Annotated in this window: 40 protein-coding genes, 1 tRNA gene and 1 pseudogene (1 of these 42 only partly in view); 22 read left to right on the plus strand and 20 right to left on the minus strand. The window is 71.7% G+C overall.

All coding sequences use genetic code 11. The features are described from left to right. Positions 1 to 534, plus strand: the 3' portion of a protein-coding gene (locus tag Q4C85_RS02310; protein ID WP_303139145.1) for a DUF3060 domain-containing protein. 114 nt of this gene lie to the left of the window's left edge; the window shows 534 of its 648 coding nt (coding positions 115-648); the start codon falls outside the window, past its left edge; the stop codon is at positions 532 to 534. A 37-nt stretch (positions 535 to 571) separates the two neighbouring features. Here the strand turns inward: Q4C85_RS02310 and aspA are convergent, their stop codons facing one another. Continuing rightward, entirely contained in the window at positions 572 to 2,017 is a 1,446-nt protein-coding gene (gene aspA, locus Q4C85_RS02315; RefSeq protein WP_303139146.1) for an aspartate ammonia-lyase, read from the minus strand. A gap of 215 nt (positions 2,018 to 2,232) precedes the next feature. On the opposite strand from aspA, the gene Q4C85_RS02320 reads away from it, so the two are divergent. The 3 genes from Q4C85_RS02320 to Q4C85_RS02330 are packed head-to-tail and all read left to right on the plus strand — an operon-like array spanning position 2,233 to position 4,970. Beyond that, on the plus strand, positions 2,233 to 3,420 hold the full coding sequence (locus Q4C85_RS02320; RefSeq protein WP_303139148.1) for a CdaR family transcriptional regulator: 1,188 nt from the start codon (positions 2,233 to 2,235) through the stop codon (positions 3,418 to 3,420). 53 nt (positions 3,421 to 3,473) lie between these two features. After that, positions 3,474 to 3,719 (plus strand): acyl carrier protein, encoded by a 246-nt coding sequence (locus Q4C85_RS02325; protein WP_303139150.1) that lies wholly within the window; start codon positions 3,474 to 3,476, stop codon positions 3,717 to 3,719. Positions 3,720 to 3,725: 6 nt separating this feature from the next. Then, complete coding sequence (locus Q4C85_RS02330; RefSeq protein ID WP_303139152.1) at positions 3,726 to 4,970, plus strand: beta-ketoacyl synthase; 1,245 nt, start codon at positions 3,726 to 3,728, stop codon at positions 4,968 to 4,970. 81 nt (positions 4,971 to 5,051) lie between these two features. Here Q4C85_RS02330 and Q4C85_RS02335 read toward each other — a convergent pair whose 3' ends face one another. The 3 genes from Q4C85_RS02335 to Q4C85_RS02345 form a co-directional block, all read right to left on the minus strand. After that, the gene (locus Q4C85_RS02335) at positions 5,052 to 5,552 is read right to left on the minus strand and encodes a DUF3145 domain-containing protein (RefSeq protein WP_303139153.1); all 501 of its coding nucleotides are present in this window, start codon (positions 5,550 to 5,552) and stop codon (positions 5,052 to 5,054) included. Positions 5,553 to 5,740: 188 nt separating this feature from the next. Further along, a tRNA-Asn gene (locus Q4C85_RS02340) sits at positions 5,741 to 5,812 on the minus strand. A 91-nt stretch (positions 5,813 to 5,903) separates the two neighbouring features. After that, positions 5,904 to 6,443 carry a hypothetical protein gene (locus tag Q4C85_RS02345; RefSeq protein ID WP_303139154.1) on the minus strand — a complete coding sequence of 180 codons (540 nt, stop codon included), beginning with the start codon at positions 6,441 to 6,443 and terminating at the stop codon, positions 5,904 to 5,906. Positions 6,444 to 6,508: 65 nt separating this feature from the next. On the opposite strand from Q4C85_RS02345, the gene def reads away from it, so the two are divergent. Then, positions 6,509 to 7,000 carry a peptide deformylase gene (def, locus tag Q4C85_RS02350; RefSeq protein ID WP_303139155.1) on the plus strand — a complete coding sequence of 164 codons (492 nt, stop codon included), beginning with the start codon at positions 6,509 to 6,511 and terminating at the stop codon, positions 6,998 to 7,000. Between the two features lie 13 nt (positions 7,001 to 7,013). Here the strand turns inward: def and hemW are convergent, their stop codons facing one another. From hemW to lepA, 3 genes are read right to left on the minus strand one after another with little or no spacing between them, the layout of a single operon-like run. Continuing rightward, entirely contained in the window at positions 7,014 to 8,198 is a 1,185-nt protein-coding gene (hemW, locus tag Q4C85_RS02355; RefSeq protein ID WP_303139359.1) for a radical SAM family heme chaperone HemW, read from the minus strand. A gap of 59 nt (positions 8,199 to 8,257) precedes the next feature. After that, positions 8,258 to 9,313 carry a tRNA (guanosine(46)-N7)-methyltransferase TrmB gene (gene trmB, locus Q4C85_RS02360; RefSeq protein WP_303139156.1) on the minus strand — a complete coding sequence of 352 codons (1,056 nt, stop codon included), beginning with the start codon at positions 9,311 to 9,313 and terminating at the stop codon, positions 8,258 to 8,260. 19 nt (positions 9,314 to 9,332) lie between these two features. Continuing rightward, a complete protein-coding gene (lepA, locus tag Q4C85_RS02365; protein ID WP_303139158.1) occupies positions 9,333 to 11,213 on the minus strand; it encodes a translation elongation factor 4 in 1,881 nt (626 codons plus the stop codon). Positions 11,214 to 11,429: 216 nt separating this feature from the next. On the opposite strand from lepA, the gene Q4C85_RS02370 reads away from it, so the two are divergent. The 13 genes and pseudogenes from Q4C85_RS02370 (at position 11,430) to Q4C85_RS02425 (ending at position 26,646) form a co-directional block, all read left to right on the plus strand. After that, positions 11,430 to 11,933: a DedA family protein gene (locus tag Q4C85_RS02370; RefSeq protein WP_303139160.1), complete on the plus strand. Its 504-nt coding sequence runs from the start codon at positions 11,430 to 11,432 to the stop codon at positions 11,931 to 11,933. A 245-nt stretch (positions 11,934 to 12,178) separates the two neighbouring features. Then, entirely contained in the window at positions 12,179 to 13,873 is a 1,695-nt protein-coding gene (locus tag Q4C85_RS02375) for an anthranilate synthase component 1 (protein WP_303139162.1), read from the plus strand. Position 13,874: 1 nt separating this feature from the next. Further along, a complete protein-coding gene (locus Q4C85_RS02380) occupies positions 13,875 to 14,558 on the plus strand; it encodes an aminodeoxychorismate/anthranilate synthase component II (protein ID WP_303139165.1) in 684 nt (227 codons plus the stop codon). Continuing rightward, complete coding sequence (gene trpD, locus Q4C85_RS02385; protein WP_303139167.1) at positions 14,555 to 15,676, plus strand: anthranilate phosphoribosyltransferase; 1,122 nt, start codon at positions 14,555 to 14,557, stop codon at positions 15,674 to 15,676. Before Q4C85_RS02380 ends, trpD begins: the two co-directional genes overlap by 4 nt. Beyond that, the gene (gene trpB / locus Q4C85_RS02390) at positions 15,673 to 17,904 is read left to right on the plus strand and encodes a tryptophan synthase subunit beta (RefSeq protein ID WP_303139169.1); all 2,232 of its coding nucleotides are present in this window, start codon (positions 15,673 to 15,675) and stop codon (positions 17,902 to 17,904) included. Before trpD ends, trpB begins: the two co-directional genes overlap by 4 nt. Further along, positions 17,901 to 18,758 (plus strand): tryptophan synthase subunit alpha, encoded by an 858-nt coding sequence (gene trpA / locus Q4C85_RS02395; protein ID WP_303139171.1) that lies wholly within the window; start codon positions 17,901 to 17,903, stop codon positions 18,756 to 18,758. Before trpB ends, trpA begins: the two co-directional genes overlap by 4 nt. A gap of 181 nt (positions 18,759 to 18,939) precedes the next feature. Next, positions 18,940 to 20,502: a hypothetical protein gene (locus tag Q4C85_RS02400; RefSeq protein WP_303139173.1), complete on the plus strand. Its 1,563-nt coding sequence runs from the start codon at positions 18,940 to 18,942 to the stop codon at positions 20,500 to 20,502. A gap of 125 nt (positions 20,503 to 20,627) precedes the next feature. Next, positions 20,628 to 21,134, plus strand: coding sequence for a type II toxin-antitoxin system PemK/MazF family toxin (locus tag Q4C85_RS02405; RefSeq protein ID WP_303139175.1), 507 nt, complete (start codon positions 20,628 to 20,630; stop codon positions 21,132 to 21,134). Between the two features lie 465 nt (positions 21,135 to 21,599). After that, positions 21,600 to 21,779, plus strand: a pseudogene (locus Q4C85_RS11730) (lactococcin 972 family bacteriocin); the annotation flags it as partial. A 67-nt stretch (positions 21,780 to 21,846) separates the two neighbouring features. Further along, a complete protein-coding gene (locus Q4C85_RS02410) occupies positions 21,847 to 23,835 on the plus strand; it encodes a hypothetical protein (RefSeq protein ID WP_303139177.1) in 1,989 nt (662 codons plus the stop codon). Beyond that, positions 23,832 to 24,515 carry an ATP-binding cassette domain-containing protein gene (locus tag Q4C85_RS02415; RefSeq protein WP_303139179.1) on the plus strand — a complete coding sequence of 228 codons (684 nt, stop codon included), beginning with the start codon at positions 23,832 to 23,834 and terminating at the stop codon, positions 24,513 to 24,515. Before Q4C85_RS02410 ends, Q4C85_RS02415 begins: the two co-directional genes overlap by 4 nt. A 194-nt stretch (positions 24,516 to 24,709) precedes the next feature. Continuing rightward, on the plus strand, positions 24,710 to 24,970 hold the full coding sequence (gene rpsT / locus Q4C85_RS02420; RefSeq protein WP_303139181.1) for a 30S ribosomal protein S20: 261 nt from the start codon (positions 24,710 to 24,712) through the stop codon (positions 24,968 to 24,970). Between the two features lie 188 nt (positions 24,971 to 25,158). Continuing rightward, positions 25,159 to 26,646, plus strand: a complete 1,488-nt coding sequence (locus tag Q4C85_RS02425; protein ID WP_303139183.1) for a DUF1846 domain-containing protein — start codon at positions 25,159 to 25,161, stop codon at positions 26,644 to 26,646. Positions 26,647 to 26,697: 51 nt separating this feature from the next. Here the strand turns inward: Q4C85_RS02425 and holA are convergent, their stop codons facing one another. The 5 genes from holA to Q4C85_RS02450 form a co-directional block, all read right to left on the minus strand. After that, positions 26,698 to 27,732 carry a DNA polymerase III subunit delta gene (gene holA / locus Q4C85_RS02430; protein ID WP_303139184.1) on the minus strand — a complete coding sequence of 345 codons (1,035 nt, stop codon included), beginning with the start codon at positions 27,730 to 27,732 and terminating at the stop codon, positions 26,698 to 26,700. Between the two features lie 3 nt (positions 27,733 to 27,735). After that, a complete protein-coding gene (locus Q4C85_RS02435) occupies positions 27,736 to 29,367 on the minus strand; it encodes a ComEC/Rec2 family competence protein (RefSeq protein WP_303139185.1) in 1,632 nt (543 codons plus the stop codon). Further along, positions 29,364 to 30,128, minus strand: coding sequence for a ComEA family DNA-binding protein (locus Q4C85_RS02440; RefSeq protein ID WP_303139187.1), 765 nt, complete (start codon positions 30,126 to 30,128; stop codon positions 29,364 to 29,366). The genes Q4C85_RS02435 and Q4C85_RS02440 overlap by 4 nt, the downstream gene beginning before the upstream one ends. 102 nt (positions 30,129 to 30,230) lie before the next feature. Next, complete coding sequence (locus tag Q4C85_RS02445; protein ID WP_303139189.1) at positions 30,231 to 31,058, minus strand: DegV family protein; 828 nt, start codon at positions 31,056 to 31,058, stop codon at positions 30,231 to 30,233. 41 nt (positions 31,059 to 31,099) lie between these two features. Beyond that, on the minus strand, positions 31,100 to 31,657 hold the full coding sequence (locus Q4C85_RS02450; RefSeq protein ID WP_303139191.1) for an ankyrin repeat domain-containing protein: 558 nt from the start codon (positions 31,655 to 31,657) through the stop codon (positions 31,100 to 31,102). Between the two features lie 116 nt (positions 31,658 to 31,773). Here Q4C85_RS02450 and Q4C85_RS02455 point away from each other — a divergent pair, with 116 nt between their 5' ends. Continuing rightward, on the plus strand, positions 31,774 to 33,546 hold the full coding sequence (locus tag Q4C85_RS02455; protein ID WP_303139193.1) for a helicase HerA-like domain-containing protein: 1,773 nt from the start codon (positions 31,774 to 31,776) through the stop codon (positions 33,544 to 33,546). 52 nt (positions 33,547 to 33,598) lie between these two features. Here Q4C85_RS02455 and Q4C85_RS02460 read toward each other — a convergent pair whose 3' ends face one another. The 8 genes from Q4C85_RS02460 to Q4C85_RS02495 all read right to left on the minus strand — a co-directional run bounded on the left by Q4C85_RS02460 (position 33,599) and on the right by Q4C85_RS02495 (position 43,359). Beyond that, a complete protein-coding gene (locus Q4C85_RS02460) occupies positions 33,599 to 36,553 on the minus strand; it encodes a leucine--tRNA ligase (protein WP_303139362.1) in 2,955 nt (984 codons plus the stop codon). Positions 36,554 to 36,803: 250 nt separating this feature from the next. Then, the gene (locus tag Q4C85_RS02465) at positions 36,804 to 37,244 is read right to left on the minus strand and encodes an HIT family protein (protein WP_303139194.1); all 441 of its coding nucleotides are present in this window, start codon (positions 37,242 to 37,244) and stop codon (positions 36,804 to 36,806) included. A 34-nt stretch (positions 37,245 to 37,278) separates the two neighbouring features. Then, on the minus strand, positions 37,279 to 37,959 hold the full coding sequence (locus tag Q4C85_RS02470; RefSeq protein ID WP_303139196.1) for a metal-dependent transcriptional regulator: 681 nt from the start codon (positions 37,957 to 37,959) through the stop codon (positions 37,279 to 37,281). Continuing rightward, positions 37,956 to 38,687: a vitamin K epoxide reductase family protein gene (locus Q4C85_RS02475; RefSeq protein ID WP_303139198.1), complete on the minus strand. Its 732-nt coding sequence runs from the start codon at positions 38,685 to 38,687 to the stop codon at positions 37,956 to 37,958. The genes Q4C85_RS02470 and Q4C85_RS02475 overlap by 4 nt, the downstream gene beginning before the upstream one ends. 94 nt (positions 38,688 to 38,781) lie before the next feature. After that, the gene (locus Q4C85_RS02480) at positions 38,782 to 40,719 is read right to left on the minus strand and encodes a serine/threonine protein phosphatase (RefSeq protein WP_303139200.1); all 1,938 of its coding nucleotides are present in this window, start codon (positions 40,717 to 40,719) and stop codon (positions 38,782 to 38,784) included. Continuing rightward, positions 40,716 to 41,537 (minus strand): HAD hydrolase family protein, encoded by an 822-nt coding sequence (locus Q4C85_RS02485; RefSeq protein WP_303139202.1) that lies wholly within the window; start codon positions 41,535 to 41,537, stop codon positions 40,716 to 40,718. The genes Q4C85_RS02480 and Q4C85_RS02485 overlap by 4 nt, the downstream gene beginning before the upstream one ends. A gap of 70 nt (positions 41,538 to 41,607) precedes the next feature. Further along, positions 41,608 to 41,781 (minus strand): methionine/alanine import family NSS transporter small subunit, encoded by a 174-nt coding sequence (locus Q4C85_RS02490; RefSeq protein ID WP_303139203.1) that lies wholly within the window; start codon positions 41,779 to 41,781, stop codon positions 41,608 to 41,610. 6 nt (positions 41,782 to 41,787) lie between these two features. Further along, positions 41,788 to 43,359 carry a sodium-dependent transporter gene (locus Q4C85_RS02495; RefSeq protein ID WP_303139205.1) on the minus strand — a complete coding sequence of 524 codons (1,572 nt, stop codon included), beginning with the start codon at positions 43,357 to 43,359 and terminating at the stop codon, positions 41,788 to 41,790. 199 nt (positions 43,360 to 43,558) lie between these two features. On the opposite strand from Q4C85_RS02495, the gene deoD reads away from it, so the two are divergent. The 3 genes from deoD to Q4C85_RS02510 all read left to right on the plus strand — a co-directional run bounded on the left by deoD (position 43,559) and on the right by Q4C85_RS02510 (position 47,861). Continuing rightward, the gene (deoD, locus tag Q4C85_RS02500) at positions 43,559 to 44,281 is read left to right on the plus strand and encodes a purine-nucleoside phosphorylase (protein WP_303139207.1); all 723 of its coding nucleotides are present in this window, start codon (positions 43,559 to 43,561) and stop codon (positions 44,279 to 44,281) included. 189 nt (positions 44,282 to 44,470) lie between these two features. Continuing rightward, positions 44,471 to 46,327, plus strand: a complete 1,857-nt coding sequence (locus Q4C85_RS02505) for a beta-glucoside-specific PTS transporter subunit IIABC (protein ID WP_303139208.1) — start codon at positions 44,471 to 44,473, stop codon at positions 46,325 to 46,327. Between the two features lie 91 nt (positions 46,328 to 46,418). Further along, positions 46,419 to 47,861 carry a glycoside hydrolase family 1 protein gene (locus Q4C85_RS02510; protein ID WP_303139210.1) on the plus strand — a complete coding sequence of 481 codons (1,443 nt, stop codon included), beginning with the start codon at positions 46,419 to 46,421 and terminating at the stop codon, positions 47,859 to 47,861. Positions 47,862 to 47,966: the final 105 nt, after the last annotated feature.

Genomic DNA, 47,966 nt, shown 5'->3' on the forward strand with positions numbered 1-47,966 from the left:
GCACAGGGAGCCTCGGCATCCGCCCAGGACACGACGGCGGATGGTGCCCAGGAGCAGAGCGCGCAGACTGAGGGGCCCTCCAGTGTGGAGACGGGTCAGTGCTCTCAGGAGGACCTTGCCCAGGAGACGACTCCGGACGACATCGACCAGTACACGAGTCGTGACGTGGCGCTGGGCCTCGTTGAGCAGGTCGTGCCCGCCACCGACGAGGTGGTCCTGGACGATCCCGAGGGAGATGATGAGGGCTCCTCCGCGGCCGTCGTCCGCGTCGAGGCCGGATCACGTGCCGTACGGGTCGATGGTTCGGCGCTGACTGTCATCATCGACGGTGACATCGAGAGCCTCACGGTCAACGGCATCGACAATACGGTGTGGGTCTCGACAGTCGGCACGGTGGACTTCGGTGAGGAGGCGGCCGAGAACGAGGTGTTCTGGAATGGGCAGGCGCCGACCCTGGGGGCGGCGGGCTCCGGCTGGGACAACCACATCGCCAGTGATGAGTTCGCCGTGTACGTCCAGTACTACTGCCCCTGACAGTCGCAGGCACCTGCTCACAGGTCGGGGTCCAGCCTCACATGGCGTCGCTGGCCGGTCGCTCCGGTGAGCGCAAGTCGCGATAGCGCGGCCGCAAGAGGTTGTCGACACTGAGGAGCTCGTCGAGAGTCTGCTCGTCGACCAGCCCCATCTCCAGGACGACCTCACGCACATTGCGCCCCGAGCGGGCACACTCCCTGCCCACGAGGTCGCCGTTGTCGTGACCGATGACGTCGTTGAGGTAGGTGACGATGCCGATGGAGGTGAGCACATGGTTGCGGCACACCTCCTCATTCGCCTCAATACCGATGACGCACAGCTCGCGCAGGGTGCGCATGGCATTGATGAGCAGCCGGATCGACTCGAAGCTCGCCTGGGCGATGACCGGCTCCATGACGTTGAGCTGGAGCTGCCCCGCCTCGGCGGCGAAGGTGAGAGTGACGTCGTTGCCGATCACCTTGAAGCACACCTGGTTGACGACCTCGGGGATGACGGGGTTGACCTTGGCCGGCATGATCGAGGATCCCGCCGCCCGCTCGGGCAGGCGGATCTCGCCCAGCCCCGCCCGCGGCCCCGAGGCCAGCAGCCGCAGGTCGTTGCAGGTCTTGGACAGCTTGACGGCCAGACGCTTGACCGCGGCGTGCATCGAGACATACGCCCCGGTGTCGCTCGTGGCCTCCATGAGGTTGGCGGCACCCTGGATCTCCAGCGCGGTGATTGCACGCAGGTGGCGCACGACGGTCTCCTGGTAGCCGTCGGGGGTGTTGAGCCCGGTACCGATGGCGGTCGCACCAAGATTGACCTCGAGGAGGAGCTCAGCGTTGTGGATGAGCCGCTGAACCTCCTCGTCGAGCAGGACCGCGAAGGCCTTGAACTCCTGCCCCAGGCTCATGGGGACCGCGTCCTGGAGCTGGGTGCGGCCCATCTTGAGCACGTCGGCGAACTCGCGCGACTTGGCGAGGAAGGCGTCGATGAGGTCGCACAGCTCGGCAACCAGCTCGTAGACCGCCGCGTACAGCCCCAGCCGCAGACCCGTGGGGTAGGCGTCGTTGGTCGACTGGGAGCGGTTGACATGGTCGTTGGGGTGGACGACGTCGTAGCGACCCTTGGCGTAACCCAGGTGCTCCAGGGCGAGGTTGGCCACCACCTCGTTGGTGTTCATATTGACGCTCGTGCCCGCACCGCCCTGGAACACGTCGATGGGGAACTGGTCGAGGCACCGGCCCTTGGCCAGGATCTGGTCGCAGGCCCACACGATGGCCCGAGCGACCTCGGCATCCAGGGCCCCGAGCTCGGCATTGGCCAGCGCCGAGGCCTTCTTGACCTGGACCATCCCGCGCACAACGCTCGGCTCGTCGCCGATGGTCGCCCCCGAGATCCGGTAGTTTTCCTGGGCACGCAGGGTGTGGATGCCCCAGTAGGACTCCAAAGGCACCTCCCGCGGCCCCAGAAGGTCCTCCTCACGACGCGTCGCCTGCGCCATCTCCGCTCCCTTCATCCGCCTCGGGCGCCGCTCGAGGCCGCTCGTCGATCTGCGTTGTGCCGACCGTCCTACCACGATACCGGGTGACCGCAACCACATGCTGGTCCAGGCCACCCAGCATCCACAAGGTCACGTGTTGGTCACGCTCTGCAAGGAATGTGGTCCGCGTCCCGATTCTTGTCCTCGTCCTACAACGGCGTCGGTAGAATCCATGCATGGATGAGTTGAGCGCACCGGCCGTCGCCGCCCTGCGGCAGGCGCAGAAGACCATCATCGAGCACTCCCTGGACCGCATCAGCGCCGCCCACCCCTGGTACCGCACCCTGCCCGAGGCCTCGCGCCGCCAGATCGAGAAGGTCGCGGGGCTGGGCGTGTCCATGTTCGTCGACTCGGTGGAGGACCCCGTCTCCGCGGCATCGCCCTCACAGATCTTCAACGTCGCCCCGGCGGCACTGACCGGCACGGTCACCCTGGGCCAGACCCTCAGCCTCGTGCGCACCGTCGTCGACGTCGTCGAGGAGGAGGCGCCCGACGCCGTCCCGGCCGAGGACCACGACGCCGTGCGGGTACGGGTACTCACCTTCGGCCGGGACGTCGGCTTCACCGCGGCGGAGGTGTACGCCCGGGCGGCCGAGGCCCGCGGCGCCTGGGACGCCCGCCTGGAGTCGGTGGCAGTGGACTCCATGCTCCACGACTCCCCCGACGAGGCGGCCACACGCGCGGGGACCGCCGGCTGGCGCGGCCAGGGGCCCGTGCTGGCCGTGGCCGCGCGCACCGCCCTGGACGCCCTGGCCACCTCCCGCCTGCGCCACGAGTGTCGCCAGCAGGTCAAGGACGCCCTGGTCTCGGTGCGCGGGGACTCGGTCATCGTCATCCTGGGCGGTGCCCGCCTCTCCGAGGGCGACACCGAGCGCGGCATCACCCCCGAACGCGCCCTGGACACCGCCGCCATGGAGCTGGCCGCCGGGCTCGACGGCGTCGCCGTCGTCGGACCTGTCGTCTCCACAGTGTCCCAGGCCGGCAGGTCACTGCGCTCGGCCCTGGCCGGGCTGCGTGCCCTGCCCGGCTGGACCCAGGCGCCCAACCCCGTCCACGCCGACGACCTCCTGCCCGAGCGTCTCCTGTCGGGCGACCCCCTGGCCTCCGAGCAGCTCCGGGTGCTCGTCTCCGAGCCCCTGCACGCCATGGGGGACCCCTTCGAGGAGACGGTGGCCACCTACCTGGCGCTGGGGGGCAGCCTGGAGAGCACGGCCCGCACCCTGTTCGTGCATGCCAACACGGTACGCTACCGGCTGGGCAGGGTCAGCGAGCAGGTGGGCTGGGACCCCACGGACGCCCGCGACGGCCTCATGCTCCACATGGCCGTCATCGTCGGACGCCTGGCGGCCGAGCGCCTCGAGTAACCGGCACGCGATCCGCCCAGCGCATCCATTCCGCACCCCAGGAGGTTTGACACATGGCACCGGCACCCGATGTCCTGGCCACCATCATCGAGATCACCGCCGAGGAGGCGGGCGTGGCCCCCGAGACCGTCACCCGCGCCACCCGCTTCGCCCTCGACCTCGACATCGACTCCCTGGGCTTGCTCACCATCGCCACCCAGGTCGAGGAGCGCTTCGGGGTCGTCCTCGACGACTCCCTCATCCCCAACCTGCCGACGGTGGGCGCGCTGGCCGACCTCGTCGCCGAGCAGACGAGCTGAGGCCACGTGGCAGCGCCCGAGCCGCGGGCGGTCGTCGTCACGGGCCTGGGGACCATCAACCCGCTCGGACCGAACACCGCGGGGACCTGGCAGGCCCTGCGTGAGGGCCGCTGCGCGGTGACCGGCCTGGATGGCACGGTACTGGGCGGTTTCGACCTGCCCGTGCGCATCGGGGCTTCCCTGGCTCTCGACCCCGGCGAGCAGCTCGAGCCCCGCCTGCGGCGCAGACTGGACCGTGCGAGCCAGTGCGCCCTGGTGGCCGCCCGCCAGGCCTGGGAACATGCGGGTGCGCCGCCGGTGGACGCCGGCCGCTTGGCGGTGTCGGTCTCCCCGGGCATGGGTCCCGTGCTGTCGGTCATGGGCGCTTGGGATGCGCTGCGCTCCCACGGCCCGCGCCGGGTGCCGCCGACGGCGGTGCCCGCCCTCATGCCCAACGCCCCGGCCGCCGCCGTCGGCATCGAGCTGGGGGCACGGGCAGGTGTCCACGCACCAGTGTCCGCCTGCGCCTCGGGGGCCGAGGCGATCGCCTACGGCGCCGACCTCATCACCCTGGGGCGCGCCGACGTCGTCGTGGCCGGTGGGACCGATGCCGCCCTGCACCCCATGACCATCGCGTCCTTCGCCGCGATGAGGGCGCTGTCGAGACGCAACGAGGAGCCCGCCACCGCCTCGCGGCCCTTCGCCCCCGACCGGGACGGCTTCGTCCTGGGCGAGGGGGCCGGCGTGCTCGTCCTGGAGGCCGCCGAGCACGCCCAAGCGCGGGGTGCCCGGACCCTGGCCGTGCTGGCGGGCGCGGCGGTCACGGCCGACGCCTACGACGTCGCCCGTCCCGAGCCCGAGGGCACCGAGCAGGCCCGGGCACTGCACCTGGCCCTCGAGCGCGCCGGGCTGTCTGCCGAGCGAGTCGGGCACGTCAACGCCCACGCGACCTCCACCCCCGCCGGGGACATCGTCGAGGCGAGCGTCCTGGCGCGGACGCTTCCCTGCGCAGCGGTCTCGGCGACCAAGTCGGCCACCGGCCACCTCCTGGGCGGCGCCGGGGGTCTCGAGGCGGTGCTGACCGTCATGGCGCTCGGATCGCGGTTCCTGCCCGGGACCCTCCTGCCCGGCGGCCTCGACCCGGACGTCGCCGCCCTCGGCCTCGACGTGGTCGGCCCCGGGGGGCGGCCGGCCCCTGACCTGGAGGCCGCCGTCTCCACCTCCTTCGGCTTCGGCGGCCACAACGTGGCCCTCGCCTTCACCCGCCCCTGACGCCTCCCCCACCACCGGCGAGATCGGGCCCTATGGCGCGCAGCCGGTCGCAGCCCTCCGATCAGCCGGCATCAGCCGACATCAGCCGACACGGTGCAGCCAGCGCACGGGCGCGCCGGCGCCGGCGTAGCGGAAGGGCTCGAGCTCGTCGTCCCAGGCCTGGCCGAGGGCCAGGTCGAGCTGACGCTGCATGACCTCGGGATCGAGCGCGTGCCGCAGGGCCGCCCGGACGCGGTCCTCGGGAACGACGACGTTGCCGTGCACGTCGGTCTGGGCGTGGAAGATCCCCAGGTCCGGCGTGTGGGACCAGCGCCCGCCATCGGTGCCTGGCGAGGCCTCCTCGGTCACCTCGTAACGCAGGTTGGCCCACCCCCGCAGTGCGGAGGTCAGCTGGGCGCCGGTACCCACGCGCCCCACCCAGCTCGTCTCGGCGCGCAGCATGCCGGGCGCCGCAGGCTGGTCGGTCCAGTCCAGGCGCACGCGACTGCCCAGCACCTCGGCCGCCGCCCACTCGATGTGCGGGCATAGGGCGCGGGGCGCTGAGTGCACGAAAAGTACACCGCGGGTGTAAGCACCGTTCACGACGGATCGCCTCCTGGTTGTGTCGAGATTCGTCTTCCCCAACGGTCTCGACGCATGGAGCGGGCGGTCCTGGTGGATGCACGCGGCGTGCAGCGCCATCGTGCCAGATCCGGGGCGAGGAATCCAGGCCGGGCGGCGGCCGAGGCAACGACAGAGGCCCTGCCACGGTGGGCAGGGCCTCTACAGGGCTCCCGCGAGTGGACTCGAACCACTAACCGTCCGATTAACAGTCGGATGCTCTGCCATTGAGCTACGCGGGATCAGCGCTCGGCGCGGGTTGAACTCTAGCAACCCCCGGGTCCGACGTCGAATCGGCTCAAGGCAGCCCAGGCACGTCCTGGCGGCGCAAAGTCACGATGTGGGCAGACCCACACCGTCACGGACACGGCGCTCCAGCACGACAAGTGCGGCGCGGTCGGCCTCGTCCAGCCCGTCGGGGGGCGCCGGAGTGCACACGGTGTAGAGCCCCCCGTCCTCGTCGCGGCGGGCACTGACGGTCACCCGCAGCCCCGAGGGCAGGGTGTCGCTGGCGGAGTGGACGAGGGCCGACTCGACCCGCTCGCGCAGGGCACGGGCGAAGGGGGCGACATCGACCTCGCCGCCCTCAACCACGGTGGTCACCCGAAGGAGCAGCTCGGGCGCGGCGTCGATCCAGGTGATGGTGAAGGTCAGAGCGCCCGCGTCCCAGGCGCCCCGTGCCACCTCGTGCCAGGGCCGGGACAGCTCGGATCCGTCCTCCCCCAGCACCTCCAGGCCGCGGGCAGTGGCGGCCGCCCAGCGCCGGCCATCGGGTGCCAGCGGGACGGCGCCCAGGAGGGCCGCGCCGGGGCGGAGGTGTGCAGTGAGACCGGCGGGTAGGCGGGCGGGGCGACGACGGGAGAACAAGGGCATGGCCCCACCGTACCGGGGCCCTCCGCCGGCTCGGTCCAGGTCCCAGGACGTGCGAGGATGTGCCCATGGCATTCCGTGACATCCGCATCATCGGCGACCCCGTGCTGCGCACCCCCTGCGACCCGATCACCGACCGTGACGCCACCGTCAAGGCGCTGGTCGAGGACCTGCTGGAGACGGTCGACGACGAGGGGCGGGCGGGCCTGGCCGCCAACCAGATCGGGGTGAGCCTGCGCGCCTTCTCCTGGAACATCGACGGGGAGATCGGCTACATCCTCAACCCGGTGCTCGTGGAGGTCTCGGACGAGGAGTTCCAGGACGGCGACGAGGGCTGCCTGTCGGTGCCCGGCCTGTGGTACCCCACCGAGCGCGCCTGGTACGCCCGGGCCGAGGGCATCGACCTCGACGGGCGCCCCGTGGTGGTCGAGGGCGAGGAGTTGATGGCCCGCTGCATCCAGCACGAGTGCGACCACCTCGACGGCCGCCTCTACCTCGACCGTCTCAGCCGCGCCCACCGGGTCCAGGCGATGAAGGCACTGCGCGCCCAGGGGCTGTGAGGCCTCGAGGCGCTCAGGCGGTCAGCGCTCGGGTGACGGTGTCCGCCATGAGTCGGCCGCGCAGGGTCAGCACCGCACGCCCCTTCATGGCGGCGGCGGGCTCCAGCAGCCCATCGGCGACCAGTCCGGCCACGACCGGCACGAGGTGGGCGGGGGTGCCGGACTCCGGCCCCAGAGACGCCAGGTCGAGCCCGTGGCGCAGCCGGATGCCGAGCATGACCTGCTCGAGCCGACGCGACTCGGGGTCGATCACCTCGTGCCCGTCGACCGCCAGCCTCCCGGCCGAGACCCGACCGGCCCAGGCCAGCGGGTGCTTGACGTTCCACAGGCGCACGTCCCCCAGGTGGGAGTGCGCCCCGGGGCCGGCCCCCCACCAGTCCCAGTCGAGCCAGTAGGCCTGGTTGTGCCGGCACTCGAAGCCGGGCCTGGACCAGTTCGAGATCTCGTACCACCGGTAGCCCGCCCCGGCCAGCGCCGCATCGGCCATCTCGTACTTGGCGGCCTCGTCGTCATCCTCGGGCATGGGCAGCTCGCCACGACGCACCTGCGTCCACATCCTCGTGCCCTCCTCGATGACCAGGGCGTAGGCGCTCAGGTGATCCGGCCCGGTCTCCACGGCCGCGTCCAGGGAGCGCCGCCAGTCCTCCATTGACTCCCCGGGGGTTCCGTAGATGAGGTCGAGTGAGGTGGCCAACCCCGCCCGGCGCGCCCAGCCGACCACCTGCGGCACCCGCTCGGGGGTGTGGGTCCGGTCGAGCACCCTGAGGACCTCAGGCACCGCGGACTGCATCCCCACCGACACCCGCGTGAAGCCCGCCTCGGCCAGTGCCGCCAGACCGCGCTCGTCCACCGTGTCCGGGTTGGCCTCCGTGGTCACCTCGGCCTCGTCATCGAGCCCGAAGGTATGGCGGACCAGGTCGAGCACGCGCGCGAGGTCGGCCACGGGCAGCATCGTCGGCGTGCCACCGCCCAGGAAGACGGTGCGGGCCGGCCGCGCGGGCAGGCCCGCGGCGTCCATAGCGGCCCGTGCTCGACGCATCTCACCGGCCAGGGTGCCCACATAGTCGCCCACCGACGCGCCGGAGCCCATCGCCAGGTTCGTGTAGGTGTTGAAGTCGCAGTACCCGCAGCGCACCCGGCAGTAGGGCACGTGGACATACACCGAGAAGGGGCGCGGCCCGCCGCCACCGGGGGGCATCGAACCGACCCCCTCGGGCAGGAGGTCCTGCCCGGCTGTCGCCAGCTCCAGGGGCACGCTCACGGGCGCCCGGCCCCGTCGCCCGCCGGACGGTGCGTCCCGTGCCCCCTGTCTCCCGGGCCCGCCAGACCGCCGAAGGCGTCGGCCTCGCGCAGCCGCCAGGGCTCGTCCTCCAACCGGTCCCAGGCGGCCCCCTCGGCCTCCAGGCGCGCCAGCACGTCCTGGCCCCGCAGCGGCTCCCAGGGCGCCTCGGTTCGCACCGCTCGCAGGTCGCGGATCGTGCGACCCTCCTCGATGCCTCGCTGCTCGAAACGCGTCATCACCCGCCCGGGGTACCGCTCGGCCCACCCGCCGCGCCGGCCCGACGGCGAGCCGGGGTCCAGGCCGTTGCCCAGCGATCCCTCCTGGGCAGTGGGTGCACCGAGATCGGGCAACGCCCCGGCGTCGTCGTACCGGAAGTACGCCTCGGTCATATCCGCCTCGATCCCCGTGGGCAGCCCGGCGGCCTGCTCGACAACGTCGCGCATCTGCCAGGCGTAGTCCGACCAGTCGGTGGCCAGGCGCCACACGCCACCGGGCCGCAGCACCCGGGCCACGGAGTCGGCGAAGGTCGGCGTGACCAGACGCCGCTTGCGGTGACGGGGCTTTCGCCACGGGTCGGGGAAGAACACCCACACCTCCGAGGCGCAACCCACCGGCAGGGCGGTCGACAGCAGCTGTGCGGCATCGGCGGGCGCCACCCTGAGGTTGGCCAGCCCCTGGCGCCCCGCCGCCGTCACGATCCGGGCGATCGCCGTGCGCCAGACCTCGACCGCCAGGTAGTCGATGCCCGGGTTGGCCCGGGCCGCCGCCAGGATCGCCTCGCCCGAGCCCGATCCCACCTCGACGACCAGCGGCCGGGTCTGACCGCCGCGCCCGAAGGCGACCGTCGGGTCGAGGCGGAAGCCCGGAGCCACCGTACGCACCGCGTCGGCACGCGGCACGTCGAGAACATAAAAACCGCCGAAACGCTCCATGGCCCGCTCCTGCCCCGGGTGCAGGCGCCCGCCCGCACGGGAGAAGGAACGCACGCGCGCATGGATCGCATGCGATCGGGCGGGGTGCTGCTGCGCCATCTCCTCGTACCCCCTGGCTCTACCGGCTGTCCTTGCCCGAGGGCTGGTCCGCACCCAGGGCGGCGATGAAGGCCTCCTGGGGAACATCGACCCGCCCGATGGCCTTCATGCGCTTCTTGCCCTCCTTCTGCTTCTCCAGCAGCTTGCGCTTGCGGGAGATGTCCCCGCCGTAGCACTTGGCGAGCATGTCCTTGCGCAGCGCCCGGATCGTCTCGCGGGCGATGACCCGGCTACCAATGGCCGCCTGGACCGGGACCTCGAACTGCTGGCGCGGGATGAGCTCCTTGAGGCGCTTGGTCATCATGACGCCGTAGGAGTAGGAGGAATCCCGGTGGACGATCGCCGAGAAGGCGTCGACCTTCTCGCCGTTGAGCAGGATGTCGACCTTGACCAGGTCGGCGCTCTGCTCGCCGTCGGGCTCATAGTCCAAGGAGGCGTATCCCCGGGTACGTGACTTCAGGGCGTCGAAGAAGTCGAAGACGATCTCGGCCAGGGGCAGGGTGTAATGCATCTCGACCCGCGACTCCGACAGGTAGTCCATGCCCTGCATCGTGCCCCGCCGCGACTGGCACAGCTCCATCACCGTGCCGACGTACTCACTGGGGGTCAGGATCGTGGCGCGTACGACCGGCTCGCGCACGTCGAGCACCTTGCCCGAGGGGAGCTCACTGGGATTGGTCACCGTGTGGACGCTCTTGTCCTCCAGGGTGACCTCGTAAACCACCGAGGGCGCCGTGGAGATGATGTCGAGGTTGAACTCCCGCTCCAGGCGCTCACGGATGATCTCCAGGTGGAGCAGCCCCAGGTACCCGCAACGGAAGCCGAAGCCCAGGGCCACCGAGGTCTCGGGCTCGTAGGTCAGAGCGGCGTCGTTGAGCTTGAGCTTGTCCAGGGCGTCGCGCAGCGCGGGGAAATCGGAGCCGTCCACGGGGAACAGCCCGGAGAAGACCATCGGCTTGGGGTCCTGGTAGCCCGACAGCGGCTCGGCCGCCGGGGCCAAGGCCCGCGTCACCGTGTCACCGACCCGGGACTGGCGCACGTCCTTGACCCCGGTGATGAGGTAGCCGACCTCCCCGGCGCCCAGGCCGGTCGTGGGCACCGGCTCGGGGCTGATGACGCCGATCTCCAGCAGGTCGTGGACCGCGCCGGTCGACAGCATCTCGATGCGCTCGCGGGCGGTCAGCGCCCCGTCGACGACACGCACGTAGGTGACCACGCCCCGGTAGGTGTCGTAGACCGAGTCGAAGATCATCGCGCGGGCGGCGCCCTCGGGCTGCCCCGAGGGGGGCGGGACCGCCTCGACGATGCGGTCGAGGAGCTCGGGCACCCCCTGGCCCGTCTTGCCCGAGACCCGCAGGACCTCCTCGGGGTCGCAGCCGATGATCGAGGCGATCTCGGCGGCATGCCGCTCCGGGTCGGCGGCGGGCAGATCGATCTTGTTGAGCACCGGGATGATCGTCAGGTCGCCCTCGATGGCCATGTAGAGGTTGGCCAGGGTCTGGGCCTGGACCCCCTGGGCAGCGTCGACCAGGAGCACGGCGCCCTCGCAGGCGGCCAGCGACCGGCTGACCTCGTAGGAGAAGTCGACGTGGCCGGGGGTATCGATCATATTGAGGGCGTAGGCGGTGGTCGTGCCATCCGCCGCGGTGACGGCCCAGGGCATGCGCACCGCCTGGGACTTGATCGTGATCCCGCGCTCGCGCTCAATGTCCATGCGGTCCAGGTACTGGGCGCGCATGTCCCGGGGGGCAACGACGCCGGTGGCCTGGAGCATCCGGTCCGCCAGCGTCGACTTGCCGTGGTCGATATGGGCGATGATCGAGAAGTTCCGGAGCTGGGCCTGGGCCGTGGCCGCCGGGGCGACGCCTTGGGCCTGCGCGGGCGTGGGGATGGGTGACACGTCGGCCTTCCGTCTGAGGTCTGCTCATGCTGGCGCCCGCCGGCGGCCTCGGCCTGGCGGGCGCGCAGCGGGCAGGATCTGCGCACAGTGTCCCATGAGCCGCACCCGGGGGACGACGGCGCACCCCGGCCACGGCACAAGGTCACACGGGCGCCGCTCCGGGGACCGTAGGCGGCGTCGCCCCGGCACCTACCGACTTAGGCTAGCCTGACCCGCATGATGCACCGGATCGGAGACCTGCCCTACACCTGGGTGTTCCTGCTGTTCTGGTCGGGAGGGATGATGCGCTCCAACACGATCTACTGGATCGGCCGGAGCATCACGGCCGGAACCGCCCGCAGCAGGTGGTCCACGATGCTCGACTCCCCCATGTACCTGACCGCCCAGTCCTGGACCGCACGCTGGGGCGTCCTGGCCGTGCCCCTGTCCTTCCTGACCATCGGCCTCCAGAGCTTCATCCAGCTGTCGGCCGGTGTGGCGCGCATGCCCCTGCGCCGCTACGTCCCCGCCACCGCCGTGGGCGCCGTCGCCTGGGCCACCATTTACACGACCATCGGCATGGCGGTCCTGGCCGCCTGGTACTCCAGCCCGGCGGGCCGCGTGGTCTCCGTGGTCCTCGTGGGCGTCGTCATCGGGTCGGTCATCCTCCAGCGCCGTCGCGCCGAGGAGGCCGCCCGCGCCCGAGGGCATGCGAGCCCCGTGGGCTCGGGCGCCCGGTAGCCCGCAGCCCTGCCGAGGGTCCCGGCATACGGACATACGGGGGCCGATTGGGAGCTGGTGTCGGGCCCGGGCTACAGTGGGCCTATGACAGCGCGGCACCTCACCTGGTGGTGGCTCCCCTCAGGGCGAGCCACCTCATCGTCGCGCTAGAACGCACCGGCTCGCTCACCGCGGGCCACCTCGGCACCATGCGTGAACGGCCCGCCTGACCACCGATCTGTGGAAGATCTCAGGAAAGAGGCCCCATGGCAACCACGCCACCCGCAGTGCTGACCCGCATTGTGGCCTACCACGCCGACGGCGGCGCCCTCCTGCAATCCCTGGCCCGTCAGGGCGTCCTGCGCACCGTCGCCGCTCAGGGCCCCGCCGACCGCCCCGTCGACTGCCTCCTGCTGGAGAGCGCGGACATCACGACCAAGGCGTCGCGTACAACAATCGCCGTGCTTGAGGCCTCCACCCGCCTGACCTGCCAGGGTCAGGAGGTCCTCCTCGAGGCTCTGCCCGGGGCCCCGGCCGACGGCCTGGCGGCCCTGGCACGCGTCCGGGAGGCGCTGCCCGAGCACATCGTCGAGGACTCCCCCGGGTGCCTGCGCCTGGAGATCCCCGCGCCCCCGGAGGACAGCGGCCTGGAGGAGCGCGAACGGCTGAGGTCCGTGTCGACCATCGAGCCGCTGCGGGTGCTGGCGGCCGCCGACGTCGACCACCCCCACCTGCCCCTGGAGGCGGGCGTCGTCGCCTTCGACTACCTGGCGACCTTCGAGTCCCTGCCCGAGGTCGCCCGGGGCGCCAACACCTGCCCCGACTACCTCTTCTACGACGCCCGCATCATCCTCGTGGTCGACCACCCCACCGCCGAGGCGACCCTCGTGGGCGCCTCGGCGGACCCCCAGGCGCTGGCGGCGCGCATGGAGGAACTGGCGAGCGCCATCGACTCGGCCGAGTCGGCCGACTCGACCCGATCCGTCCCGCCGGTCAGCGGCGATCCGGGCGATCGGACCGTACGGGCCCTCCCCACGGTCTCGGACGCCGGCTTCGAGGCGGTCGTGGAGCGGATGAAGGAGCACATCGCCGCCGGCGACGTCTACCAGGTCGTGCCCTCCCGGGGGTTCACCCTGCCCTGCCCCGACGCCCTGGCCGCCTACCACCGGCTGCGCGAGTCCAACCCCAGCCCCTACATGTTCTACCTCGCCGCCCCCGACTTCGAGCTGTTCGGTGCCTCCCCCGAGTCGGCGCTGCTGCACTCGGCAGTATCGGGCGAGGTCGCCATCCGTCCCATCGCCGGCACCCGACCCCGGGGCCTGAGCCCCGACGGCTCGGTCGACCACGAGCGCGACACCCGCCTGGAGCTGGAGCTGCGCACCGACGACAAAGAGGTCGCCGAGCACGTCATGCTCGTAGACCTGGCCCGCAACGACGTCGCCCGCGTCAGTGTGCCGGGCAGCCGCCGGGTGGGCGACCTGCTGCGCGTGGACCGCTACAGCCGGGTCATGCACCTGGTCTCAGAGGTCTCCGGGCGCCTGGCCCCCGACCTCGACGCGCTCGACGCCTTCCGCGCCTCGATGACGATGGGCACGCTGACCGGCGCCCCCAAGCTGCGTGCCGCCGAGCTCATCCGCGACGTCGAGGGCGTGCGCCGCGGCTCCTACGGCGGGTCGGTGGGCTACTTCCGGCGCGACGGCGAGCTGGACACCTGCATCGTCATCCGCGCGGCCTTCGTGCACGAGGGCACCGCCCTCGTCCAGGCCGGTGCGGGCGTCGTGTCGGACTCGGTACCCGCCGCCGAGGCGGCCGAGACCATCCACAAGGCCTCGGCGGTCCTCGAGGCCGTGGCGGCGGCCCAGGGCGCCAGGCTCGTCATCGGCCCCCGACCGGGCTGCGAGAACGCCGCCGGCAAGGACAGCACAGGCAGCACACACAGCACAGACAGCGAGGTGGCCTGACATGCGCGTCATCCTGCTCGACAACCGCGACTCCTTCGTCTACAACCTCGTCGACCAGTTCGCCTCCCTGGGCACGGGCATCGAGGTCTACCGCAACACGGTTGCTCCGGACACCGTGCTGACCGCGCTGGAGCCCACCGCCGAGGAGTCCGCCCAGGGGCTGCGCCCGGTGCTGTGCCTGTCGCCCGGGCCCGGACACCCCCAGGGCTCCGGATGCCTCATGGACCTGGTGGCCGCCGCCCTCGAGCGCTCGATCCCGACCCTGGGCATCTGCCTGGGCTTCCAGGCCATCGTCGAGGCCTGCGGCGCCAGGGTCGACCGTGTCGGCCCGGTCCACGGACGCTCGGTGCGCGTCGAGGTGACCGCCGCGGGCCGGACCGACCCCGCCTTCGAGGTGCTGGCCGGCGGGCCCCTGGACGTCGGCCGCTACCACTCCCTGGGCACCCGCGAGCTGCCCCGTGACCTGGTGCCCCTGGCACACACCCTCGACGGGGTCGTCATGGCCGCCCGTCACCGCAGCGCCCCGGTCGTGGGCCTGCAGTTCCATCCCGAGTCGGTGCTCACGCCCCAGGGCCCGGGGATCCTCAAGTCCCTGACCGCCGACCTCACCCGGGCCGCAGGCGCGCACTGCGCCCCGACCGGACCCAGCCCCATGCCGACCACCAGCCCCGGAGGATCACGATGACCGCCGACTCCACTGAGACCACCACGACCAACGGCACTGGGCAGTCCGGGCAGTCCGGGCGGCCGGGCCGATCCCCCGCCGTCGCCGACGCCCAGGACGCCCACCGACTCCTGCGCTCGGTCATCCAGGGTAGGCGCCTGACCCAGGAGGAGACCGGCGTCGTCTTCGCCGCCCTGGGTGCAGGGGACCTGTCCGAGGCGGAGACCGCCGCCCTCCTGGCCGCTCTGCACGCCCGCGGGGAGACTCCCGAGGAGCTGGCCGGCGCGGCCGGCGCCTTCCGCGCCGCCGCTAGGCCCTTCCCGGAGGTCACCTTCCCCCTGGTCGACGTCGTGGGCACGGGGGGCGACGGCGCCGGGACCATCAACATCTCGACCGCCGCCGGGATCGTGGCCGCCTCGATGGGGGTGTCGGTAGCCAAGCACGGCAACCGGGCTGTGTCCTCGCGCACGGGGGCGGCCGACGTCGTCGCCGCACTGGGCCTGCCCCTGGACCTCGAACCCCAGCGGGCCGTCGAGATCCTCGCCCGCGACCACTTCACCTTCCTGTTCGCCCAGGCCTACCACCCGGCCATGCGCCACGTCGCGCCGGTGCGCCAGGCGCTCGCCACCCCGACGATCTTCAACGTCCTGGGCCCGCTGCTCAACCCGGCCCACCTGACCTACCAGCTCATGGGCGTGGCCGACCCCGCCATCCTCGACATGATCGCCGAGACGATGGTGTGCCTGGGCCGCAAGCGCGCGCTCATCGTCCACGGCGCCGGCACCGACGAGATCGCCGTCCACGGCACGACCCTCGTGCGCGAAGCCACTCCCCGCGGGGTCAAGGCCTACACGGTCGACCCCGAGGACCTGGGCGTGTCCCGCTACGACCTGTCCGATCTCGAGGGCGGCGAGCCGCAGGACAACGCCCGCCTCCTGCGCGAGGTGTTCGCCGGAGGGGGCGCCCAGGCGCACCGCGACGCCATCGCCGTCAACGCCGGAGCCCTGCTCTACCTGGCCGGTCCCGCCGACGACCTCGCCGACGGCACCCGCATGGCCCTCGAGCAGCTGGCCAGCGGCAGGGTCGGCGCCCACCTGGAGTCCATGACCACCGCCGCCCAGATCGAGGAGGAGCGATGAGCCCCGTCACCAGGCCGCAGGACGGGGCACGCCCCGAGCGCCTGCCCGTCGAGGCCCGCCTCATCGCCACCGGCACGGTCCTGGACTCCATCGTCGAGGGGCGCCGCGCCCGCCTGCCCGAGCTGCGCGAGCGCTTCGGCCACCTGCGCGCCGCGGACCTGCCGCGCTCCGAGCGCTCACTGGCCCGGGCCCTGCGCACCCGCACGGGCCCGGGCGCCATCGAGCAGCCGGCGCTCATCATGGAGTGCAAGGCCGCCTCCCCCTCGCGCGGGACCCTGCGCACCGCCTACGACCCGGCCGAGCTGGCCCGCGCCTACGCGCCCCACGCCGCCGCCGTGTCCGTGCTCACCGAGCCTGACCGTTTCAACGGCTCCTTCGAGGACCTCGCGGCCGTGCGCGGCGAGGTCGACGTGCCCGTGCTGTGCAAGGACTTCATCGTCGATGAGGTCCAGGTGCTGGCCGCCCGCTCGCTGGGCGCCGACGCGATCCTGCTCATGCTCTCGGTCGTGCCCGACGACGTCTACCGCGAGCTGGCCGGGCTGGCCGAGTCCCTGGGCATGGACGTGCTCACCGAGGTGTCCACGCGCGAGGAGATGCGCCGCGCCGCCGCCCTGGGGGCACGGGTCATCGGCATCAACAACCGGGACCTGCGCACCCTGGCCACCGACATCGCTCGCACCGAGGAGCTCGCACCCCTCGCACCGGCCGGTGTCGTGCTCGTCGGCGAGTCCGGTGTCCACGAGCCCCAGGACGTGCGCCGCCTGGCCGGGCTCGTCGATGCCCTGCTCGTGGGCTCGGCCCTGTCGAGCGCCCCCGACCCGGGCGCCGTCGCGCAGGCCCTGGCCGCGGCCGTCGAGCCCCGCCGCGAGCGGGGGGAGGCCGGGCGGGCCCACGGCGACCACCACCACCCGCGTCTGAGCGCCTACTACGGCCAGTACGGGGGCCAGTACGTCCCCGAGCTGCTCATCCCCGCCCTCGACCAGCTCGAGGACGCCTTCATCGAGGCCCAGGCCGACCCGTCCTTCGCCGCCGAGCTCAACGAGCTGCTCCACCGGTACCTGGGGCGGCCCACGCCGGTCACCGAGCTGCGCAACCTCCCCCGGGAGGGCAATGCCCGCATCTTCCTCAAGCGCGAGGATCTCGTCCACGGCGGGGCCCACAAGGGCAACCAGGTCCTGGGACAGGCCCTCCTGGCCCGCCGCATGGGCAAGTCCCGGATCATCGCCGAGACCGGCGCCGGGCAGCACGGCACGGCCACCGCCATGGTCTGCGCCCTGCTGGGGCTGGAGTGCACGATCTACATGGGCGCCACCGACGTCGTGCGGCAGGCCTCCAACGTCGAGCGCATGGAGCTGATGGGGGCACGGGTCCTCCCCGTGGCCTCGGGGGCCGGCACCCTCAAGGACGCCGTCAACGAGGCCCTGCGGGACTGGTCGGCCTCCTTCCACGACACCCACTACCTCCTGGGCACGGCCGCCGGCGCCCACCCCTTCCCCACCATCGTCCACGAGTACCACCGCTGCATCTCCGTGGAGGCGCGCGCCCAGATCCTTGAGATGACCGGACGCCTGCCTGACGAGGTCATCGCCTGCGTGGGCGGGGGCTCCAACGCCATCGGCATGTTCTCCGAGTTCGTCGCCGACCAGGGCGTGGGCCTCATCGGGGTCGAGCCGGCCGGCGAGGGCCTGGGCACCGCGCGCCACGGCGCCCCGATCAACCAGGGCACGGTCGGCATTCTCCACGGGGCCCGCAGTTATCTCATGCGCACCCCCGACGGCCAGGTCGAGGAGTCCTTCTCCGTCTCGGCGGGACTGGACTATCCCGGTGTGGGGCCCGAGCACGCCTGGCTGGCCGACACCGGCCGGGCCCGCTATGTCGGCGTCACCGACGCCCAGGCCCTCGAGGCCTTCGAGCTGCTGTCGCGGTGGGAGGGCATCGTCCCCGCCCTGGAGTCGGCCCACGCCCTGGCCCAGGCCCTCGCCATCGCCCGGCGAACCCCCGACCACCTCCCGGCACCGCACCTGCTCGTGTGCCTGTCGGGCCGCGGCGACAAGGACCTCGACCAGGTCCGGGCGCTGCGCGGGGGGAGCTTCAGCTCCGACTCCGCCGTCGCCCGCGCGGCCGTCATGGTCGAACAGATGGGCAAACGCACGGAGTACCAGTCGATGACCCAGTCGATGACCCAGCCCGTGCAGCAGCCCGTGACCGGCGAGGAGCCCCGAGGATGACCCGTTACACCGCGATGTTCGACCGCCTGTCCCGCGACGGGCAGGGCGCCTTCGTCCCCTTCGTCATGGTCGGCGACCCGACCGCGGCCCTGTCGGAGGATGTCATCGAGGCGCTCATCGAGGCCGGTGCCGACGCCCTCGAGCTCGGCGTGCCCTTCTCCGACCCGGTCGCCGACGGGCCGACCATCCAGCGCGCCCACATCCGCGCCCTGGAGGCCGGCTCGGACTTCGAGGCCTGCCTGCAGGTCGTGGGCCGTGTCCGGGGGCGCCACCCCGACCTGCCCATCGGCATGCTCATCTACGGCAACGTGCCCTTCGCCCGCGGCCTGGAGGCCTTCTACGCCGACTGCGCCGCCGCGGGCGTCGACTCGGTGCTCGTCCCCGACGTCCCGGTGCGCGAGTCCGCGCCCTTCTCCGCGGCGGCCGCGGCGGCCGGCGTCGACGCGGTCTACATCGCACCGCCGTCGTCATCGGCCCAGACCCTCGACGCGGTGGCCGAGGCCTCCCGGGGCTATGTCTACGCCGTCTCGCGGGTCGGTGTCACGGGCGCCGAGCACGCCTCGTCGACGGCCGGCCTGGCCGAGTCAGTGGCGCGCCTGCGGGCCGACGCCGCCGCGCCGGTCATGCTGGGCTTCGGGATCTCCCGGCCCGAGCAGGTTGCCGAGGCCATCGCCGCCGGGGCCGACGGCGCCATCTCCGGCTCGGCGACCGTGGCCATCATCGAGCGCCACGCCCCGGCGCTCCTGTCGACGGCGCAGGGCGGGGACGACCGAGCCGCCGCCGTGGCGGCCATGGTCGATGAGCTCACGGAGTTCGTCGCAGCGATGAAGGCAGCGACCCTGCCGACCCCCTGAACCCGTCGTCAACAACACGGACCCACCGGCAGGGGCGCAGAGGGGGCGGAGGGGAGCAATACCCGGAGGCGGAACTTGCCCCGCGGTCCTCCGGCGTGTGATGCTGAATCCGGCGGAGTTCCGCATTTCTTGACATTGCTTGACCTGAGCGACAAACCTGACCTCCCTGGAAAGGCTCATCATGCACATTGACACGCCCCGGCCGACTGCGCTGTGGCGCCGTACCCTCGCTTTTCTCCTCGCTACTCCCTTGGCCGCAGCCGCCCTGGCCGTCCCCGCCCAGGCCGACACCCAGCCGCAACCCGTCCCTCTTGACCAGATCAGCGCCTCCGGCTCCTACGACTCGACCTCCGAGGCGTGTCGCGGCTCGGAGGATGCCTCCGACTGCCTGACCTGGGCGGTGGTCGTGCCCGACTCCCTGGCGGCCGAGGACGGCTCGGTGACCGTCACCGTCGAGGCCGACTCGGCGCCGGGCCAGTGGAGCTGGGCCTGCCCGGCCGCCACCCGGGCGGCCGGCACCGCCAGCTTCCTCACCCCCGACAGTCAGACCGGCGGGGTCAGCGTCCTGGCCAGCGCCGAACTGTCCGAGCACTCGACACTCAACTACGGCCTGTACGGGGACTCGGTGGCCTCGATCGACACCGTCGAGTGCACCCCCGAGCACCTGCGGCTGACCGTGAGCGCCGACTTCTCCTACCAGCCGGCGGGCTCTTATCTCACCCTGGACCTCGGCACGGCGGTCCACGCCCCGGGCACCGCCGAACGCAGCTACGACTTCGCCCCGGAGGTCATCGCCTCGACCCGCACCGACTCGGTGACCCCGACGGCCACCGTCCAGAAGAAGGACGCGGCCGCCGCGCAGGTGTCGGTGACCACGAGCCGGGTCGATGATCCCGCCGCCCAGGCCGGCGCCGGGGCCATGGCTATTGAGGCGCGCAACGACTCGGCCTCCGCCCTGACTGACTTCACCGTCTCGCCGGCGGTGACCACCGGGCCGGCCACGATCACCTCGCTGACCTGTGACCTGATCGCCTACGGTGGGCAGGTCGTCACCGACTCCGACCCGGCCGACGGTCTGAGCGTGGCCAGCGGCACCGCCTCAGTGCCCAGCGGGCAGGCCGTCAGCTGCCGGGCCGACCTGGCCGGCGTCGTGGGCCGCAACACGGTGACCACCTCGGTGACGGCGGGCGGCGAGACCTTCACCGGCGCCTACACCGACGACCGCCCGGTCACGAGCACGGCCCTGACCACCGAGTCCCCCACGGTCCAGGTCGAGTCCCTGAGCCCCGGGGCCGATGGCAGCCCGCGCAACTACGTCGCCTTGACCTACACGGTCACCTTCACCAACACGACGGATGCGGCGGGCCGCACCCCCCAGGTGGTCCTCCACCCCCACACGCCCACCGGACTGAGCTTCGCCGGCGTGTGGGCCGCCTGGCAGTGGCAGGAGGGGACCTTCAAGCCCTACAGCGACTTCCTCGTCCCGGAGGCGGACGGCACCCTGCACCTGCCCAACGAGACCGCCCTGGGGGCCTACTCGACGCACACGGTCAGCCTGACCGCCTACTACGACATCGACGTCGCCGCTGTCACGGCGGCGGGAGGCTGGGACCAGCTCGGCGCCTGCGTGGCGGGCGACCCGACAACCGGCCTGACCACCGACGTCGAGGTCACCGCCGGCCCCGGCATCGAGGCCACGACCCACACGACCTGCACGGCCGTGACCCGTCCCGAGGGCCAGTAGGTCCCCGCTCACGGAACCCCGCCACCGGCTCGCCGGCTGACCGCCCCAGGGGCGTCGGCCGGCGAGCCGCCGTTGGTGGCGGCCCCGCGCGGCAGGCTACGTGGCAGGCGCGGTAGGGTCGGGCCATGGCTTCACTGCTCACCCGGGTGCTGGGCGCCCTGACACGCGCCCCCGCCTCTCCCCCCGCGACGGCCCGGCCCGCCTCGAAGCAGGGGGTGGCCGTCTACGACGTGGCGGCGCGAGGGCTGCCCGCCTTCACCTACGCCCCCGACCCCGACGGCCAGGCCGACCCCGGGGAGGTCGTGTGGACCTGGGTGCCCTACGAGGACGACCCCTCCCGCGGCAAGGACAGGCCCGTCCTCGTCCTGTCCCGCCTGCCCGAGGGGTTCGTCGTGGCCCAGATGACGAGCAAGGACCACGACCGCGACGCCGCGCAGGAGGCCCGCTGGGGCAGGTACTGGGTCGATGTGGGCACCGGGGCCTGGGACAGCCGCGGCCGGCCCTCCGAGCTCCGCCTTGACCGCCTCCTCATCGTCGCCCCGACGGCGGTGCGTCGTGAGGGGGCGACGATGAGCCGAGCCACCTTCGAGCGGGTCGTGGCGGCCCTGCGCTCCCACTGTGGAACGCTGTAAACTAGGCAAGAGGCCCAGTCCCCGGTCGCATCATGACCCTGTCAACCGCCCCGCCAGGTCGCCACCCACACCTCTTCGATGGACCTGGGCAGTGGTCTGGTTCGGCCTTGTGGAGCGCCAGACCGTACGACGCGGGGTATTCAAGTCCGTCAAGGACCCCAACACCGAGCTCCGCGCCTACATCGATGGCTGGAACAAACGTTCCCGCCCCTTCACCTGGACCAAGACCGCAGAATAGGTCTGGCCAATGTCAACAATCCCAGAATCGCCAGCTCTCGCCGTTAGCAACGTCATGAAATGAACATCACTTAGAACCATGTTGCTAGCGACATCCGCACTAGTTTCCGTCTCCCACTGGACTGAGCGCCTCATAGCGCATAGAATGACGCCACGCGACACCGCCGTCGCACATGAACTCAAGGAAGGATAGCCTCATGCCCAAACCATGGCTGAGGTACCTGGAAGTACGGGAGAAATTTGACCGTTGTATGGTCCAAGTTCTACCACCCGACCCGGAGGCACGGCTCATCCGTGAAGAACGCGATAGTGACCGTTCGCTCTCCCCTGGTGGGCGCTGGCCAGTGGTCCGTCGCCCAGGTCCGCGCCACTCCAGGCAATAACCAAGCGTTCTACCGGTTCGGATAAGGTACGGGGGTGGTGAACTAGTGTACTGGCTCACCACCCCTATCCCTGATACTGACAGATTGTGAACATGCAACACCTCGTGCGTCTGGTGCACGCCTTCAACCTGCTGCTGCTCATCGCATGCACCGTCATCATCCCCCAGCAGATCACCCCCACCTACTTCCCCGCGGAAGCCTCCGCCTACATCGCCATCGGTGCCAACGGCGTCACCAGCGCCGAGCTCATGAAGACGGCAACCGCCGAGAACGTCGTGCTCGCCCGCGCCCGACACGTCGGTGACAGCCAGACGCGCACCCTGACCATCGAAGTCGTCGGTGACGACCCGAACGCACAAGCGCTGGCCGAGCAGCCCCCGATCGGGCCGATCTTCACCCCGACACCCATCGCCTACGAGCATGTGGCGCCGACCACCGAACCTTATGGGGCCTGGTACGTCATCGGCGACCCTCCCCAGGTGCGCACGTTCCTCACTCGTATCGTTAACACCTACGGCCCGGCAGTGATCGAAAGTGGACTGTTGTCACCAGCCTCCGTGTCCTCCCTCTGGGCCGCATTGCGTCAGTCGCCGCTGGGGATCAGCGCGCTGGCCTTGCAGCCCGCGATCGCGCTGACAGTCGTCCTCAGCGTGATGCGTCGGCCGCAGATCGCACGGATTGCCCTGACCTGCGGTGCCTCACCCACGGCGATCACCGTTGGGACACTGGGCGCCCACCTCGCACGGGCTTCGCGCTGGACCATTCTTCCCGCCGCGGCCGTGCTGCTCATCATCGGTTACGACGTGTACCAGTCGGACGTTCTGAGCGTGCACCGTCTGATGGTCGGCATTCTCCTGACCCTGGTCATCAGCACGGTTCTGGCCACCGCGCTCGCCGCACTACTGGCCTGTACAGTCGTGACCCGTCGCACCCAGGACATCGCGAGTACGGCGACGTCACATCTGACCTTCGCCCTTCTTTATCTCACCTCCCTGAGTCTGGTCTGGTCCTTCGCTCACGCAAGCCCAGCACTGGGCGCCACGATCACCGACGCAAGGGCCACTCACGATCAAGCGCTCGCCCAAACCGAGATGCCCGGCTCCTACTCACCGACCATCTGGTACACGCATGAGGATGTCGTCCAGCAGATCATGCCCCGATGGACCAAGTTCATCAGAGATGAGGAACAGGCGGGCCACGTGCTTCTCGCATGGTCTTTGCCAGACCCCTCGGTCCGGGACGGAGGCACTCCGGCACTGTTTCTCAACAACCAGGCAGCCGCCTTCTTCGGTATCCCGCCCACAGCGGATGACGCCGCCACCATCTACCTCCCGGAGCACCTGGGTGAGACGGATGATGCCGTGGCCGAGCGTGTCGAGTCGCTCTCGCAGTGGGAGCACGGCCTGGGCGCACAGAAAACAGTGGCGGCACATGTTGAGCGGAGTCCGGACGTCTTCACCCGTCTGCCAATGAACCTGCCGGCACTGAGCTATGCGGGGACCGTATCCGGACTGACCTCTCAAGACCATGTCCTGGTCGTCGTGCCCGACGGATTCTTCTCACCCGACAACCAGTTCTCCGCAACCACTCTGGGGGGGCTAGTGCTTCTCGCGGAATCCGATGAGTCTCTGACGGACACCTTAACCTCCTATGGGCTGGACGGGATGGTCGCTGAAATCCGCCAGATCGGCGACGGCGACTCCGCGGTTCTGCGCGCATCGCGCACAACACTGGGCCTGCTGGCCGGGGTCGCGCTCCTGGCGGCCGTGTCTGCCGCAGTGACATCCGCTGTGGCAGCACGTGCGTGGGTGGAGGCCACCCGACGCGCCAGGCGCATCCGTCGCCTCCACGGCCGTGGTCGGGTGCGAGACGTCGTCGTCGGGGTCACCCTCTGTCTTCCACCCGGGCTGCTGCTGCTGCTCGTCGGAGTGACCGCCGACGACGTCACAAGGATGCTCTGTCTCACCACAGCGCTCCTCCTGGCCGTCGTCACCGTGGCCTCGGCGGCCAGTGGTTCACCCGCCCGGTGGCACCACCGCCACACCCGCCAGTCGACTCTCACGCACCTGGATCCTTCATGACCGACATCGTCCTCGCTTCCGACCTGACCATCAGCAGAGGAGGTCGCACTCTTGTCAGCGGCCTGACCCTGGGCCTGTCGGCGGGCTCCGTCACCGCACTGACAGGCCCGAACGGATCGGGCAAAACCACGCTCGCCCGTTGTCTGGGCCTCTACGACCTCGACTTCAACGGGACGGTGAGGGTCGATGACCGTGCCACCCAGACCATATCCGCACGCGAGCTCAGAGCCCTTCACCAAGGGACGATCGTCATCCAGCCCCAGGAACTCATGCTCGAGCCGTCCTGGAGTGCGCTGCGGAACCTGACCTACGCCGCCTGGGCCCTCGGCCTGCCCCGGCGCTGTCGGAAGCGCACGGCGCACGAGGTCCTGGAACGGGTTGGCGCCTCCCACCTGGCCAACACCACCGTTGAGCGCCTCAGCGGGGGCGAACAGGCCCGGATCGCGATCGCTCGCCTCCTGCTGTCCCCGGACCCACGGCTCATGATCCTCGACGAGCCCACGGCCAGCGGCGATCGCGCGCTGCGGGATCTTGTCTCCGACGTCATCCGCTCCACCGTCGGACGCGGCGCAGCAGTCCTGCTCATCAGCCATGACCAGGCGCTAAGGTCCCTGACCGACGTGGAGATCCCTGTGGGGGCCGACGCCTCCGGAGCAGCCGACCGAACGCACCGGAGTTGACGCACCTCACGCCTCCGGCGGGAGGAGCCCCGGTCGGGCGTGATGCTACAGTCTCTCCTTGGACCTCTGGCCTGGCCGGCTGCGGGGTCTGGCGACCGGGCCCCGCCAGGTGCTTCCACCACCGTCCGTCGGCCCGCGACGCGAACCCTCTTTCCGGCCATCGACCATTCAGACACGAGAAAGCTTCACTCACCGTGGCGAACATCAAGTCCCAAATCAAGCGCATCAAGACCAACGAGAAGGCCCGCCTGCGCAACCAGTCCATCAAGTCCGAGCTCAAGACGCATGTGCGCCGCGTCCGCGAGGCCGTCGAGGCCGGCGACAAGGAGGCCGCCGCCGCGCTTCTCAAGACCGCGTGCCGCAAGCTCGACAAGGCCGTGTCCAAGGGCGTCATCCACAAGAACCAGGCCGCCAACCGCAAGTCCAAGCTGGCCAAGCGCGTCAACTCCCTGTGACCCCGCCCGGGGCCGCAAGCGGTCCACGAGCAGTCAAGGAGGGCGTCTCCCGCACGGGGAGGCGCCCTTCGTCACGCCATCGAGGGCCGGACTCGCCGCCGGCGGATGCGCCGAGGCCGGGGGCACGGGGCTACGATGCCCCGGGCCGGGGGACCTCCCGGCCGCAGGAGAGAGGAGCAGGAGTGCCGATGCGCATCGGATTCGACCGGGACAAGTACCTGACGATGCAGTCGGAGCACATCGCCGAGCGCCGCGCCCAGTTCGGGGGCACGCTCTACCTGGAGTTCGGCGGCAAGCTCGTCGACGACATGCACGCCTCGCGCGTCCTGCCCGGCTTCACCCCCGACAACAAGATCGTCATGCTCGCCGAGCTGGCCGACGACGTCGAGATCATCGTGGCGGTCAACGCCAAGGACTTCGCCCGCAACAAGGTCAGGGCCGACCTGGGGACCTCCTACGAGGACGAGGTGCTGCGCCACATCGACGCCTTCCGGTCCTATGGCCTGGAGGTGGGCGGCGTCGTCATCACCCAGTGGACCGATGACAGCCGCCAGGCCCTTGACGTCAAGCGCAAGCTCGACAAGCTCGGTCTGCGGACCTACCGCCACTACCCGATCGCCGGCTACCCCTCCGATGTCTCGCGGATCGTCTCCCCCGAGGGATTCGGGCGCAACGACTACATCGAGACCACCCGCGACCTCGTGGTCGTCACGGCACCGGGACCCGGCTCGGGCAAGATGGCCACCTGCCTGTCCCAGATCTACCACGACCACCTCCTGGGGCGGTCCTCGGGCTACGCCAAGTTCGAGACCTTCCCGATCTGGAACCTGCCGCTGGACCACCCGGTCAACGTCGCCTACGAGGCCGCCACCGCCGACCTCGACGACGTCAACATGATCGACCCCTTCCACCTGGCGGCCCACGGCGAGCAGACCGTCAACTACAACCGCGACGTCGAGGTCTTCCCGGTCCTGTCCCGCCTGCTCGAGCAGATCCTGGGCGCCTCCCCCTACGCCTCCCCCACCGACATGGGCGTCAACATGGCCGGCCACTGCATCAGCGACGACGAGGCCTGCCGCGCAGCCTCCCAGCAGGAGGTCATCCGCCGCTACTACAAGGCGCTGGTCACCGAGAAGCGCGAGATGCTCGAACCGGTCCAGTCCGAGCGCATCGCCCTGCTCATGGGACGCTTGGGCATCTCCACCGAGGACCGTCCGGTCGTGCGCCCGGCCCTCGACCTGGCCGCCGCCACCGATGCCCCCGCCTCGGCCATCGAGCTGCCCGACGGGCGGATCGTGACAGGCAAGACCTCCCCGCTCCTGGGCTGCTCCTCGGCGATGCTCCTCAACGCCCTCAAGGCGCTGGCGGGGATCGACGGCGAGGTCGACCTGCTGGCCAAGGCATCTATCGAGCCGATCCAGACCCTCAAGACCCAGCACCTGGGCTCACTCAACCCCCGCCTGCACACCGACGAGGTGCTCATCGCCCTGGCCGTGTCGGCCAACGGCGACGACAACGCAGCCCGGGCCCTGGCCGAGCTGGCCAATCTGCGCGGCTGCGACGTGCACACCTCGACGATCCTGGGCAGCGTCGACGAGGGCATCTTCCGCTCCCTGGGCATTCAGGTGACCAACGAGCCGGTCTTCGCCACCAAGAGCCTGTACCGCAAGCGCTGAGCCGGACCGCCAGGGCAGTGGCGGGGTGGGGTGGGGTGGGCTGGGGCCGCCTCAGGCCCGCCGGGACCCCCGCCGGCCGCGGCGAGCATCGCAGATCGTGATGACGGCCCGCTCGACGGCGTGGACCGGGTCGCGGCTCTCCCCCTTGACCTCGGCGTCGGCTCGGGCCACCGCGATGATCGCCGCCGCCAGGGCGTCGTCGGACCAGCCCGCGAGCTCGCGCCGGGCGCGGTCGACCTGCCAGGGGGCCATGCCCACGTCCTGGGGGGTCATCCCCCGTCTGCCGCCCATGGCGGCCACGCGTGCGAGTTGGCGGACCTTGAGCGCCAGCGCCGCGACGATCGGCACGGGGTCGGTCCCGGTGGCCACGGCGTGGCGCAGCGCGGTGATCGCCGCGGCGACGTCGCCGGCCGTGGCGGCGTCGGCCACGGTGAAGCCGGTGGCCTCGATGCGCCCGGCGTAATAGGTGTTGACCTGGTCGACGGTGATCGTCCCGGTGGTGTCGGCAACGAGCTGGTCGACCGCCGAGCACAGCTCGCGCAGGTCGGCCCCCATAGCGTCGACCAGTGCGCCCACGGCCTCGGCGTCGATGCGCCGCCCCGCGCGGCGCACATCGGAGTGCACGAGGGCGGCCTTGTCCTTGGGGGACTTGACGGCGGCGATCGAGACCACCGGGTGGGGTGAGGCGGCCAGGGCGTCGAGGAGCCGCTTGCCACGCTGCCCCCCGTTGTGGCGCAGCAGGACCACGACCTCCGGTGCCGGGGCCCCGACGTAGGCCAGCAGGTCGGTCAGGAGGGCGTCGGTCATCTGCTCCAGGTTGGGCACGACGACGACCTTCGGCTCGGCGAACAGCGAGGGTGACACGAGGGTGTCGAGCTGGTGGGACTGGTAGGCGGCCGCCTCGACCCGCACCACCTCGGTCCTGGCGTCCTGGGCCCGGGCCAGGCCGAGCAGCCGGGCCACCGCACGGTCACCCAGGACCTCCTCCCCCGAACGGATGAGCACCAGGGGCGCCAGATCGACCTCCTGCCAGGAGGGTCCTGTGGGTGCGCCGCGGCTCCTGCGCGCTGATCGGGGGCTCGCCATGGGCTAAGCCTGCCACGGGCCGCCGGTCCTCGGGCCGGCGCGTCCCGAGCCCGCCCGCCGCCGCAGACCGAGCAGGACGGCCAGCGTGCCGGCCTCGCAGGCGGCCAGCACCAAGGCGCCTCCCGGGCCGGCCGGCCAGGGGACCAGCGCACCGGGCAGGTCGGCCAGGACCCGGGCGACCGTGACGATCCAGGAGCAGGCCGCGCCCGCAGGCCAGGCCAGGAGGCCGGCGCCCCAGGGCCACCAGGGAGCCACAAGCGCCGCGGCCATCCCCGCCAGGGTGATGAGGGGGACCACCGGGGCGGCCAGCAGGTTGGCGGGCACCGACCACACTCCGACCGTGGGCTGGAGGCCGATGAGGACTGGACCGCAGGCGGCTTGCGCGGCCACGGGCAGGGCCACGGCGGCCGCCAGCGGCCGGGGCAGCCACCGGGGCAGGAGGCTCGTCAGCGGGCCCGTTCCCAGCAGGATGCCCGCCGTTGCCGCCACCGACAGCGTCAGGCCGAGGTCGCGGGCCTGTCGCGGGTCGACCAGGAGGAGGGCGATGACGGCGGCGCACAGGGCGGGCAGGCAGACCGAGCGTCTCCCGGCGGCCACGCCGACCAGGAGGACCGCCCCCATCGTCGCGGCGCGCAGCACCGAGCCGCTGGGCCGCACGAGCACGACGAGGGCGACCAGGAGCACCGCCCCGACGACGGCGCGCGGACGGTGGGGAACGGCGCCCAGCGCGGTCAGCGCCGTTCCCATGACGAGCGCGACGTGCTGGCCGGAGACCGCGGTCAGGTGGGTGAGGTTGACCGTCCGCATGTCCTGGCGCACGGAGGGATGCAGCGCGTGGTCGTCGCCCAGGGCGATCCCGGGCACGAGCTCCTCCGCCCCGGTGGACCAGGAGCCCGCCCCCGGGGCCGTGTCGACCGCCCGGGCGAGGGCCTCGCGCAGGCCAGTCACCCGGCCCAGCGTGCCGGTGGGTGGCTCGAGCACCCGCACACCCGCGTCCCGGCCGACGATCGCCGCGGTGCGCGCGCCCGCGGTGCTCGGCTCGAGGGTGGTGCGCACGCGCACGACCGCACCCATGGGAGCCTCCAGCCAGTCCTGGCCGCCGAGGACGGTCAGGCGCTCGGAGGAGTCGGCGCCGTCGACGGTGGAGACCTCGACCTCGGTGAGCACGGTCGTCGACCGGGCGGAGGTGGTCGTGCGCGGGGTGGCGGTCACGGTGCCCACCACGGTGACGGACCGGCCGTGGGCGACGGCGGCCGTGACGGGGTCGCGCTCCCGCGCCCAGCACGCGCCGGCCGAGACCACCAGGACGGCGCAGGCCGCCACGACGCACACGAGCAGGCCCGCGCATGCCGAGCCCGCGACGTCCCCCTGCGGCGGGCTCGCCCCGGGGCGCGGGTCGAGGCGGTGGCGAGGGATCCGGTGGCGGACCGCGGCCAGGCCCAGGGGCAGGGCCAGGGCGCCCAGCACGAGGGCCGCTGCCGCCGGGGCTCGCCACGATCCGGGGCCCGCCTGGCCGACCGCCCACCACGCCGCCGCCCAGGAGGCGGCCGCCGGCGCCGCCAGGCGCAGGTCGAGGGGCTCGGGTGCGGGCTCGCTCACGGCGTGGAGCGCGGCGGCGCGGCGTCGGTGGGTCACAGGGTCACCGCCTCGCGCAGCGCCTCCATCCTCGTGCTACCGATGCCGGGGACGTCGGTGAGGTCCTCCACCGAGGTGAACGGGCCGTTGGCCTGACGGTGCTCGACGATCCGTGCGGCCAGGGCCGGACCGATCCCCGGCAGTGTCTCGAGCTCGGAGGCCGTGGCCGTGTTGATGTTGACCAGTCCGCCCGGCGCGGAGGAGACGTCCTGGGGCGCGTCCTGGGCCGCCTGGCCGGCGGCACCGGTCGCCCAGGCGCTCACGTCCTCCCCGTGGCGTGGCACCCGCACCTGCTCGCCGTCGGTGAGCACCCGGGCCAGGTTGAGCTGGTCGGTGTCGGCGTCGGCGGTGACTCCCCCCGCCTGCGCCAGGGCGTCGGCCACACGCGATCCCGTCGGCAGGGTCACGACGCCGGGTGCCGCCACCGCGCCGGCGACGTGGACGACGACCGTCCCCGTGCTCGGCACCACCGAGGCACCCGGCGCGGGGTCGACGACGACGGGCCCGGTGGCCTGGGCGCTAGGTGCCGCAGAGGGTGGGTCCTGGGCCTGCGGGGAGGGGTCGGGGCTGATCAGGACGGTGCGCAGGGCCAGCACGATGGCCGCCATGATGAGCAGCAGGCCGGCTCCGATGGCCGCTCGGGGCGCGACCGCAGCCCTGCGGGGGCGCTCGACGGGCTCGGCGGGGTCGGTGGAGCAGGCCAGGCGCACGAGCTCGTCCAGGGAGCGCCTCCCCGTTCTGCCCGCCACGCGCCTGCCCATGACAGCGACGTTAAGGTGGTCCGGGCCCACCGTGCCGGGCGCCTGTGGACACGGCTGCGGCAGGGGTGCGTCAACGGCACCTGTGGAGCACCTGCCGGCCGATCAGCGTGATGGCGCCAGGGCAGGTGCGACGACGATGCCCAGCGCCCCGGGGCCGAGGTGGACCCGGATCGCCTCGTCCACCGGGGACCGCAGAATCGAGTCGACGACCGCGCCGGCCTCGGCCATCGCCTCGGCCAGGTCGTTCTCCAGCGCCCTGCCCTGGGCGGGGTCATCGCCGTAGTGGACCGCCAGGCGCACGGGGGCCGCCGGCGGGCGGGGACCCGTCAGGGCCGTGCCGCCGGCGGCGTGCACCGCCTGGGCGATGAGATGGCGTCGGGAGCGTGCCGCGCCGCGGACGGTCTCGACCACCCGGATGCCGTCCGGGCTCGAGCCCAGCACCGGCCGGATGCCCAGGGCCGACCCCACCAGCGCGGTCGCCCGGTCGATCCGACCCCCGCGGCGCAGGTGGGACAGGTCCTCGACGAGGAAGAACAGGTGGGAGCGGGAGGCCGACTCCCGGGCCAGTGCCGCGCCCGTGCGGGCGTCGCGGGCCTCGCAGGCCGCCAGGACCGCCAGCCCCAGGGCGCCTGCGGAGGCGCCCGAGTCCAGCACCGTGACCGCCTCGCCGACCCGTTCGGCGGCCAGCCGCGCGTTGTCCACGGTGCCCGACAGGACCGAGGCCAGATGCACGGCCAGGACCTCGTCGGCGCCGTCCAGGGCCCGGGCGTAGGCGCCGGCGAGCTCGTCGACCGACGGCCGCGCCGTCGTGGCCGGCTGGGCGCCGTCGGCACCGGGCAGCGCGTGGAGCTCGACGACGCCGATCCCGTGGGCGCGGAGGAGCGCGGGCGGCAGGCAGGCCGCGGAGTCGGTGACAACGGCGAGGCTCATGCCCGCAGCCTAGATCAACCGCTCCGGCAGGTCGGTGCGGCTCAGGCCGGTGAGGGCTGGGTGCGCGCCACACCGGCGCGCTCGGGGCTCGGGCACCGGCCGCGCGAGGCGGTCAGGGGCGAGGGACGATCGCGCAGGCGCAACGGGGCCACCCGTAGCAGGACTCCGTCGACCTGGCCCGTGCGGTTGGTCGTCATCCTGCTCGGATCCGCCCCGCTGGTCAGGAGCAGGTCGACCGCCTCGAGGCCGAGGCTGTCGACCGCCACGTGCAGTGGGGTGGCACCGTTCTTCCGGAGGGCGTCGACATCGGCGCCCAGGCGCAGCAGCAGGGGGATCTGTTGCCAGTAGCGCCAGATGGCCCGCGTGTGCAACGGCCTGCCGCCGCACCGGTCCGCCGCATTGACATCCTCACCGCGCCCGACGAGCCAGCGCACGATCGCATCGGAGCAGGGCGTGAGGTGGAGGACGGACTCCTTGAGCGCGGTCGGCATCCGGGCACCGGTCTCGCAGCGTGCCAGCGCCGCTGCGATCTCCTCGACATCTCCCCGCACCAGGAGCTCACCCATCGTGGCCGGACGGGTCTTGCGGAGTCGTGGCATGAGAGCTTCCAAGGAGCATGGTTGCGTGTTGCGGTGCGGACGCCTCCAGGGTAAGGACGCCCCGGACCGGTCGACGATGGGCAGCGCTGCCCCACCGCGGCACCTACGATGTGCCCATGACTGACGCAGCCGACATCGCCAGGCTCAAGGCCGAGGCGGCCCAGGCGGCGGCCGATGCCGCCGCGGCCAAGGCCGCCGCCGCGCAGGCCGCGCTCGACGCGGCCCTGGCGGCGCAGGCCCCACCACCGCCCCAGAATCCCGTGGTCGAGGGCTACGCCGCCGTCGTGCGCCAGGGGTACTCCTTCGACGGGCCGAGCCTCCCGGTGGGCACCTACCTGTCCTTCCCCTCCCAGGAGGAGGGCGGCGAGCCCCACGCGGTGGCCGGGCTACGGGTCGGGCTCCCCCTGGGCCTGCTCAACCGTCACGCCCTCGTGGCCGGGGCCACCGGAACCGGCAAGACCCGCACGCTCCAGCTCCTGGCCGAAGGACTGAGTGCGGCGGGCGTGCCCGTGTTCCTGTCCGACGTCAAGGGCGACCTGACCGGGCTGGCCGAGCCGGGGACCCCCTCCGACCGGCTCGCGGAGCGCACCAGTCAGACCGGCCAGCCGTGGTCCCCCGTGGGCTTCCCCGTCGAGCTGCTCAACCTGGGAGGAAGCGGCGTCGGCACACCGGTGCGCACCACCGTCAGCGAGTTCGGGCCGGTGCTGCTCGCCCGCGTCCTGGGCCTCAACGACACCCAGACCTCGGCCCTTCAGCTCATCGTCCACTGGGCCGACAGCCAGGGCCTGGCCCTGCTCGACCTGGCAGACCTGCGCGCCGTCGTCGACTACCTGACCGGCTCGGAGGCGGGCAAGGAGGAGCTGCGCTCCATCGGAGGAGTCTCCGCGGCAACCGCAGGGGTCATTCTGCGTGAGATCGCCGCCCTGTCGGCCGCTGGCGGCGACCGCTACTTCGGCGAGCCGGCCCTCGAGGTGGCCGACCTCATGCGCACCGTCGATGGCCGAGGGCTCATCAACGCCCTGGAGCTGGAGGACATCCAGAGCCAGGGCACCTTGTTCTCCACCTTCCTCATGTGGCTGCTCGGTGAGCTCTTCGAGAAGCTCCCGGAGGTCGGCGACCCCGACAAGCCCACCATGGTCTTCTTCTTCGACGAGGCGCACCTGCTCTTCGCCGACGCCTCCAAGGCCTTTCTCGAGGCCGTCACCCGCACGGTGCGACTCATCCGCTCCAAGGGGGTGGGGATCGTCTTCATCACCCAGTCGCCCACCGATGTGCCGGAGGCCGTGCTGGCACAGCTGGGCTCGCGCATCCAGCACGCGCTGCGCGCCCACACGCCGGCGGACGCCGCCGACCTGCGCAAGGCCGTGTCGACCTACCCCACCTCACCCCTCGATCTCACGCAGGTCCTGCCGGCTCTGGGCACCGGCCAGGCGGTCGTCAGCGTGCTCGACGACAAGGGGCGGCCGACACCGGTGGCGCCGGTCATCGTCGACGCCCCGGCATCCGTCATGGGCCCAGCCCGCCAGGAGACGATCGATAAGCTGCTCGCCGGCTCCCAGCTGGCGCCCCGCTACGCCACCACCGTCGACAACGAGTCGGCCGCCGAGCTGCTCGCCCAGCGGCTGGAGGGCCATGCCCGGGCCAAGGAGCGCGCCGAGGCCGAGGCCGCCGCCGCCCGGGCCGCCCAGAAGGAGGCGGCGGCCCGCCAGCGCGAGGCCGAGCGCCTGGCCCGGCAGGCCGAGCGGGACGCCGAGCGCGAGCGCCGCGCGCAGGACAAGGCGGCCGAGCGCCGTCAGCGGGAGATCGACAAGACGATCGGCGCCGTGGGACGCCAGGTGACTCGCGAGATCACCCGCTCGATCCTTGGCAACATCCTGCGCCGCCGCTGACCCGCGATCGGGACTGAGGGCGCCTCGAGATCACCCGGCGCCGCCACCGGCCTCACTCCGGGACGACGCTGACGAGCTTGGGCGCACGCACGATCACCTTGCGCACGCCCCGGCCGTCCAGGGTGCGCACAACGCCCGGCGCCGCCAGGGCCAGCCGCTCGAGCTCGGCGTCGTCGATGTCCGGGGAGACCTCGAGGCGGTCGCGGACCTTGCCCTGGACCTGAACGACGCAGGTGACCGTCTCGGCGGCCAGGAGCGAGGCGTCCTCCACCTGCGGGAAGGGCTCACGGGCCAGTGAGGCCTCGTGTCCCAGCAACCGCCAGATCTCCTCGCAGATGTGCGGGGCCACCGGCGAGGCCATGAGGATGAGCGTCTCGACGGCCTCCCGCGGGACCGCCGACAGCCCCGTCAGGTGGTTGTTGAGCACGATGAGCTTGGCGATCGCCGTGTTGAGGCGCATGCCCTCGTAGTCGGCGCGCACACCCACGATCGTGCGCGCCACAAGGCGGCGGGTGGCCTCGTCGGCGGGCTCATCGACCACCGTGACCTCGCCGGTGGTCTCATCGACGACGTTGCGCCACAGCCGCTGGAGGAAGCGCTGGGCACCGGCCACCGCGCGCGTGTCCCAGGGACGGTCCTGGTCGAGGGGCCCCATCGACATCTCGTAGACCCGGAAGGTGTCCGCCCCGTAGGCGGCGTACATGTCGTCGGGCGTGACGATGTTCTTGAGCGACTTGCCCATCTTGCCGTACTCGCGCGTGACCGCCTCCCCCCGCCAGGTGAAGACGGCCGAGCCGTCGGGGCCCTCGGACTCCTCGACCTCGTCGGCCGGCACGTACTGGCCGCGGGCGTCGGTGTAGGCGTAGGCCTGGACATAACCCTGGTTGAACAGCCGGTGGTACGGCTCGGAGGAGGACACGACTCCGAGGTCGAAAAGCACCTTGTGCCAGAACCGCGAGTACAGCAGGTGGAGAACCGCGTGCTCGACCCCGCCGACGTACAGGTCGGTGCCTCCGGAGGTGTTGCCGGACTGGGGGCGCGGCCCCATCCAGTAGGCCTCGTTGACCGGGTCGATGAGCTGGGCGTCGTCGGTGGGGTCGACGTAACGCATCTCGTACCAGCACGACCCGGCCCACTGGGGCATCGTGTTGGTCTCACGGCGGTAGCTCCGCGGGCCCTCGCCCAGGTCGAGCTCGACCTCCACCCAGTCCTCGGCCTTGCCCAGCGGCGGCTCGGGCTCGGAGGCGGCGTCGTCGGGGTCGTAGGTCCGCGGGGAGTAGTCGGTGACCTCGGGCAGCTCGACGGGCAGCATCGACTCCGGCAGGGCGTGGGGGCGCCCCTCCTCGTCCCACACGACCGGGAAGGGCTCCCCCCAGTAGCGCTGGCGGGAGAACAGCCAGTCGCGCAGGCGGTAGGTGACGGCCCCGCGGCCGGAGCCGCGGGCCTCCAGCCAGGCGGTCATGGCCGCCTTGGCCTCGTCCTTGCCCATGCCGTTGAGGTCGAGCTCGCCGTTGGAGGAGTTGATGACGACGCCGTCGCCGGTCCACGCCGCCTCCTCCAGGGAGAAGCCCTCCGGGGGTTGGACAGTGGCGACGACGTCGAGGTCGTAGGCCCGGGCGAAGTCCCAGTCCCGCTGGTCCCCCGACGGAACAGCCATGATGGCCCCGGTGCCGTAGCCCATGAGGACGTAGTCGGCCACGAAGATCGGGGTCGGCTCGCCGTTGACGGGGTTGACACCGAACATCCCGGTGAACACGCCCGTCTTCGTGCGCCCCTCATCCGTCCGCTCGGCCTCGGTGGCCGCCGCGGCTGCAGCGCGGTAGGCGGCCACGGCCCGGGCGGGCGTGGCGTGCCCGCCGGTCCACGCCTCGCGGGTGCCCTCGGGCCAGGCTGCGGGCAGATCCAGTGCCGCGGCGTCGGCCTCGGGACCGGCACCGAGCCGTCCCCCGAGCACCGGGTGCTCGGGGGCCACCACCATGAAGGTGGCGCCGAACAGGGTGTCGGGGCGCGTGGTGTACACGCGCAGCTGGGCGCCCTCGCCCCGCGCGGCCGCAGGCACCTCGAAGGTCACCTCGGCCCCCTCGGAACGCCCGATCCAGTTGCGCTGCATCAGCTTGACCTTCCCGGGCCAGTCCACGGTGTCGAGGTCCTCGGCCAGACGGTCGCCGTAGGCGGTGATGCGCATCATCCACTGGCGCAGGTTGCGCTTGAACACCGGGTAGTTGCCGCGCTCGGACCGGCCCTCGGCCGTGACCTCCTCATTGGCCAGGACCGTGCCCAGGCCGGGGCACCAGTTGACCGGGGCCGAGGAGACATAGGCCAGGCGGTGGGCGTCGACGACGTCGGCCTGCTCCCCCGCGCTCAGCTCGTCCCATGCCCGGCCGTCGGGGGTGGGGACCTCGCCGGAGACGAGCTTGGCGATCAGCTCGGTCACCGGGCGCGCGGCGCCCGTGCCCCGGCCGTCACGGCGGGGAGCCTCGGGGTCGAACCACGAGTTGAACACCTGGAGGAAGATCCACTGGGTCCAGCGCACGTAGTCGACATCGATCGTGGCCAGGGACCGGCGGGGGTCGTGGGACAGGCCCAGACGGCGCAGCTGCCGGCGCATGTTGGCGATGTTGGCCTCGGTGGACACGCGCGGATGCTGGCCGGTCTGGACCGCGTACTGCTCGGCGGGCAGGCCGAAGGCGTCGTAGCCCATCGTGTACAGGACGTTCTTGCCGGTCATGCGGGTGAAGCGCGCGACGACGTCGGTGGCGATGTACCCGAGCGGGTGACCCACGTGCAGGCCCTTGCCCGAGGGGTAGGGGAACATGTCGAGCAGGAAGAATTTCTCCTTGGCCGCCTCGGGGCCGGCCAGCGCGCCGACGGGGTTGTCGGAGTAGAAGGTGCCCTCGGCCTCCCACCGGTCCTGCCAGGCGGTCTCGATGCGATCGGCCAGTGCGGCGGTGTAGCGGTAGGGCGTGTCGTCCTGGTCGCCCCGGGTCGGCGCGCTGTTGTCGGTCATCGCGGCGGTGCTCTCTTCCGTACTCATCCGTGCTCATCCGTGCTCATTGGGCCTCGTGGCGAGGAGGGGACGTCCTGCGCCTCCTCGTCGTCGAGCAGTCCCCGTGCAGGGGCTCAGCCTATCCCCCGTCCACCGGCCCTCCCGCGGCAAGGGGCCCCGAGGCAACGCGAGGCACGTCACGTCGGCCCCCCTGCCGCGGTGCCGGCCGGGGACCCGGCTGGTCGCCGTGTCATATGTACCGATCTCGGCGTCAGGGGGCGGCGATGGAGCGGGGGACGAAGGCGCTCCAGCCGTCCTCGCGCAGGCCGGCGCGCAGAGTCTCCATGGCCGAGTCGATGAGCTCGGGGGGCAGGTCGCGGCGAGCCGAGGAGAAGGACAGGTCCTCCTCGTTACGGATGGGCAGGACGTGGACGTGGAGGTGGTTGACACCGTAGCCCGCGACGACGATGCCGGCGCGCGGGGCGTCGAAGACGCGCGTCTGGACTGCGCCGATGCGCCTGGCCACGATCGCCAGGTGGGCGACGAGCTCGTCGGGGGCGTCGACGTAGGAGTCGATCTCCTGACGCGGCACGACCATGACGTGGCCGTCGGTGTGCGGCTCGATGGTGGCGAAGGCGACGCAGGTCTCGTCGGCCCACACGAAACGGCCGGGGATCTCCCCGTTGATGATCTTGGTGAACAGCGTGCTCATGGCTCCATCCTCCCACCAGGGCCGCGCCGCCGGGTCAGCGGCGCAGCCACACCGCTCCGTCGGGGACGACCGCCTCCGCGCCGGTGGCCCCGCGCACACGCACAACCGTGGCTCCCCGGGGGGCGCCGGCCTCGGGCAGGGTCGTGCGGCCGGTGACGGTCAGCGCGGTGTCGAGACCGATCCCCGCGCGCCCCAGCGACCTGAGGGTCTCACCGTCGTCGCGGATGCGCCCCACCACTCCCCCGCCCCCGACCCGGCAGCTCTCGAGGCGGTCGAGGCCGGGGTCGGGCAGACGCCCGTCCGCCGAGGGGATCGGGTCCCCGTGGGGGTCGCGCTCGGGGTGGCCCAGGGCGGCGTCGAGGCGGTCCAGGAGCCGGTCGGACACGGCGTGCTCAAGGACCTCCGCCTCGGCATGGACCTCGTCCCAGGCGAAGCCGAGGACCTGGACGAGGTAGGTCTCGAGCAGCCGGTGCCGCCTGACCATGGCCATGGCACGCCTCCGGCCCTCCGCGGACAGGGTGACCGGGCGGTACGGGTCGTGCTCGAGCAGGCCCGCCTCGACCAGGCGTGCGACGTGCTCCGAGGCGGTCGAGGGCGCGACGCCCATGCGGCGGGCGAGCCCGGTCACCGAGGCACCGGCACCACCCATCTCGACGGCGACCCACACGGCCTTGAGGTAGTCCTGGGTGACGGCGGAGTCCTCGGCCGGGCTCACAGGATCACCGTCCAGGCGTCCCAGAAGCCGACGATGACGAGTACGACGACGGACAGGTACATCGCGCCGGCCAGCCACCAGCGGGCCGCGAACAGGCGCCGCGCCGCGGCGGGGGGCAGGCCCAGGTGCCCGCCGGCGGCGGCCTGCCCCCACGTGGTGGCGGCCACGGGGATGGTGACCGCCCAGATGACCATGCAGAAGGGGCACAGCTTGTCGAACACGAGCAGCGACTGCCCCAGGAACCAGGCGACGAAGACCACGCCCCCCAGGCACCCCGCCGACAGGCCCCACCACATCCAGCGGGGCAGCGACCACCCCGAGGCCAGGAGCAGGCCGACGGCCAGGAGCACCGCGAAGGCCATGGCGCCGACGAAGGAGTTGGGCACGCCCAGCAGGTTGCCCTGCCAGACGTTGAGGGAGTCCCCGCAGGACACGAGAGGGTTGACGTCACAGGTCAGCTCGGCCAGGGGCTCGCGCAGGAGGGTGATCTGGGCGCGGATGAGCTCCCAGCTGGCACCGATGCCCAGCAGCGAGCAGACCACGAGGAGCCAGGCGTAAGACCTCGGGACCCCACCGGGCCGCAGCCATGCGTGGGCGTCGGAGTCCCGGTCCTGCGACGGGCCGCCCAGCCCGGGCTGGAGGCGCTCGGGGTCGGCTCCGTCCAGGTAGGCCTCGAGCTCCTCATCGCTCATCGCGTCGATCTCGGCCTCGGTGGGCACGTGGGCCATCAGCATCTCCTCGGTGGGCTCGCCCCGCCCGGACGGTCCGGTGCACTGGGCAACGGCGCCATTGTGCCCTACACCCGACCCGGCCCCCGGTGACCTATCCCGTGGGCCGGGTCCCGCCGGTGGGCTCCACGACGGCGGGCAGGGGCTGCCAGGCCCCCACGGTCACCGAGGCGTCCGGGTGGAGCACAATGGCGCGCCAGGCGACCACCCGGCCCTCGGCGTCGAAGGACAGCACGTGCAGGTAGGCGTCCTGGCTGACCGGCCCCAGCGAGGTGCCGCCCTGTCCCGCGCCGGACACCAGCTGGGCGACCTGCCCGTTGGAGCCGGCCGACACGCTGACCCCGCGCTCCTCGTGGACGTGGCCCGCCACCAGCAGCGGGGCGCAGCCCTGCTCGACCAGCGGACCGAAGGTGTAGGGCTGGTGGATGAGGACGACGTCGACGGCCTCGCCCGCCCGCGCCGCGCGGCAGGTGGTGTCGGCCAGGTTCTGGCCGAGCTGGGTGGCGTTGACCGCCCCCCGCTGGAAGGTGCCGCCGGCGGGGCTGCGGTCCGGGTCGACATCACCGAGCACCGTCAGGTCCCCGACCCGCTGGACGCTGCCGTCCGTGACCGTCCAGCCCTGAGCCCGCAGGCGGGCGGCGGTCGATGCCGAGTCGTGGTTGCCGATGGTGGCCACCCGCTCGACGCCGGCGGGCACCGCCTGGGTCAGGGCGTCGACGCAGACCTGCTCGGGCTCGGATCCCGTCATCGTCAGGTCGCCGTCGTCCATGTGGATGTCGGCCCCGGCCAGCTCGTCGAGGGCTCCGGCCAGGGTGATCATCTCGAGGTTGCAGTGCAGGTCCGTGGTCAGCACGACGGTGGTCCTGCCCCGCTCCCGCACCGCCCACGGCCCCGTGGCCCCCGGGTCGGCGATCTGCTCGGGCCCCGGGGTCGGGGATGAGGACGGAGTTGGGGTGGAGGACGCCGTGGGGGTCGACGACGTGGTGGTCGGGGACGGGGCAGTCGCCGGGGCGGCGGAGCCAGTCGCCGGGCCGGCGGGGCCGGTCGCCGGAGCGCCCAGCTGGCGGCTCGCCGCCGCTGCGGCCGCGGCGGCAACACCCTGGGGGTCGGTGACCCGGCCGTTGGCCGCCGTGACGTCGGCGGCGCCGTCGACCGCCTGCGAGGCCGCCCAGGCGACCTCCAGGTTGGAGCGCGCCGTGCTGTAGAAGGCGTCGTTGTCGTCGAGAAACTCGGTGACCCGTGGACCGTAGGCCTGCGCGACGTCGGCGATCCTGCCCGACAGGCGGACGTCCTGCCAGGGGGTGCCCGCCAGCGCGGGGATCCGCGACCCGTGCGCGGTGTCGGAGCGCAGCGCGGGCACGACGAGGGCCACGGCCGTCGCGGCCGCGGTGACGGCCAGCAGGGTCGAGGCGGTGTCGCGGGAGAAGGCGGCGCGCAGGGCGTCGCGCAGGCGCCCTCCGGCCGCCAGGCGCGCGGCGGCGACGAGACACAGGATGACCGACTCGATGAGCCCGGCCCGCCGCAGGCCGTCATCGACCAGGGCCCGCACCCCACTGCTGATGGTCAGCTCGGGGTGGGAGGCCAGCGAGACGTAGGAGGCGCCGTCGGCCGACAGGGCCTCACCCAGCGCCCGGGCGGACACCGGCGCCGTGCCCTGACCGGACTGGGCCTCGGCCGGGATCTCGCCGAGGACCACATCGACGCCGAGGATCCCGGCCGGGGAGTCCACGCTCGCCTCGCCCAGGGGCCCCAGGTCGAGCCTGGCCGTGGAGTCCAGGGTCACCGACCATGTCGCCATATGGGGCCCGACCGGGGAGGTGGCCGTCGCGGTGGACAGGCCCAGGGCCAGGGAGAAGGCGCCCGTGACGACGAGCAGGCCCAGGGTCCGCACGGCCGTGCGGAAGGTCTCGGTGGGCGCGTACCACCACCGGCGCACGGCCCGCAGGCCCCTGCGGGCCGCGCGGCGCAGGAGCCGCGCGGCGCGTCGCGCGGCGGGACCGATGCTCCCGGCCCCGGGCCAGGCCCTGTTCACCGCCCCGCGCCGCCCCCTGCGGCGATCCGGGCGGCCAGCTCGGAGACAAAGGCGGCGGTGTCCTGCCAGCCCTCGACGGCGTGGCAGCGCAGCCCCAGGGCCTTGACCGGGTAGTCGTTGCCCGCGGGATCGAGTCGGTCGCCGACGAAGAGCATGTCGTCGAGGCCGATGCCGGTGACCTCGGCGAGCCTGCGCATGCCATAGGCCTTGTCGACTCCCTTGAGGGTGATGTCGATGCTCGTCGAGCCCCCGGAGCGGACCTCGAGCTCGGGCAGGAGCGGGGCGACGGCGTCACGCAGCCGGGACTTCTTGCTCCCGCTGGGGTCCCAGGCCTTCTTGGCCTCCAAGGGGGCCTCCTGGCCCAGGGCCGAGAAGGTGATCTGGCTGCCCCGGTCCTCCAGGATCGGGCCCCAGGTCCGCTCCTCCCACAGGCCGAGGTCGCGTGCCCGGGCCTCGACGACGGCGAAACACTCCTGAACCTGCTCGGGCGACAGGTCGTTGGCGTAGACGAGGTCCCACCCGGGGACCTCGTCGCTTCCTCGTCCCGCTCCGGCGTGCACGTAGTAGCGGGTCCCACAGGTGGGCATGAGGTGCAGGCGGGACAGCTCCTCGTCGGAGGCGCCCAGGTGGGCGAGCACCTGGTCGCGGAACTGGAGGATCTGTCCGCCCGAGATGATGCACACGGGCACGACGTCGAGCAGCGCGCGCAGCGCCCGGGCCATCGGCTCGGGGATCCGGGACTTCGACGGCGCGAGGGTGTCGTCCAGGTCGAAGGCGACAAGGGCGGGCAGCGGGCTCTCGGGGCTCGTGTCACTCATGGTCGCATTGTGCCTGTTCGCAGCCCGCTCCTGACACACCACCGGCGCGGGCGGTCACGCCCCGGCCGACTCAGCCCTGGGCCGAGGGGTCGGCCAGGTGCTGGTGGGCCAGGGCGCTCGCCTCGGCGCGGGCCTGGGCCTGCTCGCGCCTGCCACGCAGGTACAGCGCGGTGGCCGACACGGCCAGGCCGCCCCAGATGACGACGATGGCCGCCAGCAGCAGGAGGATCGCGGGACCGGTCATCTCAACTCACCCCCTCTCCCTGCGGCTGTCGACGCCGTCGAGATCGACGGGTTGGAAATCATCCACCCTGCTGGACCACGGGACCACCGCCATGACGACGGCGAAAACCGCCCCGAGGAACAGCATTCCCCAGCCGAAGACGGCCTCGAAGCTCTTGGCGTAGCCATATCCGTCCGTGGCGTAGGACCAGGCGGTCTGGACGAACATGTAGCCCAGGACCACGGGGACGACAACCGCCACGAGGAATCGCCACCAGCCACCCACGACCCGGGTCTCGGAAACGGCGTTGAGGTGGCGGGCGAGCAGGCCGGTGGCGCGCAGGACGTAGGCCACCCCCACACACATGACGATGGCCGAGCCGACCACGCCAATGTTGTTGATGTAGGCGTCGACCGCGTCGAGCCGGTAGAGGCCCGAGGAGGTCCCGAACAGCAGCAGGGAGAGCGCGGCGGCCGGCACGCTAGTGACCAGGACCGCCTTGACCGTCGAGATGTTGAGCTTCTCGGAGATCCCGGCCGCCACAACCTGCATGATCGAGATGAAGGAGGTCAGTCCCGCCATCGAGAAAGAGGCGAAGAACAGCACGCCGAACAGCGCGCCTCCGGGCATCTGGGAGATGACGGTCGGGAAGGTCATGAAGGACAGACCAACCCCGGTGATGCCCTCGACCTCGGAGACCGCCACCGACTGGTTGTGGGCCATGAAGCCCAGGGTGGCGAAGACGCCGATGCCCGCGAGGATCTCGAAGGAGGAGTTGGCGAAGGCCGCGACGAATCCCGTCCCCACGAGGTTGGAGCGCCGCTTGAGGTACGAGGCGTAGGTGAGCATGATGCCGAAGCCCACCGACAGGGAGAAGAAGATCTGCCCGAAGGCCGCCATCCACACCTTGTAGTCGCTCAGGGCCGACCACTGCGGCGTGAACAGCGCGTTGAGGCCCTCGACGGCGCCGGGCAGCATGAGCGCCCGCACCACCAGGGCCATGAACATGAGGACAAGCAGCGGCAGGAAGACCTTGTTGGCCTTCTCCACGCCCTTCGACACTCCCAGGCCGATCGTGACGATGCCCCAGGCCCACACGAGGAGCAGCGGGATGATGACCCCGGCCACGGGGGTGAAGGACTCCACCGGCACGCCTGCGTCCGAGATCTCGCCGAGCCCGATGTAGTTGTTGAAGAAGCCCGTGGCGTCATCACCCCAGGCGGTGTTGACCGAGAAGATCGTGTACCGCACGGCCCAGGCCACGACGACGGCGTAGTAGCTCATGATGATGAAGCAGATGAAGACCTGCCACCAGCCCAGGGCCTCGAAGGGCCGCGACAGCCGGCGGAAGGCCGCGGGGGCCGAGCCCCGGTAGCGGTGGCCGATCGCGTAGTCGAGGAACAGCACCGGTATTCCGGCGCACAACAACGCGATGACGTAGGGAACGATGAAGGCGCCGCCGCCGTTGGTGTAGGCGACACCGGGGAACCGCCAGATGTTCCCCAGGCCGATCGCGGAGCCGATGGCCGCGACGAGGAAACCGATCTGGCTGCTCCACTGCTCGCGCTCAGGCGCAGGAGGGGCTTGTGTTGCGGACATGGTCTGGCCTCGGTGCTGGTCGACAGATGGACACGGGCACCGACGACATGGCCGGGGCCCGGCGCCGTGCAGGGACGGCGGCTGGCAGGACGGTATCCCCCCGTAGCGAACAACCAGGTTACATCCCGCCATCCGGGACCCTCGCACTGTGCAAGACTGGTGGTCGCCCATCCTTCCCACACTCACGACAAGGACCGTCATGGCCACGGCGCATATCGCAGCTCAGCCGGGGGACTTCGCCCCCGCCGTCCTCATGCCCGGCGACCCCCGCCGCGCCCAGCGCATCGCCGAGGCGATCCTCGAGGACCCCCGGCTCGTCACGGACGTGCGCGGCATGCTCGGCTTCACCGGAACCATCGACGGCCGGCCGCTCAGCGTCATGGGCTCGGGCATGGGACAGCCCTCATGCACGATCTACGCCAGCGAGCTGTTCGGCCAGTTCGGCGTCGAACGGATCATCCGGGTCGGTACCGCCGGGGGCATCGCCGAGCAGGTCGCGGTCGGTGACGTCGTCATCGCCACCGGGGCGCACACGGACTCCTCGATGAACCAGCTGCGCATCCCCGGGGTCAACTTCTCGGCGGTGGCCGACTTCCACCTGGCCGACGCCGCCTGGCGTGCGGCTCAGGACCCCGCCTCGGGCATCCGGGGACGGGTGCACGCCGGCCCGATCATCTCGCGCGACCACTTCTACCTCACCCCCGAGGGCCAGACGGACGGGCTGGCACGATACGGCACGCTGTGCGTGGAGATGGAGGCGGCGGCCCTTTACGGGGTGGCCGCGGAGTTCGGCGCACAGGCCCTGGCGGTCCTGACTGTCTCCGACCACCTGCTCGACCACTCCCAGGACATGACCTCCCAGGAGCGCGAGACCCGCTTCCAGGACTCCCTCACGCTGGCGGTCGCGGCGGCCCTCAGCTGAGGCCTCCGGCCCTCCGGGGAGTATGTCGCGGATCACTTGTGTCCAGGCGCGCCCCGTGCCTATGCTCGCCATAGCCGCAAGGCACAGGGTTGTTACTCACCCGATGAGGCAAGACCTGAGACGCACGGATCGTCGTGCGCCTCGGGTCTTTTTTGCGTCTCACACACGATTCGAGGAGGAACCGTTCTCATGGCGAAAACCGATTACGCGGCGCTGGCGCCGCAGCTGCTCGACAAGGTCGGGGGTGAGGCCAACATCCGTTCGATGAGCCACTGCGCCACCCGGCTGCGCCTCGTCCTGGCCGATGAGTCCAAGGCGGCCACCGAGCAGATCAAGGCTCTGCCCGGCGTCGTCACCGTCGTCCAGGCAGGTGGCCAGTACCAGGTGGTCATCGGCAACGACGTGCCGATCGTCTTCGAGGAGCTAAACCGGATCACCTCGGTCGACTCCGCCGAGCAGTCCTCCGGCGAGGAGGGCAGCCTGTTCGACCGCGCCATCAAGCTCATCAGCGCGCTCATCAACCCGATCATCTGGCCGCTGGCCGGAGCCGGCCTCATCAAGGCCGCGCTGGCCCTGGCCCTCACCCTGGGGTGGTCCGACACATCGACCACCTACACCATCCTCTACGCCGCCTCGGACTCGGTCTTCTACTTCCTGCCCATCGTCCTGGCGATCACCGCGGCCCGCCGCTTCAAGACCAGCGAGATCACCGCCGTCGCCCTGGCAGGCGCCCTGGTCTACCCCGATATCGTCGCCCTCAGCGAGGCCGGCACCTCGGTGACCTTCTTCGGCATCCCCGTGGTCATGGCCAACTACACCTCCTCCCTCCTGCCGATCATCGTGGCCGTGTGGATCCAGGGATACCTGGAGCGGGCACTCAAGAAGGCCCTGCCCAGCACGATCCGCAACTTCACCGTGCCCATGATCGTACTGGCCGTCATGGTGCCCCTGACCCTCATAACGATCGGCCCGGCGATGACACTGGTCTCCAACGGGCTGTCCTCGGGCATCGTGGCGCTGTTCAACACGGCGCCTTGGCTGGCCGGTGCCATCATGGGCGCCTTCTGGCAGGTCTTCGTCATGTTCGGCGTCCACTGGGGCTTCATTCCGCTCATCATGACCGAGCTCAACGACACCGGGTACTCGGTCATCACCGGTCCGCTGTTCGCCGCTGTGCTCGCCCAGGCCGCCGCCGTGCTCGGCGTCCTCATCCGCAGCCGCAACGCCAAGCTGCGCCAGATCGCCGGCCCGGCCGCCCTGTCCGGTCTCCTGGCCGGAATCACCGAGCCCGGCATCTACGGCGTCAACCTGCCGCTCAAGCGGCCCTTCATCTACGGATGCATCGGTGGCGCAGTCGGCGGCGTCATCTGCGCACTGGGGGGCGCGGCCACCGACTCCTTCGTCTTCCCCTCCCTCATCGGCATTCCCGCGCTGCTCACCTACAGCAACATTGCTCTGACCTTCCTGGGCATAGCAGTGGCCATGGTGATCTCCTTGACACTGACCCTCGTGCTCGGCTTCAAGGACCCGGTCGAGGACGAGCCGGCCGCAGCCGACCCGGCCCCCGGTGAGCCGGCCGAGCCAACCACCTCCCTGGGAGCCCCCCTGGCGGGCCGCGCCGTTCCGCTCGAGCGGGTCGCCGACCACGTCTTCTCCTCCGGTGCGCTGGGCAACGGGGTGGGCATCACGCCTGAGGGCGAGGCGGCGCTGCATGTCGTGGCCCCCGCCGCGGGCACCCTGGTCACCTGCATGGACTCGGGGCACGCCTACGGGATCAAGACCGACGACGGCGTCGAGCTGCTCATCCACATCGGCCTGGACACTGTCGAGCTGGGGGGCCGGGGCTTCACTCCGGCGGTCACGGCCGGCCAGCGGGTGACGCGCGGAGACCTGCTCACCGAGGTCGACCTGGCGGTCCTACGCGCCGAGGACAAGGACCCCACGACGATCCTCGTGGTCACCAACAGCGCCTCCCTGGCCGGGGTCGTCCCGGTCATCTCCGGACCGGTCCAGCCCGGGGAGGTCGTGGTCGAGATCGACCACTGATCCCGGCGACCGGGCAGTACTGCACAGAACAACCGCACGACCACCGCATGACCACCGCACGACACGACCACGACAGCAAGGAGACCCACCCATGACCACCGCACCGAGCCCGACGCCGGCCTTCCCCGATGGCTTCCTGTGGGGCGGCGCCGTCGCCGCCAACCAGGTGGAGGGCGCCTACGACGAGGGGGGCAAGGGCCTGTCCATCCAGGACGTCATGCCCCGGGGGATCACGGCCCCGCGCACCGCCGCGCCGACCCCGGACAACCTCAAGCTCGAGGCCATCGACTTCTACCACCGCTACGCCGAGGACATCGCCCTGCTGGCCGAGATGGGCTTCAAGGTCTTCCGCTTCTCCATCGCCTGGAGCCGCATCTTCCCCCTGGGAGACGAGACCGAGCCCAACGAGGAGGGGCTGGCCTTCTATGACCGGGTCATCGACGAGTGCGAGAGGCACGGCATCGAGCCCCTGATCACGATCAGCCACTACGAGACCCCGCTGCACCTGGCCGAGACCTACGACGGCTGGACCGACCGGCGCCTCATCGGCTTCTACGAGCGCTACGCCCGCACGCTGTTCGAGCGCTACGGCAAGCGCGTCACGTACTGGCTGACCTTCAACGAGATCAACTCGGTGCTCCACGCCCCCCTGCTGTCGGGCGGGATCAACACCCCCAAGGAGGAGCTGAGCCGCAAGGACCTGTACACGGCCATCCACCACGAGCTGGTGGCCTCCGCCTCAGCCACCCGGATCGCCCGCGAGGTCGCCCCCGAGGCGCGGATCGGCTGCATGGTCATCGCCATGCCGGTCTACCCGCTGACCCCCGACCCCGGGGACATCCTCGCGGCCATGAGCGTCGACCACTCCAACCTGGCCTTCTCCGACGTCCACGTCCGCGGCGTCTACCCGGGCTACTTCCTGCGCACCCTGCGCGAGGAGGGGCTGGAGCTGGCCGACCTCGGGGCCAGTGAGGAGGACCTGGCCCTGCTGCGGGAGCACACGGTCGACTTCGTGTCCTTCAGCTACTACATGTCGGTCTGCGAGTCCGGTACCCAGGACGTCGAGGCAGGCGAGGGCAACATCATGGGCGGGGTCCCCAACCCGACGCTGCCGGCCTCGCAGTGGGGCTGGCAGATCGACCCGGTCGGCCTGCGGATCGTGCTCAACCAGTTCTGGGACCGCTGGAACAAGCCGCTGTTCATCGTCGAGAACGGCCTGGGTGCGCGGGACGAACTCGTCACCGGAGCCGATGGACGGCCCACCGTTATCGACGACTACCGCATCGAGTACCTCAACGACCACCTCGTCCAGGTGGCGGAGGCGATCGCCGACGGCGTCGAGGTGCTGGGGTACACGACCTGGGGCTGCATCGACTGCGTGTCGGCCTCGACCGCCCAGATGTCGAAGCGCTACGGGTTCATCTACGTCGACCGTCACGACGACGGCACCGGCACCCTGGAGCGCCACCGCAAGAAGTCCTTCGACTGGTACAAGGAGGTCATCGCCTCCAACGGGGCCTCCCTGACCGTCTGATCAAGGGCTGACCATGTGACGGTGGGGTGGGGGGGGGGGGGGGGGGCGGGGCCCCGCCCCCCCCCCCCCCCCACGGGGGGGGGGGGGGGGCGGGCGGCGGGGAGG

It is taken from the genome of Actinomyces sp., from assembly GCF_030524025.1.
Taxonomy (GTDB): domain Bacteria; phylum Actinomycetota; class Actinomycetes; order Actinomycetales; family Actinomycetaceae; genus Actinomyces.

Coding starts and splice junctions, on each gene's coding strand:
- aspA (WP_303139146.1), bottom strand. CDS start 2,017: ATGGCGCAGGCGACGCGTCGTGAGGAGGACCTTCTGGGGCCGCGGGAG.
- Q4C85_RS02320 (WP_303139148.1), top strand. CDS start 2,233: ATGGATGAGTTGAGCGCACCGGCCGTCGCCGCCCTGCGGCAGGCGCAG.
- Q4C85_RS02325 (WP_303139150.1), top strand. CDS start 3,474: ATGGCACCGGCACCCGATGTCCTGGCCACCATCATCGAGATCACCGCC.
- Q4C85_RS02345 (WP_303139154.1), bottom strand. CDS start 6,443: ATGCCCTTGTTCTCCCGTCGTCGCCCCGCCCGCCTACCCGCCGGTCTC.
- def (WP_303139155.1), top strand. CDS start 6,509: ATGGCATTCCGTGACATCCGCATCATCGGCGACCCCGTGCTGCGCACC.
- hemW (WP_303139359.1), bottom strand. CDS start 8,198: ATGCCCCCCGGTGGCGGCGGGCCGCGCCCCTTCTCGGTGTATGTCCAC.
- trmB (WP_303139156.1), bottom strand. CDS start 9,313: ATGGCGCAGCAGCACCCCGCCCGATCGCATGCGATCCATGCGCGCGTG.
- Q4C85_RS02370 (WP_303139160.1), top strand. CDS start 11,430: ATGATGCACCGGATCGGAGACCTGCCCTACACCTGGGTGTTCCTGCTG.
- Q4C85_RS02375 (WP_303139162.1), top strand. CDS start 12,179: ATGGCAACCACGCCACCCGCAGTGCTGACCCGCATTGTGGCCTACCAC.
- Q4C85_RS02380 (WP_303139165.1), top strand. CDS start 13,875: ATGCGCGTCATCCTGCTCGACAACCGCGACTCCTTCGTCTACAACCTC.
- trpD (WP_303139167.1), top strand. CDS start 14,555: ATGACCGCCGACTCCACTGAGACCACCACGACCAACGGCACTGGGCAG.
- trpB (WP_303139169.1), top strand. CDS start 15,673: ATGAGCCCCGTCACCAGGCCGCAGGACGGGGCACGCCCCGAGCGCCTG.
- trpA (WP_303139171.1), top strand. CDS start 17,901: ATGACCCGTTACACCGCGATGTTCGACCGCCTGTCCCGCGACGGGCAG.
- Q4C85_RS02400 (WP_303139173.1), top strand. CDS start 18,940: ATGCACATTGACACGCCCCGGCCGACTGCGCTGTGGCGCCGTACCCTC.
- Q4C85_RS02405 (WP_303139175.1), top strand. CDS start 20,628: ATGGCTTCACTGCTCACCCGGGTGCTGGGCGCCCTGACACGCGCCCCC.
- Q4C85_RS02410 (WP_303139177.1), top strand. CDS start 21,847: ATGCAACACCTCGTGCGTCTGGTGCACGCCTTCAACCTGCTGCTGCTC.
- Q4C85_RS02415 (WP_303139179.1), top strand. CDS start 23,832: ATGACCGACATCGTCCTCGCTTCCGACCTGACCATCAGCAGAGGAGGT.
- Q4C85_RS02425 (WP_303139183.1), top strand. CDS start 25,159: ATGCGCATCGGATTCGACCGGGACAAGTACCTGACGATGCAGTCGGAG.
- holA (WP_303139184.1), bottom strand. CDS start 27,732: ATGGCGAGCCCCCGATCAGCGCGCAGGAGCCGCGGCGCACCCACAGGA.
- Q4C85_RS02440 (WP_303139187.1), bottom strand. CDS start 30,128: ATGGGCAGGCGCGTGGCGGGCAGAACGGGGAGGCGCTCCCTGGACGAG.
- Q4C85_RS02445 (WP_303139189.1), bottom strand. CDS start 31,058: ATGAGCCTCGCCGTTGTCACCGACTCCGCGGCCTGCCTGCCGCCCGCG.
- Q4C85_RS02450 (WP_303139191.1), bottom strand. CDS start 31,657: ATGCCACGACTCCGCAAGACCCGTCCGGCCACGATGGGTGAGCTCCTG.
- Q4C85_RS02455 (WP_303139193.1), top strand. CDS start 31,774: ATGACTGACGCAGCCGACATCGCCAGGCTCAAGGCCGAGGCGGCCCAG.
- Q4C85_RS02460 (WP_303139362.1), bottom strand. CDS start 36,553: ATGACCGACAACAGCGCGCCGACCCGGGGCGACCAGGACGACACGCCC.
- Q4C85_RS02465 (WP_303139194.1), bottom strand. CDS start 37,244: ATGAGCACGCTGTTCACCAAGATCATCAACGGGGAGATCCCCGGCCGT.
- Q4C85_RS02475 (WP_303139198.1), bottom strand. CDS start 38,687: ATGGCCCACGTGCCCACCGAGGCCGAGATCGACGCGATGAGCGATGAG.
- Q4C85_RS02485 (WP_303139202.1), bottom strand. CDS start 41,537: ATGAGTGACACGAGCCCCGAGAGCCCGCTGCCCGCCCTTGTCGCCTTC.
- Q4C85_RS02490 (WP_303139203.1), bottom strand. CDS start 41,781: ATGACCGGTCCCGCGATCCTCCTGCTGCTGGCGGCCATCGTCGTCATC.
- Q4C85_RS02495 (WP_303139205.1), bottom strand. CDS start 43,359: ATGTCCGCAACACAAGCCCCTCCTGCGCCTGAGCGCGAGCAGTGGAGC.
- deoD (WP_303139207.1), top strand. CDS start 43,559: ATGGCCACGGCGCATATCGCAGCTCAGCCGGGGGACTTCGCCCCCGCC.
- Q4C85_RS02505 (WP_303139208.1), top strand. CDS start 44,471: ATGGCGAAAACCGATTACGCGGCGCTGGCGCCGCAGCTGCTCGACAAG.
- Q4C85_RS02510 (WP_303139210.1), top strand. CDS start 46,419: ATGACCACCGCACCGAGCCCGACGCCGGCCTTCCCCGATGGCTTCCTG.